The organism is Streptomyces sp. NPDC005551 (assembly GCF_042871785.1).
In the GTDB taxonomy this organism is placed as follows: Bacteria; Actinomycetota; Actinomycetes; order Streptomycetales; family Streptomycetaceae; genus Streptomyces.
Genome location: NZ_JBIAJE010000008.1, coordinates 56,129 through 112,564, shown reverse-complemented (window position 1 = coordinate 112,564; position 56,436 = coordinate 56,129). Strand labels below are relative to the sequence as shown.

Genomic DNA, 56,436 nt, shown 5'->3' with positions numbered 1-56,436 from the left:
GCAGATAGGTCTGCCGTACGAGGGCGGGCGCGCAGAACTCGTAGAGCATGTCAAAGGCCTGAGTTGGCGTCAGGGGCTGTGTCCGGGGCCTCGGTTGAGTCTCCTGGGGAGCGTCCGGCCCGGTCCCCGCGGGGGCGTCGGCCCGGTCCGGGGCGGACGGTGAGGGCGTGGACGGCGCTGTTTCCGTCGGTCCGCCGGGGTCCGTCGAGGGGGGCGCGTCGGCGCCGGCGGGCACGAGGGCGAGCTGGGACCGCTGTACGGGCGTCCCGGGCCCGGCGTGTGCGGGCACGGTCTCGGGGTCGCGCCGGGACGCGTGCTCGTCTTCCTGTTCGGCCAGCAGTTCGGCGTACGCCTCCCGCTCCCGGCCGTGGGGAGTGGTGCGCCCGCTCTCCCAGGAGCGGACCGTCTCGCGGCTGACACCCACCCGGTCCGCGACCTGAGCCTGGGTCAGCCCGGCGGCCTCGCGCAGGCGCCGGCGCCGCTTGGGGGAGGGCAGCGGGGTGGCAGGGCTCTGCGTCACAGGGTGCCTCTTAGCGCGAAAAAGTACATAAACGTATATTGAGCGACACATCGGGCGTTTGCCTGTTACGACGAGAAAGCGCGTGTCGTTGGCAGCATGGCGTCGTGACCCATCTGACCGACCGCAGCCCGTCGTTGTCGTCCCTGCGCCTCCGGTGGCGCGACCGATCCCCGGGCCTCGGCACGGGCGCGCTGGGCGGCGCGGTCGCGGCGGGCCTCGGGCTCGGCTGCTTCGCCGTGCTGGTGACGGTGCTGTGGATCAGCTCGCCGTACCCGGACAGCGGCCCGGGCGGAGCCCTGCACGTCGCCGCGTCCCTGTGGCTGCTGGCGCACGGCGTCGAACTCGTCCGCGCCGAAACCCTCACCGGTGTCCCCGCCCCCGTCGGGGTCACCCCGCTGCTCCTGGTCGCGCTTCCCGCGTGGCTGCTGTACCGGGCGGCGCGGGACACCGTGGACGCCGTACCCGTCCCCGGCAGGGCGTGGGCCGGGGTCGTCGGGGGCTACCTCGCGGTCGGCGGCGCGGCCGCGCTGTACGCCTCGGGCGGGGAGCCGCGGCCCTCCTGGCCGTGGACCCTCCTGTGCCTGCCCGTCCTGGTCGTGGTCGCGGCCGGCGCGGGAGTGTGGGCCGCGTACGGGCGGCCGGGCGGGCCGCTGCCTCCGGCCGTGCGCCGCGGGCTCGGCACCCTTCCCCCGGGCGTACGCCGTTTCGTCGTCGCCGCCGCCCTCGTGCCGGACGCCCGGCGCAGGCTGGCGGCCGCGCTGCGGGCGGCCGGGGCCGGGACGGCGGCTCTCGTCGGCGCGGGCTCACTGCTGGTCGCGGTCTCCCTGGTCTGGCACGGGGGAGCGGCCCGGCACTCGTTCCTCCAGCTCACGGACGTGTGGTCGGGCCGCTTCGCCGTCCTGCTGCTGTGCCTGGCCCTCGTGCCGAACGCGGCGGTGTGGGCGGCGGCGTACGGGCTGGGGCCGGGGTTCGTGCTGGGCGCAGGGCAGGTGGCGGCGCCGCTGTCCGCTGCCGCGGTGGGCCCGACGCTGCCGCCGTTTCCACTGCTGGCGGCGGTTCCGGAGACCCCCGGATCGCCGTGGGGTCTGGTGGCCGCGGTGGTGCCCGCGGCGGGCGGGGTGACGGTCGCCTGGTACGTGGCGCGGACGGCTTCGCGGGAGCGGACGGCGGCCTGGTCCGTGCGGCGCACGGCGGGCACAGTCTGTCTCGCCGCGGGGCTGTGCGGCATCGCCCTCGCGCTGCTCGCCGGGGCGGCGGGCGGGCCGCTCGGGGTCTTGGCCCTGGCCCACTTCGGGCCGGTGTGGTGGCAGGCCGGGGGCGCGGCCGCGGGGTGGACCGCGGTGGTGGGAACCCCGGTGGCGTGGAGCCTGCGGGCGTGGTGGCTCCGGACACCGCGTCCGGCGGCGAAGCAGGAACCGCCGACGCGGACACGGACACCGGCACCGGCACGGACGTCCGGACCGGCGCGGACACCCGGACCGGCACCGGCAGCGAAGCTGAGGCTGAAGCTGACGTCGGCGCTGAAGAAGAAGCCGAGGCCGGGGTCGACGGAAGGCACGGCGGTACGGGACTCGGGGGTACGCGAGGCGCCGGACCGGGGCGCGGGTGCCGGTGAGGCGCCGGGGCGGCCGGTGGAGGTACGGGACTCGGCTGCCCGTGAGGCTGGAGGCCGGACCCCGGATGCCGGCGAGGCGGCCGGGCCGGTTGCGGGGGCGCGGGACCCGGACACCGGTGAGGGGCCGGGCGGGTTCGTGGACGTGCCGGCGCCGGGCGCAGGTGCCCCGGAGACGCCGGACCCGGCGGTGAGCGAGCCGACGACGGAAGACGCGGAGCGGACCGAACCGGGACCGGAGAAGCGGAAACCGCCCGCTGCGAGCCCGGCCGGATCGAGCCCGGGGAAGCCGAGCCCGGCCGAACCGGGACGGGGAAAGCGGAAGCCGACCGCTGCGAGCCCGGCCGGATCGAGCCCGGGGAAGCCGGGCCCGGCCGAACCGGGGCCGGGGAAGAAGGCGAGTCCTGCCGAACCGGACGCGACCGAACCGGACGCGACCGAACCGGACGCGACCGAACCGGACGCGGGCGGGCGTGGTGCCGACGTGCGCCGTCCCGGGGCGGCCCCGCCCCCGACGGGCTCGTGGCTCTCCCGGCTGAGGGTCCCGCGTCGCGGCCGGGCGGACGCACGGGACCAGGAGCGCGCGGCGCCCCGCCCGGCGGCCGTGGCGCCGGAAGAGGACCCCGATCTCGCGCCGTACGACCTCCTGCCGTCCGATGCCCCGGGCTGGCACGGCGACGGCTCGCGCGCGTCCCGTTGGGCGGCCCTCAGGGGAGCGGCGGCCGCTCCCGCGGACCCGGCCGGGGACCCCGAGCCCTGACGGGGACGGTCCCGGCGGCCCGGATCAGTTCTTGCCCAGCAGGCTCCGCAGCTCCTTGGGCAGGAGATCGTCGCAGGACTGCTTGGCCGCACTGGTGAGGGCGTCGTTCGTGCAGGTGTAGTAGTCGCTGTAGACGAGCTGGGCGGTGAACGTGAGGGCGACCATGGCGAGTGCGAGGGACGCGGTGACCAGACCGCTCACGGCCGCGCTCGTCTGCGAGCGGACGCCCGGGTCGGGCGCCGGGGCGCCCGGTTCCGGTGCACGGGGCTTGGCCCGGACGGAGCTGACGCCCCAGTACATGGCCAGCGCGCCGAGCAGCAGGGCCACGGACGGCCAGCTGAAGAGGGCGAAGAAGAAGGCCCACATGCCGGTGAGCAGCGAGTAGCGGGCGCGGCGCTGGGCCGGGTCGGCCGGGTCCCAGCGCATACCGGTGCCGGGGCCGCCCTTGCCGCCTTCGCGGCCGTCACCGGGACCGCCCTGACCGCCGGGCGCGCCGGGGCGGTCGCCGAACCCGCCGTTCTGCGAGGGTCCGGGCTGCCGGTCGCTCCACTGGCTGCCCCAGGGCGAACGGCTGCCCTCGTCGGAACCCTCTCCGCGGCCTCCGTCGGCCGGTCGGCGCGGTTGCCATGGCTGGTCCGGGGTGCCCTCGGGCGGCGGCGCGAACGGGTTGTGGTCCGCGTCGGACCCGGGCGCGGAACCGGCACCCGAGCCGTCACGTCCGTCCGAGGAGCCGTGCCCGCCCGAGCTGTCGCGCCCGCCCGAGGAGCCGTCGCCACCCGAGGTGTCGCGTCCGCCGGTGGGGGTGGGCCCGGTTCCGGGCGCGTCCCCGTCCTCCCGCGGCGGCGTGGGCGAAGGGCGCCGCTCGCGCAGCAGGAGCGGAGGGAGTCGGAGACTGCGGTCCGGCATCAGGTGTGCGTCTTCCCCTTGGTGGTTCTGGCGGGCGGTGTGCGCGCGAGCTTCGGTGCTCGCGACACCCGCCCCGAGTGTTCGGGACCGAGGCTCACGCCCCGGGGTGTTCGGGCCCGGGGGCAGCGTCCCCGGCGGGTACGGCTCCGGGACTCGCGCCCCGGTGTACGGGTCCCGGGGCTCGCGCCCCGACGTACAGGACCCGCGCCCGCGCATGCGTGCCCGTCCAGATCAACGCCCCACGCGCGCGGGGCGTTCCCCCCGCGCCGAGCGGCGTTCCCGGACAGGCGCTCACCAGACGCTACCTTCCGGCCACGCCCCCGTCCCGTGGGGGCCGCCCCGTGTGCCGGTATCGTTGCTGCCGGTCGGCCGCTTCGTAGACTTCCCCGTATCCGGGGGCGCGAAGCATTCGTACGACCGTACAAACGCTTCCCCGAGAAAGGGCCCCGCCGTGGCCAAGGCCAAGCGCCTCGTCGTGCTGGTCTCCGGATCAGGCACGAACCTGCAGGCACTGCTCGACGCCGTCGAGTCCCAGGGCACCGAGGCCTACGGAGCCGAGATCGTGGCCGTCGGTGCGGACCGGGACGGCATCGTGGGGCTGGAGCGCGCGCGCCGGGCCGGGCTGGAGACCTTCGTCCGGCGGGTCGGGGACTACGGCACCCGTGACGAGTGGGACGCGGCGCTCGCCGAGGCGACCGCCGCGTACGAGCCCGACCTGGTCGTCTCCGCCGGGTTCATGAAGATCGTGGGCAAGGAGTTCCTGGCCCGGTTCGGCGGGCGGTTCGTGAACACGCACCCCGCGCTGCTGCCCAGTTTCCCGGGAGCCCACGGCGTGCGGGACGCGCTCGCGTACGGCGCGAAGGTCACCGGATGCACCGTCCACTTCGTCGACGACGGTGTCGACACCGGCCCGATCATCGCCCAGGGCGTGGTCGAGGTGCGGGACGAGGACGAGGAAACCGCTCTTCACGAGCGCATCAAGGAAGTCGAGCGAAGGCTGCTCGTCGATGTCGTGGGGCGGCTCGCCCGCAACGGCTATCGCATCGAGGGACGAAAGGTAGTTATCCAGTGACCGCCGAGAGCAACAAGCGGCCCCTTCGCCGGGCGCTCGTCAGCGTCTACGACAAGACCGGTCTGGAAGAGCTGGCGCGCGGGCTGCACGGGGCCGGGGTCGAGCTCGTCTCCACCGGCTCCACCGCGTCGAGGATCGCCGCGGCCGGTGTCCCGGTCACCAAGGTCGAGGAGCTCACCGGCTTCCCCGAGTGCCTGGACGGCCGCGTCAAGACCCTGCACCCCAAGGTCCACGCCGGCATCCTCGCCGACCTGCGCCTGGAGGACCACCGGGCGCAGCTCGCCGAGCTGGGCGTGGAGCCGTTCGACCTCGTCGTCGTCAATCTGTACCCGTTCCGCGAGACCGTCGCTTCCGGCGCGTCGCCCGACGAGTGCGTCGAGCAGATCGACATCGGCGGCCCCTCCATGGTCCGCGCCGCCGCCAAGAACCACCCGTCCGTGGCCGTCGTCACCAGCCCCGCGCGGTACGGCGACGTCCTGGCCGCGGTCGAGGACGGCGGTTTCGACCTCGCCGCCCGCAAGCGGCTCGCCGCCGAGGCCTTCCGGCACACGGCCGCGTACGACGTGGCCGTCGCCTCCTGGTTCGCCGACGGGTACGCCCCGGCGGACGACAGCGGCTTCCCCGAGTTCCTCGGCCACACCTACGAGCGCAAGAACACCCTCCGCTACGGCGAGAACCCGCACCAGGGCGCCGCGCTGTACGTCGACGGCACGGGAGGCCTCGCCGAGGCGGAGCAGCTGCACGGCAAGGAGATGTCGTACAACAACTTCACGGACACGGACGCCGCGCGCCGTGCCGCGTACGACCACGACGAGCCCTGCGTCGCGATCATCAAGCACGCCAACCCGTGCGGCATCGCCGTCGGCGCGGACGTCGCCGAGGCGCACCGCAAGGCGCACGCCTGCGACCCGCTCTCCGCGTTCGGCGGTGTGATCGCCGTCAACCGTCCGGTGTCGCGGGAGATGGCCGAGCAGGTCGCCGAGATCTTCACCGAGGTCATCGTGGCGCCCGGTTACGAGGACGGCGCGCTCGACGTGCTCACCAAGAAGAAGAACATCCGGGTGCTGCGCGCGGACGGCGCGCCGGCCAACCCGGTCGAGGTCAAGCCGATCGACGGCGGCGCGCTGCTCCAGGTCACCGACCGGCTCCAGGCCGACGGCGACGACCCGGCCGACTGGACCCTCGCGACGGGCGAGGCCCTGAGCGGGGACGAGCTGGCCGAGCTGGCGTTCGCCTGGAGGGCGTGCCGCGCGGTGAAGTCCAACGCGATCCTGCTCGCCAAGGACGGCGGCTCGGTGGGCGTCGGCATGGGCCAGGTCAACCGCGTCGACTCCGCGAAGCTGGCCGTGGAGCGGGCGGGCGCCGAGCGGGCCCGCGGCTCCTACGCCGCCTCGGACGCGTTCTTCCCCTTCCCCGACGGTCTGGAGATCCTCACCGCGGCCGGCGTCAGGGCCGTGGTCCAGCCCGGCGGTTCGGTCCGCGACGAGCTGGTCGTCGAAGCCGCGAAGAAGGCGGGCGTCACGATGTACTTCACGGGGACGCGCCACTTCTTCCACTGAGCCCCGCGCCGCCTCCGACGCACCTGACGGCGGCCTCCGGCCCCCTCCACCGAGGGGGCCGGAGGCCGCCGTCCTGTGCGCGTGCCCCGTACCGCGGACGGTTCCGGTGCCGCCGGTCAGTACCGCGGGCGGTTGAACCAGGCTTCGCCGTCCTGCTTGCCGACGAACACCGCGATGAGGATCGCCATGACGGTGTGCGCGAGGCCGACGACGACGAACGGGTAGATGCCGAGGATCGCCGTCAGGATGCCGAAGACCAGGATGGCGACGCGGACGCCGTTGCCGCCGCTGCCGGTCTTCACGCCGAGCCAGATGGCGAAGACGCCCCAGGCCAGTACGGCGACGGTGACGGCCCACAGCACGCCGGCCGAGTAGTCGGCGAGCTGCTGGAACTGGACGTCGTCCTTGAGGGCCTCGTCGTTCTTCGCCGCCGAGACGGCCACCGCGGACAGCGCGATCAGGATGGCGCCGAGGACCTGGAGACCGCCGATGACGAAGAGCATCACGCGCGCGGCCTTCACCCCGCCCGGCATCACGGCCGGTCCGCCCGGGTAACCGCCGCCGTACGGCTGCTGCTGGAGCGGCGGGGCCTGCGGATAGCCGTAACCGGGCTGCTGCGGCGCACCGCCCTGGGGGTAGCCGTAGCCGGGCTGCTGGCCCTGCGGGGGGCCGTAGGGATTGTTCGGGTCGCCGTAGCTCATGGCGGGTTTCCTCCGATGCCTGATGCGGGGACTACGCGCGGCACGGTTCGGAGGAGAGTTCTACAGAGCGGTCCGTCCCCCCGGTACTGCCCGCGGCACTGTGCCGCTCATCGTTCTCAATCACTCGCTCATTTGTCCAGCGGACATCCGTACGTGTTGTGCAAGTGCAACATCCACGATCATGGCGGCCACCACCTGGCAGGGCCCGCGGGGCGCCGTCGGCGGCCCGGATTGGAACCGGGGCCGGGTCATCCGCGAGGATGGGGCCATGACCGCCCAGATTCTCGATGGCAAGGCCACCGCAGCCGCGATCAAGTCCGACCTGACCGCCCGCGTGGCGGCCCTCAAGGAGAAGGGCGTCACGCCCGGCCTGGGGACCGTCCTGGTCGGCGACGACCCCGGCAGCCAGAAGTACGTCGCGGGCAAGCACCGCGACTGCGCGCAGGTCGGCATCGCCTCCATCCAGCGCGAACTGCCCGCGACCGCCACGCAGGAGGAGATCGAGGCGGTCGTCCGCGAACTGAACGAGGACCCCGCCTGCACCGGCTACATCGTCCAGCTCCCGCTGCCCAGGGGCATCGACGAGAACCGCATCCTGGAGCTGATGGACCCGGACAAGGACGCGGACGGCCTGCACCCGATGAACCTTGGGCGGCTGGTCCTGAACGAGCCGGCGCCGCTGCCCTGCACCCCGAACGGCGTCCTCACCCTCCTCCGCCGGTACGGCGTGGAGATCAAGGGCGCCGAGGTCGTCGTCGTCGGCCGCGGGGTGACCATCGGACGCCCGATGCCCCTGCTGCTCACGCGCCGCTCCGAGAACGCCACGGTCACCCAGTGCCACACCGGCACCCGTGACCTCTCCGCCCACCTGAAGCGGGCGGACATCATCGTCGCCGCGGCCGGTTCCGCGCACCTGATCCGTCCCGAGGACGTGAAGCCGGGCGCCGCCGTCCTCGACGTCGGTGTCTCGCGCAGCGCCGAGGGCAAGATCGTGGGCGACGTCCACCCCGGCGTCGCCGAGGTGGCCGGCTGGATCTCCCCGAACCCGGGCGGCGTCGGTCCGATGACCCGCGCCCAGCTGCTCGTCAACGTGGTCGAGGCGGCGGAGCGCAGTGTCGGCTGACGGCGACGGCAAGGACACGGCCGCGACCGAGGACACCGCGTCCGCCAGGAACACCGCGTCCGCGAAGAACACCGTGTCCGCCGAGTCCACTGAGGCCCCCCGGGAACCCGCGGCGGAACCGGCGGACGCGGCCGGTACCGGCACCCGCGGCGCGTCGAGTACGGACACCGACGGCGTGGACGGCCTGAACGGCCTGGACGGCCTGAACGGCCTGAACGGCCTGGACGGCCTGAACGGCCTGGACGGCCTGGACGGCCTGGACGGCCTGGACGGCGTGAGCATCGACGACGTGGTCGGCACCAGCGCGGAACCGACGGTGCGGGACGCGGTCAGCGCGCCCGACGCGCAGGGCAGGCCCCGCCGCACCACCCGCCGCTTCCCGCTGTTCACGCGGGACACCGCGCGGCCCGAGGGCGGCGGCCGAGCGGCACCCCGGGACGCTCCCGCGCCCGCCCGCCAGTGGCCGATCCTCGTCGTCCTGGCGGGTGTCGGGCTCGGGCTGCTGCTGACCGCGCTGGACGTCTTCCGTCTCGGCACCGTCCTGATCGGCGTGGCCCTGCTGGCCGGCGGCGTGCTGCGCTGGGCGGTGCCCGACGTCGGCATGCTCGCGGTCCGCTCCCGCTTCACGGACATGGTCACGTACGGCGCGCTGGGCGTGGCCATCGTGCTGCTCGCGCTGATGGCGCAGCCCAAGCCGTTGCTGGAGATCCCGTTCCTGGACGACACCCTGCACTTCACGATCCAGTGACCGGACGGTGGCCCGCGCTTCCCCCGGGAGAGTGAGGGCCACCGGGCCGGACTGGACAGCCGGGCGAGGTGACCGCGGCCCATCCCCTCCCCCGAGTAAGGACGAGCCGCGGCCGGGCGAGTGTTCCGCCCGGGGTCCACACTCACGCACGGTGAACAGCCTGTTCAACACCTGCCTGTTCGCTGTGGCACGGAAGTGACCATTCCGCTACGGTGTCCGCGCCCCGCAACGGGAACCGCGTCGAGGACCGCGTCCCAGGGGCCGCCGACACCGGTTCCCGCCACGGCCGCCGGCCCGTGCTCCTCGGCGTATCCGGTCACTTCCGTAACGCAAGTGCCCTCCTGTGCACCCCCGGTCGTACCGATGCGCGGACAAGTTCGAGAACCGCCGCGAAGGCACTCCGCGCCGGGGCTAGCGTGTCCAGCCGGGACGGTCCGGAGGGAAGGCGCGGACGGAATCAGGCACGTACGGGGAAAAGGGGGAAGCGATGCCTCGTTGGAGGGCCTTGCCGGATGAACTCGACCCGCAGGTCAGGGAGTTCGTCAGTCAGCTGCGCCGGCTCGTCGACCGCGGCGGGCTGAGCATCGCCGCGGTGGCGGACCGCACCGGTTACGGCAGGACGTCCTGGGAGCGCTATCTGAACGGCCGGCTGCTCGCGCCCAAGGGTGCGGTCGTCGCGCTGGCCGAGGTCACCGGCACCGGCCCCGTGCACCTCGTCACCATGTGGGAGCTGGCCGAGCGCGCATGGAGCCGCGCCGAGATGCGCCACGACATGACGATGGAGGCCCTTCGCATCTCCCGGGCCCGGGCGGCGCTCGGGGAGTCCGGGCCGCCGCCCGCCAACGGCACGGGCGGCAGGCAGGCCCGCGGGGGCGGCGGCGCGACGGCGACGCCGGGGATCGCGGGACCCGCCGGGGTGATGCCCACGGTGCCGTCCCAGCCTTCACCGCGGGACGTGGAGGACTCCTCGTACGGTTCCGGGCCATCCTCGTACGGTTCCGGACCGGACGGCGCCGCCGCGCGCGGCTCCGGCGGCGGCGCGGCACCCGGCGGGCCCGCGCGCGGCCGGTGGGGGCTCAGCCTGCCGTCCCGCCCGTCCGCGCCCGTGACGCCACCGGATGCCGGGGTGCCGGGGCCCCCGGTGTCCGGCCGGGACGCGGGGCCGCCGCCGTCCGACGGCCCGCCGCGGGGGGCTGGTTCGGCCGACAAGGCGCGGCGCATGCGGCGGCTCACGATGTTCCTCGCGGGCACGGTCGGCGCGCTCGGGGTGATCGTGACTGCCGTCCTGCTCACCGACGGCGGCGGGGACGGGAGGCACGCGGGCACACCGAAGCCGCCCGCCGCCTCCGCGAGCACCGGTCCCGGTCTGCCGGCCGGGGTGAAGTGCAGCGGCAGGGGCTGCGCCGGCAAGGACCCGGAGGAGATGGGCTGCGGTGACGAGCGGGCCAGGACCACCACCAGCGTCACCGTCGGCACGGCACTCGTGGAGGTCCGCTACAACAAGGCCTGCGGAGCCGCCTGGGCCCGTATCACCCGGGCGGCTCCGGGGGACAGGGTCGTGGTGTCCTCGACGGAGGCCGCCGCACGGAGCAGCTCGGCCGACGGGGACTTCGACGGGTACACCCCGATGGTGGCCGTGAAGGACGCGGGTGACGCGAAGGCCTGCGCGACCCTCAAGTCGGGCGAGAAGGGCTGCACTCGGTAGGGGACGCGACGGCGTGCACGCGCGCGTGGGGCCTGCTCGCGCGCGGGTGTGCGGAAACCGCGCCGCACGGGGGCATGGTCCGGGCCCCCGGGGCAGACGGACCGTACCCCCACGCAATCCGGTTGCTCCGGGAGGACGCCCCCTTCTCCCGCACACCCCCGGTACCCCCCTGCGGTCGCCGCGTCCCCTCCAACGGGCGGGCGGCCGCTTCTTCGTGCCCGGAACGGCGGTTGTGGGGCGGGCCACACGAGACCCGGCCGTGCGGGCCCTCGGATGCGCGATAGCCTGACGGGCGGATCTCTCTTGACGCCGAGAGATCGATCATCTGTACGCCTGATCGATCCTCGCGGCGGTCGGCGCCGGCCATCCGGCAGGCGGCGGGATCCTGCACCCGGGGCAGCGACGCCCCACCGCCAGCTGTCATACGGAGAACGCCATGACCCGCACTCCCGTGAACGTCACCGTCACCGGCGCGGCCGGCCAGATCGGCTACGCACTGCTCTTCCGCATCGCCTCCGGCCAGCTGCTCGGCGCGGACGTTCCGGTCAAGCTGCGCCTTCTGGAGATCACCCCGGCGCTCAAGGCCACCGAGGGCACGGCGATGGAGCTCGACGACTGCGCCTTCCCGCTCCTCCAGGGCATCGACATCACCGACGACCCGAACGTCGCCTTCGACGGCACGAACGTCGGCCTGCTCGTCGGCGCCCGCCCCCGCACCAAGGGCATGGAGCGCGGTGACCTCCTGGAGGCCAACGGCGGCATCTTCAAGCCGCAGGGCAAGGCCATCAACGACCACGCCGCGGACGACGTCAAGATCCTGGTGGTCGGCAACCCGGCCAACACCAACGCACTGATCGCCCAGGCCGCCGCGCCGGACGTCCCGGCGGAGCGCTTCACCGCGATGACCCGCCTGGACCACAACCGCGCGCTGACGCAGCTCGCCAAGAAGACGGGCTCCACGGTCGCCGACATCAAGCGCCTGACCATCTGGGGCAACCACTCAGCGACCCAGTACCCCGACATCTTCCACGCCACGGTCGCCGGCAAGAACGCCGCCGAGACCGTGAACGACGAGAAGTGGCTCGCCGAGGACTTCATCCCGACCGTCGCCAAGCGCGGTGCCGCGATCATCGAGGCCCGCGGCGCGTCCTCGGCCGCCTCCGCCGCCAACGCCGCCATCGACCACGTCCACACGTGGGTCAACGGCACCGCGGACGGCGACTGGACCTCCATGGGCATCCCGTCGGACGGTTCCTACGGTGTCCCGGAGGGCCTGATCTCCTCCTTCCCGGTCACCACCAAGAACGGCACGTACGAGATCGTCCAGGGCCTGGACATCAACGAGTTCTCCCGCGCCCGCATCGACGCCTCCGTCAAGGAGCTCGAGGAGGAGCGCGAGGCGGTCCGCGGTCTCGGCCTCATCTGAGCCGCCCCGCCTCCGTCGGCCCCCATCGGAACGTACTCCGGTGGGGGCCGACGCATGCGTACGAAAAGTACGTATCGAACACCCGTGCTTTATCGGTATATGGCAGCTGCAACAGGAGTATCCCTCGCTATCGTCGTGACGTACGGTCCGCCCGGGGTTGCCGGCCGGGCCGGGCAAGACATGGCGGGGGTGGTCCCGTTGACGGGATCGAATCGGCGGTACGCGCACAGCGAGTCCACCCGGCTGCTGTGCGCCGGGGCCCATCTGGACACCGGGTTCAGGGCACGGGTCATCGACGAACTCATCGGGCACGAGGAGCGGCCGGCCGCGCCGTCCCTCGGTGTCGATGTCGTCTCCGTGCTCGCGCATGCCGTGCGGGCACGGCGGCAGGAGGTCTCCACCGCGCTGGCGCTGGGCGGCATCTGGGTGGTCTTGACGAGCGCCAGATCCGCGTCGCCCGGGCCCCCCGCCTGGGAGCACGACGACGACGTGCAGGACGGCCCCCTCCAGGTCATCGACCACCGCTTCGAGGCCGCGGACGGTACGGCGTACGCGATCCGCTCGATCGGCACCGAAGGCACGGACGTGCGCACCCCGTTCCGGGTGGCCCTGAACTCGTTCTGCCCGACGGGAGCGGACTGCGCGACGGCGTGAGCGGTCCGGCCCGCCCGCCCGCGTCCCGTCAGCCGGAGGGGCGGCGGGCCGGCGTGCGGCGCAGGCGCTTCTCGAACCGGTGGGCCGCGTGGACGTTGTCGTCGTACGGCGGGATCTCCGTGTAACCGCAGGCCCGGCACATGGCCTGGGCCTCGGTGAGGACGGCGTGGGTGTCGAGCCGCACGGTGTCGAGTCCGCGTGCGACGGCCTGCCGCTCCAGCTCCTTCAGCATGCGCCGGGCCAGTCCGAGCCTCCGCGCGTCGGGGTGGACCCACATGTGCCGGATCTCGCCCACGCCCCGTTCGAGCCGGCGCAGCGCCCCGCAGCCCACGGGCTGTCCCTCCTCGTACGCCACGACGAAGGCAACGGCCCGCTCCGGCATCTCGCCCGGCCGCACCGGGACCGCCGGGTCGAAGCCGTCGGGGAACCGCCCGCCGATGTCGGCGGCGTACGCGGCGAGGCAGGTCCGCGCGTCGCGGGAGGCGCCGTCGACGACCTCGACGGCGGTCCCGGCGAGCCGCAGCAGCCGCTCGGTGACGGCGACGGCGGCGGTGAGTTCGCCGCGCTGCGCCTCGCTGAGTCCCCGCAGCAGGCCCGCGGCCAGTCCGTCGGCCCTCCGGTTCTGCTCCGCGACCTCGGCCCGTCCGGCGGGCGTGAGCTCCGCGACCCGCAGCCTGCTGTCCTTGCGGTGCACGCTCACCCGGATCAGCCCCTGCGCCTGAAGCGTCTTGATCATCCGGCTCAGATACCCGGCGTCGAGCCCCAGCCTGCTTCTGAGGTCACGCAGCGAGGTCCCGTGCCCGACCTCCAACAGCAGCCGGGCCTCGCCGAGCGGGCGCTCCCGGCCGGGGCAGTGCTCGTCGAGCGCGCCCGCCCGGCGGGTGAAGTACCGGTGGAGGCGGCGCAGCGCCCGCACGTCGTCCACTGAGACTGGCTCCATATGTGTTTGACCCTAGTCAAAGAAAATGCCGTATGTCCAGGGATGTGATCGGGCTGACGGCATTTGGCCGATGCTGTCGGTATTTCTGATGGTTGTTCAGTGACACCCGGCACTTTCGGTCACGAGTTCGCATGCATGAGGGGCGGATGGGCAGGTGCTCACGGCCCCCAAGGGTGACCGAGTGTGACGCAGGGGCAGGAAACAGGAACGGAAGGCGATGCCGATCATGGCGCGACAGACCGAACGACAGGCGCAGCAGACCATCCATGCGGGCGGGCAGTGGCGCGAGGCCGCTTCCGGAGCCACGCGCGAGATCCTCGATCCCGCGGATGCCGAGCCGTTCGCCGTGGTCGCGGAGGGTGACGAGAAGGACGTGGACCTGGCGGTCGAGGCCGCCCGGCGGGCCTTCGACGAGGGCCCGTGGCCCCACACTCCCGTCGCCGACCGTGCCGCGCTGCTGCGCCGCGTCGCCGATCTGCTCGTACGCGACCGCGAGGAACTGGGGCTGCTGGAGAGCCGTGACGCGGGCAAGACGGTGGAGGAGGGGCGCGTCGACATCGACTGTGTCGCCGACGCCTTCCGCTACTTCGCCGATCTGGTTGTGGGGGAGGGCGGCGGACGGGTCGTCGACGCCGGGTCCGCGGACGTCCACAGTGTCGTCGTGCACGAGCCCGTCGGCGTCTGCGCCATGATCACGCCATGGAACTACCCGCTTCTCCAGGCCAGTTGGAAGGTCGCGCCGGCGCTCGCCGCGGGCAACACCTTCGTCGTCAAGCCGAGTGAGATCACCCCGCTGACGACGATCGCCCTCGTGGAGCTGCTCGTCGAGGCCGGTCTGCCCACCGGAGTCGCCAACATCGTCACGGGGCCCGGCCACTCGGTCGGCGCCCGGCTGGCCGAGCACCCGGGCGTCGACCTGGTCTCCTTCACCGGCGGTCTGGAGAGCGGGACGAAGGTCGCGCGGGCCGCCGCCGTCGGCGTCAAGAAGGTCGCCCTGGAACTCGGCGGCAAGAACCCGAACATCGTGTTCGCCGACGCCTGCGCCACGGACGAGGGCTTCGACACCGCCGTCGACCAAACCCTGAACGCCGCGTTCATCCACAGCGGCCAGGTGTGCTCCGCGGGCTCCCGGCTCATCGTCGAGGAGTCCGTGCGGGAGCGCTTCGTCGCCGAACTCGCCGCCCGCGCCGCGCGGATCAGGCTCGGACGCGGGACCGAGGACGGCGTCGAGTGCGGCCCGCTCGTCTCGGCGCAGCAGCGCGAGAAGACCGAGGCGTACGTGGCGTCCGCCCTCGCGGAGGGCGCGGTGCTGCGCAGCGGCGGCAGGCGTCCCGAGCCGTCCGAAGTCCGGCCCGCCGCCGGGTACTTCTACGAGCCGACCGTCCTCGACGGGTGCCACCGGGAGATGAGGGTCGTCCGCGAGGAGGTCTTCGGGCCCGTGCTGACCGTCGAGACGTTCCGCACGGAGGACGAGGCCGTCGCGCTCGCCAACGACACCGAGTACGGCCTCGCCGGCGCCGTCTGGACCGCGGACGCGGGCCGCGCCCGACGGGTCGCCGCCCGGCTCCGCCACGGCACCGTCTGGATCAACGACTTCCACCCCTACCTCCCGCAGGCGGAGTGGGGCGGCTTCGGCAAGAGCGGCGTCGGGCGCGAACTGGGCCCCGCCGGCCTCGCCGAGTACCGGGAGACCAAGCACGTCTACCAGAACCTCGCGCCGAAGCCGGTGCGCTGGTTCGCCGGCTGACGCGGACGCACCGCGACCCGGCCACCCGGGCGCGCCCCGCCCGGACCGTCACGGCCCGGCCGGGCACGCGCCGCCGACCGGACCGACCCCCCACCGCCGCGCATCCCCCACCGGTCACGCGCAGCACGTTGCACGAAGAGGAGCAACCCCCTTCATGTCCGAGCACGAGAACACGTACGACTACGTCGTCATCGGCGGCGGCACCGCGGGCTCCGTCATCGCGTCCCGCCTGACCGAGAACGCGGACGTCACCGTCGCCGTCATCGAGGGCGGCCCCAGCGACGTGGACCGCGAGGACGTCCTCACCCTGCGCCGGTGGATGGGCCTGCTCGGCGGGGAGCTGGACTACGACTACCCCACCACCGAGCAGCCACGCGGCAATTCGCACATCCGGCACAGCCGGGCCCGGGTGCTCGGCGGCTGCTCGTCCCACAACACGCTCATCGCGTTCAAGCCGCTGCCGTCCGACTGGGACGAGTGGGAGGCGGCGGGTGCCGAGGGCTGGGGCGCGGCACCGATGGAGCCGTACTACGAGCGCCTCCTGAACAACATCGTGGCGGTCGACGAGAAGGACCGGAACGCCATCGCCCGCGACTTCGTCGACGCCGCCCAGGCCGCGCTCGGCGTGCCGCGGGTGGAGGGCTTCAACAGGAAGCCGTTCACCGAGGGCGTCGGCTTCTTCGACCTCGCCTACCACCCCGAGAACAACAAGCGGTCCAGCGCGTCCGTGGCGTATCTGCACCCCGTCATGGACCGGCGGCCCAACCTGACGCTCCTGCTGGAGACCTGGGCGTACCGGCTGGAGCTCGACGGGACCCGCGTCACGGGCGTGCACGTCCGCGGCAGGGACGGCACGGAGACCCTCGTACGGGCCGGGAACGAGGTGCTGCTCTGTGCGGGAGCCGTGGACTCGCCCCGGCTGCTGCTGCACTCCGGCATCGGCCCGAGGCAGGACCTGGAGCGGCTCGGCATACCGGTCGCGCTCGACCTGCCGGGCGTCGGCGAGAACCTGCTCGACCACCCCGAGTCGGTGATCGTGTGGGAGACGGACGGGCCCATCCCCGAGAACTCCGCGATGGACTCCGACGCGGGCCTCTTCGTGCGCCGGGACCCCGAACGGCCGGGCCCGGACCTGATGTTCCACTTCTACCAGATCCCGTTCACGGACAATCCGGAGCGGCTGGGCTACGAACGCCCCGCGCACGGCGTCTCGATGACCCCGAACATCCCGAAGCCGCACAGCCGTGGCCGGCTCTACCTGACGAGCGCGGACCCGGACGAGAAGCCCGCCCTCGACTTCCGCTACTTCACGGACGAGGACGACTACGACGGCCGGACACTCGTCGACGGCATCAGGATCGCCCGTGAGATCGCCAGGACCGAGCCGCTGGCCGGCTGGCTCAAGCGCGAGGTGTGCCCCGGCCCCGAGGTCACCGGCGACGAGGAACTCAGCGCGTACGCCCGGCAGGTCGCGCACACCGTCTACCACCCGGCGGGCACCTGCCGGATGGGCGACCCGGCGGACGAACTCGCCGTGGTCGACCCCGAGCTGCGCGTCCGCGGGCTCGACGGCATCCGGATCGCCGACGCATCCGTCTTCCCGACCATGCCCGCCGTGAACCCGATGATCGGGGTGCTCATGGTCGGCGAGAAGTGCGCCGACCTGCTGGGAGACGAGGCCCGATGAGTACGACCCTGGAAACCCCGCAGAGCCCCGGGAACCCGCGGGCCGGGTCCCCCGTCTTCTCCGTGCGCAACCTGTGGAAGGTCTTCGGCCCCAAGCCCGAGCGCGTGCCCGCCGACCCCGGACTCGCCTCGCTGTCCCCGGCGGACCTGCGTGCCCGCACCGGCTGCACCGCCGCCGTCCGCGACGTCGGCTTCGACGTGCGCAAGGGCGAGGTCTTCGTCGTCATGGGCCTGTCCGGCTCCGGCAAGTCCACCCTGGTGCGCTGTCTGACCCGGCTCATCGAGCCGACCTCCGGTCAGCTGGCCATCGACGGCGAGGACGTGCTCGCCATGGACCGCGGGCGGCTGCGCGAACTGCGCCGCCACCGGGCCGCGATGGTCTTCCAGCACTTCGGACTGCTGCCGCACCGCTCCGTCCTCGACAACGTCGCCTACGGCCTGGAGATCCAGGGCGTCCCGCGCGCCGAACGCCGTGAGCGGGCCGCCGAAGTGGTCGCCAAGGTCGGCCTGGAGGGCATGGAGCAGCGCAGGCCCGGACAGCTCTCCGGCGGCCAGCAGCAGCGCGTCGGACTCGCCCGGGCACTCGCCGTCGACCCCGAAGTCCTGCTGTTCGACGAGCCGTTCAGCGCGCTCGACCCGCTGATCCGGCGCGACATGCAGGAGGAGGTCATCCGGCTGCACCGCGAGGAGGGCCGCACGATGGTCTTCATCACCCACGACCTGAACGAGGCCCTGCGGCTCGGCGACCGCATCGCCCTGATGCGTGACGGCCGCATCGTGCAGCTCGGCACCCCCGAGGAGATCGTCGGCTCGCCCGCCGACGACTACGTGCGCGAGTTCGTCCGCGACGTGCCCCGCGAGCAGGTCATGACCGTACGGTCGGCGATGCGTGCCGCGTCCGCCGGCGAGGCCGGCCGCGGGCCGGCCGTGAAGCCCGGGGCCACCGTCTCGGAGGCCATCGAAGCGGTCGCGCGCTCCGGATGCGCGGCCCGCGTGGTGGACGAGGGCCGGTGCGTAGGCGTCGTCGACTCGGAAACCCTGCTCGGGGTGGTGGCCGGCACGGACACGCCCGGCCACACCGGGCCCGGGGTGGTGGCCGACAGGGACGCGCCTGGCCAGGGCGAGCCCGGGGCGGTGGCCGACAGGGACCCCCGGGGTACCGGCGAAGGGGTGGCCTGATGGCCGCCGTCACCGCGCCCGCCGGCCGCGGCGGCCCGGCGGACCGGGCCAGGAACCTCCTGCGCCACCGGGCCGCGGGCAAGCTCCTGCTGCTCGCCGTACTCGCCGCCGTCGCCGTCCCGCTGCTCGACGCCCGCTGGTCGAGCGGCAGTTGGCCGCACGCGCTGACCGTCGACCTCACCGGACCGCTCGGCAGGACCAGCGACTGGATCATCGACAACCGGGACAGCCATCCGCTGTTCCTGTACTTCTTCGGCCACGTCAGCAACGCGGTCGTGCTCTCCGTGCGCGCCGTCTACCTGGTGCTGCTCGCGGCGGGCTGGGCCGGTGTGACGGCGGCCGCCGCCGCCGTCGCCTGGCGGGCCGCCGGGCTGCGACTCGCTCTCGGCACGGCCGCCGCGTTCCTCGCCTGCGGACTCCTCGGCATGTGGGTGCCGGCCATGCAGACGCTGGCCCTGATGGTCGTCGCCGTCCTCGTCTCCGTCGTCCTCGGCATGCTGCTCGGCCTCGCGGCCGGACTGTCCGAGCGCACGTTCCGCGCGCTGCGGCCGGTCCTCGACACCATGCAGGTGCTGCCCGCGTTCGCGTACCTGCTGCCCGTCGTCCTGGTCTTCGGCATCGGCGTCCCCGCGGCCGTCCTCGCCACCGTCGTGTACGCAGCCCCGCCGATGGCCCGGCTCACCGCCCTCGGCCTGCGCGGCGCCGACCCCGGCGTCATGGAGGCCGTCGCCTCGCTCGGCGCCACGGCCCGGCAGCGGCTGCTCACCGCCCGGCTGCCGCTGGCCCGCAAGGAACTCCTGCTCGGTCTCAACCAGACGATCATGATGGCGCTGTCCATGGCGGTCATCGCCTCCGTGATCGGCGCGGGCGGTCTCGGTGACCGCGTGTACCAGGCCCTGGCCTCCGTCGACGTGGGCGCCGCCCTCGCCGCCGGCGTCCCGATCGTGCTGCTCGCCGTCGTCCTCGACCGGGTGACCGCCGCCGCGGGGGAGCGGCTCGGCGCGCACACGGGGACGAAAGGCCCGCACTGGGCGTACGCCGCCGTCGCGGTCGTCGCCGTGGCCGTCGCCGGGCGCCTCACGGGCCGCCTCGACTGGCCCGACGCCTGGATCGTGCGCATCGCAGGACCGGTGAACACCGCCGTCGACTGGATGACCGACCACCTCTACTCGGGGGTCCCCTACATCGGCGGCACCGCCGACTGGGCGGCCCACTTCACCACCTGGGTCCTCGACCCGCTCCGCGACGGCCTCCAGTGGCTGCCCTGGTGGGCGGTCCTGCTGCTCGTCGCGGCCCTGGCCTGGCTGATCGGCACCTGGCGCACCGCGCTCACCGCCGTCCTCGCGATGGCCGCGATCGGTGTGCTCGGCGTCTGGAAGCCCTCCCTCGACACGCTGTCGCAGGTCCTCGCGGCGGTCGCGGTGACCCTCGTCATCGGCTTCGCGACCGGTGTCGCGGCGGCCCGCAGCGAACGCGTCGAGCGGGTCCTGCGCCCGGTCCTCGACGTCTTCCAGACGATGCCGCAGTTCGTGTACCTGATCCCGGTGGTGGCACTGTTCGGCATCGGCCGGGCGCCCGCCGTGGCCGCGGCCGTCGTCTACGCCCTGCCCGCCGTCGTGCGCATCACCACCCAGGGGCTGCGCTCGGTCGACCCGGCCGCGCTGGAGGCCGCGCGCTCGCTCGGTGCCACCGGCGGACAGCAACTCCGCCAGGTCCAGCTCCCGCTGGCCCGCCCCGCCCTGCTGCTCGCCGTCAACCAGGGCGTCGTCCTGGTCCTCGCCGTCGTCATCATCGGCGGCCTGGTCGGCGGCGGCGCGCTCGGCTACGACGTCGTGTTCGGCCTCGCCCAGGGCGACCTGGCGACCGGACTGGTCGCCGGCGCGGCGATCGTCTGCCTGGGCCTGATGCTCGACCGGGTCACCCAGCCGACGCAGCGCCGCACCGAGAAGGGAGCGTGACATGTCCCGCACGCTGACGAAGACGCGTCTGACCGCCGCCCTCACCGTGCTGGCGCTGGCCACCGGCTGCGGCGCCGCCGACATGACCCGGCAGGCGTCGCCGTTCGCCAACGCGCAGAGCGCGAGGACGGTGACCCTGTCCGTGCAGTCCTGGGTGGGCGCGCAGTCCAACGAGGCCGTCGCGCAGTACCTCCTCGAACACGAGCTGGGTTACCGCGTCGACACCGTGCAGGTCGACGAGGTGCCCGCCTGGGACGCGCTCAGCCAGGGCCGCGTCGACGCGATCCTGGAGGACTGGGGCCACCCCGAGCAGGAGAAGCGGTACGTCGACGACAAGAAGACCATCACCCGCGGCGGCGACCTCGGGGTCACCGGCCACATCGGCTGGTACGTCCCGGCGTACTTCGCCGAGCAGCACCCGGACGTCACGAACTGGAAGAACCTGAACAAGTACGCGGACCGGCTGCGCACCGCGGAGAGCGGCGCCAAGGGCCAGCTGCTCGACGGCTCCCCCTCCTACGTCACCAACGACAAGGCGCTGGTGGACAACCTGAAGCTCGACTACCAGGTCGTCTTCGCCGGATCGGAGGCGGCGCAGATCACGCAGATCAAGCAGTTCGCCAAGGAGAGGAAGCCCTTCCTCACCTACTGGTACTCGCCGCAGTGGCTCTTCGAGAAGGTGCCCATGACGGAGGTGAGGCTCCCCGCCTACAAGGAGGGCTGTGACGCCGACCCCGAGAAGGTCGCCTGCGCCTATCCCCACACCCCGCTGCAGAAGTACCTGAACGCGGACTTCGCGAGGAGCGGCGGCAGGGCGGCCCGGTTCCTGAAGAACTTCAAGTGGACGACCGAGGACCAGAACGAGGTCTCCCTGATGATCGCCGACGACAAGCTGTCGGCCCAGGGCGCGGCGGAGAAGTGGGTCCGGTCCCACGAGTCGACCTGGCGTCCCTGGATTCCGTCCTGACCCCGTGACCGGCGGCGGGGCGTCTCCCGTGAACGCCCCGCCGCCGGTCCGACCCGCCACCTACTTGTACTGGCCCGCCTGGTAGTGACCGGGCACGAGCCGGCAGGTCACCCCGAACCGGTTCCAGGCGTTGATCACCGTGATCGCGGCGATCAGCTGCGCCAGTTCGGTCTCCTCGAAGTGCTTGGCGGCGCTCGCGTAGACCTCGTCCGGCACGAAGCCGTCGGTCAAAACCGTCACCGCCTCCGTCAGCGCGATCGCGGCGAGCTCCTTCTCCGTGTAGAAGTGCCTCGACTCCTCCCACGCGCTCAGCTGCACGAGGCGCTCGACGCTCTCACCCGCGGCCAGCGCGTCCTTGGTGTGCATGTCCAGGCAGAACGCGCAGTGGTTGAGCTGCGACGCGCGGACCTTCACCAGTTCCAGCAGCAGCGGGTCGAGGCCCTGCCGGGCCGCCGCGTCCAGCTTGACCATGGCCTTGTAGACATCGGGCACCAGCTTCGCCCACTCCAGGCGGGGGGCCTCCTCGGCGGCGTACCCGGCGGTCGTCGTGTCACTCTCGTTCGTCGTCATGCCGTCGACCCTACGAGCGGAACAGCCCAGGAGTATGGTCCATTTCCATGGCAGAACAGCGGGCCACTTCCAAGCGGCCCGACCCCACGCCCGACCCCACGCCCGACCCCACGCGCGACCCCGCGCGAGGCGCCGCGCTGGGCGTCGACCTGCACCTGGAACCGGCCGGTCCCGGAGTCCGGCGGGGCCTGACCGACGCCCTGCGGGAGGCGGTCCGCGGCGGCCGGCTGGCCCCGGGCACCCGCCTGCCCTCCTCCCGGTCCCTCGCCGCCGACCTGGGCATCGCCCGCAACACGGTCGCCGAGGCCTACGGAGACCTCGTCGCCGAAGGCTGGCTGACCGCCCGCCAGGGCTCGGGCACCCGGGTGGCCGAGCGGACGGTCCCGCGCGCCGCACCGGAGTCGGCGCCCGCCGGGCAGCGGCCGGGCCGGCCCGCCCACGACCTCGTCCCCGGCACCCCCGACCTCGCCTCCTTCCCGCGCGCCGAGTGGCTGAAGGCCGCCCGCCGCGCCCTGGCCGCAGCGCCGTCCGACGCCCTCGGCTACGGCGACGCCCGCGGCCGGACGGAACTGCGCACCGCCCTCGCCGGCTACCTGTCCCGGGCCCGCGGCGTACGGGCCGACCCGGACCGCATCGTCATCTGCTCCGGGTTCTCCGACGGGCTGACCCTGCTCGGCGCGGTGCTGCGGCAGCGGGGCCTGCGCACGCTCGCCGTGGAGTCCTACGGCCTCGACGTCCACTGGAACCTGCTGCACCGCTCCGGTCTGCGCACCGTGCCCCTGCCGTTCGACGGACTCGGCACCCGGCCGGGCGACCTGCGGGGTGCGCGGGCGGTCCTGATGACGCCCGCGCACCAGTTCCCGATGGGGGTGCCGCTGCATCCGGACCGCCGGGCCGCGCTCGTGGACCGGGCCCGCCGCACCGGCGCACTGATCCTGGAGGACGACTACGACGGCGAGTTCCGCTACGACCGGCAGCCCGTGGGCGCCCTGCAGGGCTTGGGCCCCGAACAGGTCGTGTACATGGGCACCGCCAGCAAGTCACTGGCCCCCGGCCTGCGGCTGGGCTGGCTGGTGCTGCCCCGGGCGCTGGTCACCGAGGTCACGGCGCTGAAGATCGGCGGCGGGTGGTCCTCGGGGGTCCTGGACCAGCTGACCCTGGCGGAGTTCATCACCTCGGGCGCCTACGACCGTCATGTCCGCGCGGCCCGCCTGCGCTACCGGCGCCGACGCGACTCCCTGGTCGCCGCGCTGGCCGCCCGCGCCCCGCTGGTGCACGCCACCGGCATCGCGGCGGGCCTGCACGCGGTCCTGCGGCTGCCGCCGGGCACCGAGGCGTCGGTGGTCCGCGCGGCGGCCTGGCAGGGCCTCGCCGTCCACGGCCTCGCCCGCCACCGCCATCCCGACGCCGGGACCGACCCCCTCGACGCGCTCGTCGTCGGGTACGGCACACCCCCGGACCACGCCTGGACAGGGACCCTGGACGCCTTGTGCCGGGCCCTGCCGCAGCCCTGACCGCGGCCGCGGGCGACCGCCGCGCACCGCCTACCCGAGCACGCCGCGCAGCTGGGCGAGCCCCCAGTCCAGGTCGTCCTTGCCGATCACCAGGGGCGGGGCGAGGCGGATCGTGGCGCCGTGGGTGTCCTTCACCAGGACACCGCGGTCCATCAGCCGCTCCGAGACCTCCCGGCCCGTGCCGTACGCGGGAGCGATGTCGACGCCCGCCCACAGCCCGCGCCCGCGCACCGCCGTCAGCCGCCCCTCGTCCCGCAGCACGCCCAGCTCCCGGTGCAGATGGTCCCCGAGCTCCGCCGCCCGCCGCTGGTACTCGCCCGACCGCAGCATGGCGATCACCTCCAGCGCGACCGCGCAGGCCAGCGGATTCCCGCCGAACGTCGACCCGTGCTCACCGGGCCGGAACACCCCGAGCACCTCGCGCCCCGACACCACGGCCGACACCGGGACGACCCCGCCGCCCAGCGCCTTGCCCAGCACGTACATGTCCGGCACGACGCCCTCGTGCTCGCACGCGAAGGTTTGCCCGGTCCGGCCGAGCCCCGACTGGATCTCGTCGGCGACGAACAGCACGTTCCGCTCACGCGTCAGCTCCCGCACACCCCGCAGGTAGCCGGGCGGCGGCACCACCACCCCCGCCTCGCCCTGGATCGGCTCCAGCAGCACCGCGACCGTGTCCTGCGTGACCGCCGCGCGCAGCGCCGGGAGATCCCCGTACGGCACGATGTCGAACCCCGGGGTGTACGGCCCGAAGTCCGCCCGCGCCCCGGCGTCCGTCGAGAAGCTGACGATCGTCGTCGTACGCCCGTGGAAGTTGTCGCCCGCCACCACGATCCTGGCCCGTCCGTCGGGGACGCCCTTGACCCGGTAACCCCACTTGCGGGCCGTCTTCACCGCGGTCTCCACCGCCTCCGCCCCCGTGTTCATGGGCAGCACCAGCTCCATGCCGCACAGCTCCGCCAACTGCGCGCAGAACGCGGCGAACCGGTCGTGGTGGAACGCCCGCGACGTCAGCGTCACCCGCTCCAGCTGCGCTCTGGCCGCCTCGATCAGCCGGCGGTTGCCGTGCCCGAAGTTCAGCGCCGAGTAGCCGGCCAGCAGGTCGAGGAAGCGGCGGCCCTCGACATCCGTCATCCAGGCACCGTCCGCCGTGGCCACGACGACCGGCAGCGGATGGTAGTTGTGCGCGCTGTGCGCATCGGCCGAGGCGATGAACGCCCGTGTGGTCTCCGCGGCGGTCACGGGATCTCCAAGGGGGAGAAGGGCGAGGCTGTCCGGGTCTGCGGCCTCCTTCCTATCGTCGCTCGCATGGTGGACGGGAGACCCCCTCGGCTCGGCGCGCCCGGTAGGCTGGCCGACGGGCCGTGACTGGCGCGCTGGGATGGGACCGACCATCGGGGAGCGGCCCGTGCTGTGATCCGCCGGGGACCGGAGCGTCCGCGCGGGGGACACGGGCACCGAGTGCCGAGCGCCTGGGCCGAACCGTGATCGAACGCCACGACCGGAGGCCGTCATGCCAGAGCCCCTCTCCACCGAGTCCACCGCTTTCCGCAGCGCCCTCGACGTGATCCGGGCCGTGGAGCCCCGGGTGGCCGACGCCATCGGCCAGGAGGTCGCCGACCAGCGCGAGATGCTCAAGCTGATCGCCTCCGAGAACTACGCCTCCCCGGCCACCCTGCTGGCGATGGGCAACTGGTTCAGCGACAAGTACGCCGAAGGCACCGTCGGCCGCCGCTTCTACGCCGGCTGCCGCAACGTCGACACCGTCGAGGCCCTCGCCGCCGAGCACGCCCGCGAACTCTTCGGCGCCCGGCACGCCTACGCCCAGCCGCACTCCGGCATCGACGCCAACCTCGTCGCCTTCTGGGCCGTCCTCGCCCAGCGCGTCGAGGCCCCTGCCCTGGAGCGGGCCGGCGTCCGCAACGTCAACGACCTCTCCGACGCCGACTGGGCCGAGCTGCGCCAGGCCTTCGGCAACCAGCGGATGCTCGGCATGTCCCTCGACGCGGGCGGCCACCTCACCCACGGCTTCCGCCCGAACATCTCCGGCAAGATGTTCGACCAGCGCTCCTACGGCACCGACCCCGCCAGCGGCCTGATCGACTACGAGGCGCTGCGCGCGTCCGCCCGCGAGTTCAAGCCGCTGATCATCGTCGCGGGCTACTCGGCCTACCCCCGCCTGGTGAACTTCCGGATCATGCGGGAGATCGCCGACGAGGTCGGCGCGACCCTGATGGTCGACATGGCGCACTTCGCGGGCCTCGTCGCCGGCAAGGTCCTCACCGGCGACTTCGACCCGGTCCCGCACGCCCAGATCGTCACCACCACCACGCACAAGTCGCTGCGCGGCCCGCGCGGCGGCATGGTGCTGTGCGACGACTCCCTCAAGGACCAGGTCGACCGCGGCTGCCCGATGGTCCTCGGCGGCCCCCTCCCGCACGTCATGGCCGCCAAGGCCGTCGCGCTCGCCGAGGCCCGCCGCCCCGAGTTCCGCGACTACGCACGGGCGGTCGTCGACAACGCCCGCGCCCTCGCCGAGGGACTGATGCGCCGGGGCGCCACGCTGGTCACCGGCGGCACCGACAACCACCTGAACCTGATCGACGTCGCCTCCTCCTACGGGCTCACCGGCCGCCAGGCGGAGACCGCCCTGCTCGACTCCGGCATCGTCACCAACCGCAACGCCGTCCCTGCCGACCCGAACGGCGCCTGGTACACCTCCGGCATCCGCATCGGCACGCCCGCGCTGACCACACGCGGTCTCGGCACGGCCGAGATGGACGAGATCGCCGGCCTGATCGACCGCGTCCTCACCGCCGCCGAACCCGGCACCACCGCCAAGGGCGCCCCCTCCAAGGCGCAGCACGTCCTCGACCCGAAGATCGCCGACGAGATCTCCCACCGGGCCACCGACCTGCTGACCGGCTTCCCGCTCTACCCGGAGATCGACCTCGGCTGACGCCGACGTCCACCCCGGCCGGGTCACCGGCCGGTCAGCTCCTGTCGTGGTCCCCGCGGCGGTCCGGCCTCGCGCCGGGCCGCCGTCCGCGCCGTGTTCCTCGTCCCATCGGCGGGGCTCCTTCGCCGCACCGCCGGGGCCGGACCGGATCCCGGCTGTTCCCGGCCAGTTCCGGACCGGGTCCCGGCACCTGAGAGAATGGTGGGCATGGCCCCTGACAGTCCTCGCGTGCTCTCCGGAATCCAGCCCACCGCAGGCTCGTTCCACCTCGGCAACTACCTCGGCGCCGTCCGCCAGTGGGTGGCCTTGCAGGAGTCCCACGACGCGTTCTACATGGTCGTGGACCTGCACGCGATCACCGTTCCGCAGGACCCCGCGGACCTGCGCGCCAACACCCGGCTCGCCGCGGCCCAGCTGCTCGCCGCCGGGCTCGACCCGGACCGCTGCACGCTGTTCGTCCAGAGTCACGTCCCCGAGCACGCCCAGCTCGCCTGGATCATGAACTGCCTCACCGGCTTCGGCGAGGCGAGCCGCATGACCCAGTTCAAGGACAAGTCCGCCAGGCAGGGCGCCGAGCGCGCCTCCGTCGGCCTGTTCACGTACCCGGTCCTGCAGGTCGCGGACATCCTGCTGTACCAGGCCAACGAGGTCCCGGTCGGCGAGGACCAGCGCCAGCACATCGAGCTCACGCGCGACCTGGCCGAGCGTTTCAACGGCCGGTTCGGACAGACGTTCACGGTCCCGAAGCCGTACATCCTCAAGGAGACGGCGAAGATCTTCGATCTCCAGGACCCGGCGATCAAGATGAGCAAGTCGGCCTCCACGCCGAAGGGCCTGATCAACCTGCTCGACGAGCCGAAGGCGACGGCCAAGAAGGTCAAGAGCGCGGTCACCGACACGGACACGGTCATCAGGTACGACCCGGAGCACAAGCCGGGCGTCAGCAACCTGCTGTCCATCTACTCCACGCTGACCGGAGCCGCTGTCGCGGATCTGGAACAGAAGTACGAGGGCAAGGGCTACGGTGCGCTGAAGACGGACCTGGCCGAGGTCATGGTCGACTTCGTGACGCCGTTCCGGGAGCGCACCCAGCAGTATCTGGACGACCCCGAGACGCTCGACTCGATCCTGGCCAAGGGGGCCGAGAAGGCCCGCGCCGTCGCCGCGGAGACGCTCTCCCAGGCGTACGACCGGGTCGGTTTCCTGCCCGCCAAGCACTGAGGTCGGGGACCGGGGCCGGGGGACGACGACCGGTCGTCGTCCCGGACGGCCTCCGGTACCGGGCCGCACCGCCGTACAGTCGATAGCTGAAGCAGCGGCCGCCCCTGCCCGGGGGGGCCGCGACGGAACGACGAGACAACCGACTCGACCGACGACAGGAGACGACGTGGGGACCGTAACGATCGGCGTGTCGATCGCGGTCCCGGAGCCTCACGGCAGCCTGCTCCAGGAGCGGCGCGTGGGCTTCGGCGACCCCGCGGCTTCCGGCATCCCCACGCACGTCACGCTGCTGCCGCCGACGGTGGTCGAAGAAGCGGCGCTGCCCGCGGTAGAGACACATCTCGCGGAGGTCGCCGCCGCCGAGCGGCCCTTCCTGCTGCGGCTGTCGGGCACGGGCACGTTCCGGCCGCTGTCGCCGGTGGTCTTCGTCCGGGTCGCCGAGGGCGCCGAGGCGTGCGACCGGCTGCAGAGTCAGGTCAGGGACGCCTCCGGTCCCGTGGCGCGCGAGCTGCAGTTCCCGTACCACCCGCACGTCACGGTGGCGCACGGCATCGACGAGGCCGCGATGGACCGGGCGTACGAGGAGCTGTCGTCGTACGCGGCCGAGTGGCCGTGCACCGGTTTCTCGCTCTACGAGCAGGGCGCGGACGGCGTCTGGCGCAAGCTGCGCGACTTCCTCTTCGGCGGCGCGGTGGTGCCTCCGCAGGGTGCGCCCGCGGACCGGGACACGACACTGCCGGCGCACTGACGGCGGCCGTCGAGGTCACGGGCACCCACACGGCGCCTGCGGACCGGGACGGCACTGTCTGCGCGGCAGCGGCAGGCGTCGCGGCCGCGGGACCCAAGGGCACGCGGCCGGGCTCACCCCCACCTCACCCCGGCGAGGCGCAGCCGCTCAGACCGGCAGCCGCCGGAAGACCGCCCGCGGCACGTGCCGCAGGGCCGCCATCACGAGCCGCAGCACCCCCGGGACCCACACGGTCTCGGAGCGCCGCCGCAGGCCCGTCTCGACGGCCAGCGCGACCGCCTCGGGCGTGGTCGCCAGCGGCGCCTCGGCCAGTCCGGCCGTCATCCGCGTCCGCACGAACCCGGGCCGCACGACCATCACGTGCACGCCCGTGCCGTACAGCGCGTCGCCGAGGCCCTGGGCGAAGGCGTCCAGTCCCGCCTTGCTCGACCCGTAGATGAAGTTGGACCGCCGGGCCCGCTCTCCGGCGACCGAGGAGAGCACCACGAGCGAGCCGTGGCCCTGGGTCTGCAGGGCCCGCGCGCTCACCAGCCCCGCCGAGACCGCTCCCGTGTAGTTGGTCTGCGCGACGCGCACCGCGGCCGCGGGCTCGTTCTCGTCGCGCGCCTGGTTGCCCAGGACGCCGAAGGCGAGCAGCACCATGTCGATGTCGCCCTCCGCGAAGACCTTGCCGAGCACGGTCTCGTGGGACTCGGGGTCGAGCGCGTCGAAGGGCACGGTGCGCACGTCCGCGCCGAGGTCCCGCAGGTGCGCCGCCGCCGCGTCCAGGGCCGGGGAGGGACGGGCGGCGAGCCACACGGTGCGGGTACGGCGGGTGATCAGGCGGCGCGCGGTGGCCAGCGCGATCTCCGACGTGCCGCCGAGGATCAGCAGGGACTGCGGGAGGCCGAAGGCGTCCTTCATGAGAAACCACTCCTGGAGCGAGGTGACGGAAGGGGGGCGCGGGGCGCGGCTCAGAGGCCGAGCCGGCGGGACAGGTCCGAGGTGAAGACGCCGCGCGGGTCCAGTTCCGCGCGCAGGGCCCGGAAGTCCGCCAGCCGCGGATACATCCCGGCCAGCAGCTCGGGCCGCAGCCGGGAGTCCTTCGCCAGGTAGACGCGTCCGTCCGCGCCGGCCACCTCCTCGTCCAGCTCGTCGAGGAAGGCGCCGAGGCCGGGCAGGTTCGCGGGGATGTCCAGGGCCAGGGTCCAGCCGGGCAGGGGGAAGGACAGCCAGCCCGGGTCGCCCTCCCCGAACCGCTTGAGCACGGCGAGGAAGGACGGGCACCGGCGCTCGGAGATGCGGCGCACGATCCGGCGCAGGGCCTCCTCCTTCCCGAGGCCGATGACGAACTGGTACTGCACGAAGCCGCCGCGCCCGTAGACCCGGTTCCAGTGCGGGACGCCGTCGAGGGGGTGGAAGAAGGTGGAGATCTTCTGCAGTTCGCCGGTCCGTGCGCGGGGTGCCCGGCGGTACCAGAACTCGTTGAAGAGGCCCACCGTCGTCCGGCCGAGGAGTCCCTCCGGTACGAAGGAGGGCGCGGCCGGGAGGTGTCCGGGGCGGAACTCCAGGGGGCGCCGGCGGGCCCGGCCGGGCAGGGCGGCCAGCGGCGCGTGGTCGCCGCGGGTGAGCACGGAGCGGCCGAGGGCCGCTCCCCGGGCGAGCAGGTCGATCCAGGCGACCGAGTACCGGTAGCGGTGGTCGGTGGCGGTGAGCCGGGCCATCAGGTCGTCGAGGTCGTCCGCGCGTTCGGTGTCGACCGTCATCAGCGAGGTCTCGACGGGCTGGAGCCGCACGGCCGCCGTGAGGATCACGCCGGTCAGGCCCATGCCGCCGGTGGTGGCGTCGAAGAGGGGCGTGCCGCAGCTCACCGTGCGGATCTCACCGTCCGCGGTGAGCAGTTCGAAGGAGTGGACGTGCCGGGAGAAGGAACCGGACACGTGGTGGTTCTTGCCGTGGATGTCCGCGCCGATCGCGCCGCCGACGGTCACGTAGCGGGTGCCGGGCGAGACGGGCACGAACCAGCCGAGCGGGAGCAGGACCTCCATCAGCCGGTGCAGGCTCACCCCGGCGTCGCACAGGACGGTGGCGCTCACCGTGCCGTCGGGGGCCGTCGTCGTCGCGTCGATGGCGTGGACCCGGTCCAGGCCCGTCATGTCCAGCACGGCACCGCCCGCGTTCTGCGCGGCGTCCCCGTAGGCCCGTCCCAGTCCCCGGGCGATCCCGCCGCGCGTCCCGCACTCCCGGACGGCGGTGACCGCCTCCTCGTAGCTGCGCGGGCGGACCAGGCGGGCGACGGTCGGGGCGGTGCGGCCCCAACCCGTGACGGGGACGGTGTCGGAAGGCATGCCCGTGACCGTATCGCCGGTATGGGTGCACAACGCCGTAATCAGTGCGGCCCTCACGGCTCCTCACCGAAATGGGTGATTAATGGGATGTCGTCCAAGATTGCCGTAATTCTGGGACGGGTCCCTAGAAGAGTGAGATCACATGGACGACCTTGACGACCTGGACCGGCGGATCGACGACTTGGACCGTCGGCTGCTGTCGGCTCTCCACGGCTGCGGTACCGATCCGCGCGTGGCGGCCGTCGCGCGCGCCCTGTCCCGGGCCGGGGAGCACGGCGCGCTGTGGCTCGCGGCGGGACTCGCGGGGGCGGCCGCCGACCGGGAGCGGCGCGGCGTCTGGCTGCGCGGCACCGCGCTGACCGCGACCGCGCACCTGACCAGCATGGGCGTGAAACGGCTGGTGCGGCGCCCGCGCCCCGGGCACGTCGAGCCGCTGGTCCGCACCGCGGGCCGGCACTCCTTCCCCAGCTCGCACGCCACGTCGGCGACGGCCGCCGCCGTCGCCTACGGGGCCCTCGGCGCCCGGCTGGTCCCGCCGCTCGCCGCGGCGATGTGCCTCTCCCGGATGGTCGTCGGCGTCCACTACCCCTCCGACGTCGCCGCGGGCGCCGCCCTGGGCGCGCTGACGGCCCGGCTCGGCGCCCGCTGGATGGAGGCGGGACGATGACCGAGCGCACGGCGGTCCTGGACGTCCCGAGCACCTCCCCGCGGGCACCCGGGCGTCGCGGCGGCGTCGCCCTCGGCCTGCTCAGGACCGCACGGCCCCGCCAATGGGTGAAGAACGTCCTGGTGGTGGCCGCGCCGGCCGCCGCGGGCGAGCTCTTCTCCCGCCACGCACTCACTCAGCTCGCGCTCGTGTTCGTGCTGTTCACCGCCAGCGCCGCCGCCGTCTACCTGGTCAACGACGCCCGGGACGCCACCGCCGACCGCGCCCACCCGGTCAAGCGCCGCCGCCCGGTCGCCGCCGGACAGGTCCCCGTCCCGCTCGCGTACGCCGTCGGAGGGGTCCTCGGCGTCCTCGCTCCGGCCGTCGCCGCCTGGCTGTGCTCACCGCTCACCGCGGCGCTGCTGGCCGCCTACCTCGGCATGCAGCTGGCGTACTGCGTCAGCCTCAAGCACGTCCTGGTCGTCGACCTGGCCGTCGTCACCACGGGCTTCCTGATGCGCGCGATGATCGGCGGGCTGGCCCTCGGCATCCCGCTGTCGCGCTGGTTCCTGATCACCACCGGTTTCGGCGCGCTGTTCATGGTGGCCGCCAAGCGCTACTCCGAAGCCGTGCAGATGGCAGGCAAGGCGGGCGCCACCCGCGCGCTGCTCACCGAGTACACCACCGGCTACCTCCGCTTCGTCTGGCAGCTGGCCGCCGGCGTCGCCGTCCTCGGCTACTGCCTGTGGGCGCTGGAGGAGGGCGGGGTGGCGAGCACCAGCGTGCTGCCCTGGCGGCAGCTGTCGATGGTCGCGTTCATCCTCGCGATCCTGCGGTACGCGGTCTTCGCCGACCGGGGCACGGCCGGCGAACCGGAGGACGTGGTCCTGCGCGACCGCGCCCTCGCCCTGATCGCCCTGGTGTGGCTGGCGATGTACGGCCTCGCCGTCGCGAACTGGTGAGCGTCACGGGACGGCCCGCGGCGCACGGAACGGGCGCCGCCGCCGGACCGGCCGCCCCCGCACGGGGGCTCCCCCGCGAGCGGTCGTTCGCGCGGGAACTGCTCGGCTTCGCCGTCGTCGGGGTCTTCGCCTACGCCGCCGACCTCGGTCTCTTCGTCTGGCTGCGCGGACCCGCCGGCCTCGATCCGCTGACCGCCAAGGCGCTCTCGTTCGTGGCCGGCTGTTCGGTGGCGTACGCGGGCAACGCGCTCGGCACCTACCGGCACACGGGGACCCGCGGACTGCGCCGGTACGCCGTCTTCTTCGCGGTGAACCTCGCGGGCGCCCTCGTCCAGCTCCTCTGCATCGCCGTCAGCCACTACGGTCTCGGCCTCACCTCGCGGCGCGCGGACACCGTCTCCGGCGCGGGCGTCGGCATGGCACTCGCCACGATCCTGCGCTTTTGGGGCACACGGACATGGGTGTTCCGCAAGGAGGGCAGAGGCGGAGCATGGACTGGCTGAAGAAGCTCCCGGGAATCGGCCCGCTCGTCGCGCGGCTGATGGAGACGCACGTGTGGCGGTCGTACGAGCGTCTGGACCGGGTGAAGTGGACGCGGCTCGCGGCGGCGATGACGTTCATCAGCTTCGTGGCGCTCTTCCCGCTGCTCACCGTGTCCGCCGCGGTCACCGCGGCGACGCTCAGCACGGAGCAGCAGCGGGAGATCCAGGACAAGATCGCCGAGCAGATCCCCGGCATCGCCGACCAGCTCGACATCAACGGCCTGGTGCAGAACGCCGGCACGGTCGGGGTCATCGCCGGTGCCGTGCTGCTGTTCACCGGCATCGGGTGGGTCGGCTCGATGCGGGAGTGCCTGCGCGCCGTCTGGGAGCTGGACGACGCGGAGGAGAACCCGGTCCTGCGCAAGCTGAAGGACGGCGGAGTGCTCCTCGGGCTGGGCGGCGCCGTCCTCGCGACCATCGCGGCGTCCACCCTCGCCTCGGCCCTGGTCGGCTGGAGTGCAGGCCGGCTCGGCCTCGACGAGGGCGGCTGGGGCAGCGTCCTGCTGCACGTCGCCGCGTTCCTCGTCGCCGTCCTCGCCGACTTCCTGCTCCTGCTGTACGTCCTGACCCTGCTGCCCGGCGTCGAGCCGACCCGGCGCCGGCTGGTGGTGGCCGCGTTGATCGGCGCCGTCGGGTTCGAACTGCTGAAACTGCTGCTCAGCGGCTACATCCAGGGCGTCGCCTCGAAGAGCATGTACGGCGCGTTCGGGGTGCCCGTCGCACTGCTCCTGTGGATCAACTTCACCTCGAAGCTCGTGCTGTTCTGCGCCGCGTGGACGGCGACGCCGAGCAGCGCGGAGCACGAGGAGGTCAGCGACGCGTCCGGCGGCGCATCAGATCCGGTACCGGCCACCGGCGGTTGACCAGGAACACCGCGCCCGCGAGGAGCACCAGCAGCCCGCCCGCGACGGCCAGCGCGGTCGCCATCCCGCTCGCGTCGCCCCGGCCGGCGGAGGAGGCCGCCACCGGCTTCGTGGAGGCGTTGCTCTCCGGGGTGCCGGACGCGTTCGCCCCCGGCTGGGCGGTGGCCTGCGCGTTCTTCGGCGCGACCAGTTCGCCCACCGGCTCCACCTTGCCCGCGGCCGTGAAGCCCCAGTCGAAGAGGCGCGCGGTCTCCTTGTACACCTCGTTGTGCTCGTCCTTCTTCGGGTTCAGGACGGTGACCAGCAGCACCCTGCCGTCGCGCTCCGCGACACCCGTGAAGGTGGCGCCCGCGTTGCTCGTGTTGCCGTTCTTGACCCCCGCGATGCCCTGGTACGGCGCGATGTCGCTGTCGCCGGCCAGCAGCCGGTTGGTGTTCTGGATCTCGAAGGACTCGCGGGACGTCCTGCCCTTCTTGTTCTTCGTCGTCGCACCGGGGAACGACGCCCGCACCGTCGAGCAGTACTCCCGGAAGTCCTTCTTCTGCAGCCCCGACCGGGCGATCAGCGTCAGGTCGTACGCCGACGACACCTGGCCCTTCTCGTCGTAGCCGTCGGGGCTCACCACGTGGGTGTCCAGGGCCTGGAGTTCCTCGGCGTGCGCCTGCATGTCGGCCACCGTCCGTTCCACGCCGTCGTTCATCGCGGACAGGACGTGCACGGCGTCGTTGCCGGAGCGCAGGAAGACGCCGAGCCACAGGTCGTGGACCGAGTACGTCTCACCCTGCTTTATCCCGACCAGGCTGGAGCCCGAGCCGATACCCGTCAGGTCGGAGGCCTCGACCCGGTGCTTCCGCGTCTTCGGGAACTTCGGCAGCACGGTGTCCGCGAACAGCATCTTCAGGGTGCTCGCCGGGGGCAGCCTCCAGTGCGCGTTGTGGGAGGCGAGGACGGCACCCGACTCGGCGTCGGCGACGATCCAGGAGCGCGCGGTCACGTCCTTGGGCAGCACCGGGGCGCCGCTGCCGAGGTTCACCTGCGTCCCGGCCTGCCCGAGGCGGGCACCGCCCACGGTCGACATGCCCGCCGGGGGCGCGTCCGCGGGTCCGGTGGACGGGGAGGCGGGCGGCGTCGCCTTCGGTGTCGCGTCGGCGAAGGCGGGCGCCGCGAGGGAGAGGGACAGCGAGAACGACAACAGGGCGGCGGAAGCGACCGGCAGGCGATACCTGGCGGTCCGTTTCGAGACGGGCACGGTCGAGAAAGTACAGGGCCGCGCACCGGAAGTCCCGCCGCCCTCCCCACCCCGGCCGCGGTGTCCGCCGGCCGGCGACGATACTGAACTCATGAAGCTCAGCCGTCCCGTCTCCTGGTTCCTGCTCGCCTTCGGGGTGTGGAGCTGGGTCATCTGGATCACTTTCGTCAAGAACCTTGTCAAGGACGGCAGCGGGCTCGCCTTTGACGACGCGGGCGACCCGACGGCGTACTTCTGGGTGCACCTGACTCTGGCCGTCGTCTCCTTTGTTCTGGGGACGATCGTCGGGGCCATCGGGTTGCGCGGTCTGCGCGCATTGCGCCGCACGCCGTAGGGAACCGGCGGGCGAGTCGTTCGGGCACATCACATCTGCGAACCGCGGGGGTTGCTGCGTCATGGTCGTCGTCCTCGTGCTGATCGGGCTGGCGGTACTGGCCGCGTTCGGCGCGTTGCACTGGTACGTGTGGCGCCGCCTGGTGCGCGACACCACGCGCGGTCCCGGGCCCGCCCGCCGCGCCGGCACGGCGGTGTTCGTCGCCGGCCCGGTCCTGATGTTCGCCGCGGTGGCCGCCGAGCGGGGCGGGGCCCCCTTCCCGCTCCAGCGGGCGCTGGCCTGGCCGGGGTTCCTGTGGATGGCCCTGTCGATGTACCTCCTGCTGGCGCTGGCGGCGGGCGAACTGGTCCGGCCGCTGCTGCGCCGGGCGACGGAGCGGCGGGCGGCCTCCGGCGCTCCGTCGCCCGCCGCGGAGGCGGACGCCGGGGTTCCGTCCGGTGCCGGGGGTCCTGCCGGAACGGGCGCCGGTACGGGCTCCGCGGCCGGGCGGCCCGGCGAGCCCGCGGCCGTCGGGCCCGCGGGCTCCGGCTCGGGCCGAGGTGGCCTTCCCGGTGCCGGTGCCGGTGCCGGTGTGGAGCCGACTGTCGCGGAGACCCCGGACGCTGTCGCGGGCGCGCGGTCCGGTGCGGCCGGGGCGGCGTGCGACGGCGGCGGTGTGTCCGGTGGTGCCGGCGCGGGCACCGTGACGCGCGGCGCACCCTCCCGGCGGCTGTTCGTCTCACGGGTCGTGGGCGGTGCCGCGGCCGCCGTCGCCGTGGGGACCGTCGGACACGGGGCGTACGGCGTCCTGCGCGGGCCCGCGGTCAAGCGGGTCACCGTGCCGCTGGCCAGGCTGCCGCGCGCCGCGCACGGATTCCGGATCGCCGTGGTCAGCGACATCCACCTCGGGCCCGTCCTCGGCCGGGACTTCTGCGCCCGGGTCGTCGACACGATCAACGCCACGCAGCCCGACCTCATCGCCGTCGTCGGCGACCTGGTCGACGGCAGCGTCAAGGACCTCGGACCGGCCGCCGCACCCCTGGCCCGGCTCCGCGCGCGCCACGGCGCCTACTTCGTCACCGGCAACCACGAGTACTTCTCCGGAGCCGAGGAGTGGGTGCGCGAGGTACGGGAACTGGGCCTCCACCCGCTGGAGAACGCCCGGACGGAACTGGCCGGATTCGACCTCGCGGGCGTCAACGACGTGCAGGGCGAGAGCGAGGGCCAGGGGCCCGACTTCGGCAAGGCGCTCGGGGACCGGGACCCGGCACGCGCGTGCGTGCTCCTCGCCCACCAGCCGGTCCAGATCCACGAGGCCGTCGAGCACGGCGTCGACCTCCAGCTCTCCGGCCACACGCACGGCGGCCAGCTCTGGCCCGGCAACCTCGTCGCCGAACTGGCCAACCCGACGGTCGCGGGTCTCGAACGGTACGGCGACACCCAGCTCTATGTCTCCCGGGGCGCGGGGGCCTGGGGACCGCCGGTCCGCGTGGGCGCCCCCTCCGACATCACGGTCGTGGAGCTGGCGTCGAAGCGGGCGTGAGGTCGGCCGCCCGCCGGCTCCCGGTCCGGCCGGGGCCCGTGGGAGCACGTCGGCAGCGTCACCGTCACGGCCAGCCCCTCGCCGGGTGCCGTGCGCACCGCCACCTCCCCGCCGTGGGCCGCCACCACGCCCTGCACGATGGCCATCCCGAGGCCGCTGCCCGCGTTGCCTCCCGCGCGGAAGAAGCGGTCGAAGACGCGGGCCGCGTCGTCGTCCGCGAGCCCCGGCCCCCGGTCCGCGACACACACGCGTACGACGCCGTCCGCATGCTCCAGCCCGATCCGCACCGGCACGTCGGCGGGCGTATGGGTCCTGACGTTGGCCACGAGGTTGCCGAGCACCTGGCGCAGCCCCGACTCGTCGGCGTGCACGAGGACCTTTCCCTCGGCGCCCACGGTCACCGGCCGGTCCGGCTGCTGGGCCCGCAGATCCTCGGCCGCGTCCCGTACCAGGGCGCTCAGGTCCACGTTCCTGAACCGCAGCTCGGGACTCTGGTCCAGGCGGGCCAGCGTCAGGAGTTCGTCCACCAGGCGGCTCATGCGGTCGGCCTCCGCGTTCACCCGCTCCCAGGCGCGGGCCCGTTCCTCGGGGGCGCGCAGCATCCCCTTGTCGTACAGCTGGAGATAGCCGCGGATCGCCGACAGCGGGGTGCGCAGCTCGTGCGAGGCGTCCCCGACGAAACGGCGCAGCTGGGCCGCGCTGCGCTCCCGCGTCCGGTGGGCCGACTCGACCTGGTGGAGCATGGAGTTGAGGGCGAGCCGCAGCTGTTCGACCTCCTGCGTCGGATGGTGGCTGGAGGGCACGCGCCGCGTCAGGTCCCCCTCGGCGATCGCCGTCGAGGTCTCCACCATGGCCTCCAGCGGCCGCGTCCGGCGGCTCACGCTGATCATCGTCAGGGCGGCGAGCAGCGCCAACAGCAGTGTTCCGACGGCCACATCGAGCTTGAGGGCCTTCGCGACGCCCTTGTGCAGTCCGTCGGTCGAGGTGGCGAACAGGACGTACGATCCGTCGGCCAGCCGCGCCCCCGTGGCCCGGTAGGCGGCGCCGTGCACGGTGACGTCGCGCGGCTCGGCGTCGGCCGCGAGGGCGCGTGGATCGTCCACCGCGGCGGCCAGTTCGCGCTGGCCGGCGGTGGGGGCGAAACCGCCGAGGGCGACGGCCTCGCCCCGGCGGTCCACCGCCGTGAAGATCGCGTCCGGGTCCGGTGAGTCGCCGGTGGGCAGGAGAAGCCGGTCCCGGACGACCGCGAGGGCGGTCAGCGACTCGATCTGCCGCAGCGTGAGCTGCGAACCGCCCATCGACGAGCGCGTCTTGACCAGCTCGGCGTCGACCTGGTCGAGCAGATAGTGCCGCATGCCCATCAGGCTCACGGCGGTGGCGATGACGATGCCGAGGGCGAGGAGCGCCACGTTCGCCAGGGTGAGCTTGCCGCGCAGCGAGTGGATCCCGTGCCGCGGGCGCCAGAACCTCACGCGAGCCCGTATCCGACACCCCGCCGCGTGGTGATCACGGGCGCCCCCAGGGTGTCGAGCTTGCGCCGCAGATAGCTGATGTAGGTCTCCACGACCGTCGACTCGGCGGGCGTGTGCTCGTACTGCCAGACGTGCCGCAGGAGTTGTTCCTTCGGCACGATCCGGCCGCCGTTGCGGACCAGGAAGCGCAGCAGCGCGTACTCGGTGGGGGTCAGCTCGACGGAGCGGCCCGCGCGGTGGACGCAGTACGTCGACTCGTCCAGTTCCAGGTCGCCGTAGCGCAGCGGCGGGCGCTGCGGCAGCACGTCCGCGGGACGCGTCCGGCGCAGTACGGCGGTGATCCGGGCGATCACCTCGTCGATGTTGAACGGCTTGGTGATGTAGTCGTCGCCGAAACCGAGCGCGCCGACGATCTCGGCGGGCGCGTCGCGGGCGGTGAGGAAGACGAGTGCCAGGTCCGGTTGCCGGGAGCGCAGTTCACGGCCGAGGGCACGGCCGTCGCCGTCCGGCAGCATCACGTCGAGCAGCGCCGCGTCGGGCCTGGTGCGCTCGGCGAGGGACAGTGCCTCGCGGACGGTGCCCGCCGTCATCACCGCGAACCGGTGGTAGCGCAGGGCGATCGCCAGCACGTCCGCGATGCTCGGCTCGTCCTCGACGACGAGGACGGTCGCGCCTTCGCCGCCCCCGGCGGACGCTCCCTCGTGACCGGTCATGCCCCCAGTATCCGGGTGCGGCACGGCAGTTGGGGCGGCTCCCGCTTTGGAGTTCCCTGAGAGTCCCGGGTGGCCCGTGTCGCCGGGTGCGTGTCCGACGGGATCCTGGGGTTCAGGACCCGGGGGACCCGATGAAGGAGCGTAGAGCGTGACGACATTGGCACGGTGGTGCTACCGGCACCGGCTGGTGGTCCTGTTGCTGTGGGTGGGGGCCCTGTTCGGTCTCGGCGCGGCGGGTTCAGCCGCGGGGACCGACTACTCGAACGTCTTCTCCCTCCCGGACACGGACTCCAAGCGCGCGTACGACCTGATGGAGAAGGCCTTCCCGCAGAGCTCGGGCGACACCGACACGGTGGTCTGGAAGGTCGACGAGGGCACCGTGCGGGACGCGTCGGTACGGTCCCGGATCGGGCCCGCCCTCGAGGAGATCGGGAGGATGAAGGGCGTCGGCCAGGTCACCGGACCGTACGCCGGCTCCCGGGGTGCGGCGCAGATCAGCGAGGACGGGAGGACCGCCTACGCCCAGATCACCTTCGAGGAACAGGCGAACGCCGTACCGAAGGAATTGGTGCAGGACGTCGTCGACCGCGCCCAGGACGCCGAACAGGACGGCTTGCGGGTCGAGTTGGGCGGGCAGGCGATCACCCGGATCCAGGAGCCGCCGACCGGCTTCGCCGAGGTCGTCGGCATCGCTGCCGCCGCCGTGGTCCTCTTCCTCGCCTTCGGCGCCCTCTTCGCGATGCTGCTGCCGATCGTCATCGCTATCGCGGGCGTCGGCACCGGACTCATGTCGACGACCCTGCTCAGCCATGTCACGGACGTGCCCGAAGTGGCCTCGCTGCTGGGCTCGTTGATCGGCCTGGGCGTCGGCATCGACTACGCGCTGTTCATCGTCACCCGGCACCGGCGCGGCATCCTGCGCGGCGCCGCCCCCGAGGACGCGGCGGTCACCGCCCTCAACACCTCGGGCCGCGCGGTCCTGTTCGCGGGCGGCACGGTCTGCATCGCCCTCGCCGGCATGCTCGTGATGAACATGCGCTTCCTGGACGGTGTCGTCATCGCGACCTCGCTGACCGTCGTCCTGAGCGTGCTCGCGGCCGTCACCCTGCTGCCCGCGCTGCTCGGACTGCTGGGCATGAGGGTCCTCAGCCGCCGCCAGCGCCGCCGGCTGGCCGCGAGGGGACCGGAGCCGGAGCAGGCGAGCGGCCTCGCGGCGCGCTGGTCGGCGTACGTCCAGCGGCGCCCGCGCTCCACCGCCCTGGCGGCGGTGGTCGTGATGGCCGCGCTGGCGATTCCCGTGCTGTCGCTGCGGCTGGGCACCAGCGACCAGGGCAACCAGCCGACGTCTACGACGACCCGCCAGGCCTACGACCTGCTCGCCGAGGGCTTCGGGCCCGGCTTCAACGGGCCGCTCCAGGTCGTCGTGGAGCGCGGCGACGCGTCCGGCCTGGTGTCGGCCATCGAGGCGGTGGACGGGGTCGAGCAGGTGGCCGCGGCGCCGCCCGCGCGCGGCATCACCGTCATCCAGGTCGTCCCGAGCACGTCACCGCAGTCCGAGGAGACGGACCGGCTCATCGACGAGCTCCGCGACGAGGTGATCCCCGAGTCCGGCACGAAGGCGTACGTCGGTGGCGTGACCGCGGTCTTCAAGGACTTCGCGGCCGTGACGGGGGACCGGCTCCCGTACTTCGTCGCGACGATCATCGTGCTCGGGTTCCTGCTGCTGCTCGTCGCCTTCCGCTCCCTCGTCGTCCCGCTGACGGCGGCCCTGATGAACCTGATCGCGGCCGCCGCGTCCTTCGGTGTCCTGGTCGCGGTCTTCCAGTGGGGCTGGGGTGTGGAGGCCGTCGGCTTCGGCAAGGAGGGCCCGATCACGTCCTTCCTGCCGGTGATCATGCTCTCGCTCCTGTTCGGCCTCTCCATGGACTACCAGGTGTTCCTGGTCAGCCGGATGCACGAGGAGTGGGTGCACACCAAGGACAACGCGCGCGCGGTCCGGGTCGGCCTCGCCGAGACCAGCAGGGTCATCAACTGCGCCGCCCTGATCATGATCTGTGTGTTCTCCGCGTTCGTGCTGAGCGGGGACACGGAGGGGGCGATGGCGGGCATCGGGCTGGCGGCCGCGGTCGCCCTGGACGCCTTCATCCTGCGTACGGCGCTGGTGCCGGCCGCCATGCATCTGCTCGGGCGCTCGAACTGGTGGCTGCCGGCCGGTCTCGACAGGCGGCTGCCGCATCTGGCGGTCGAGCCGCGCGAGGAGACGGAACCCGCCGGGCCGGCCGCCGGGGGAGCGGCGACGGTCGTCCACGGCCTGGTCCGCGACGCCGACGGCCGACCGGTCGACGGCGCCGTCCTCACCCTGCTCTCCAAGGGCGGGCGCCGGCTGGACCGGGTGCACTCGCTGGCCGACGGCTCCTACATCGTCTCGGTGCCGGCCCCGGGCACGTATCTGCTGGCGGCCACCGCCGCCTCGTACGGGTCCCGCGCCCGGCACGTGGTGGTCACCGACGAGCCGCTCGTGCACGACGTGGAGCTGGCCTCGGCGGACGAGGTGGACGCCGTGAACTAGCGCGGCGAGGCCCTGCCGGGGACGCTAGGCCCTGCCGGGACGCGGGAGCCGCGTGCCCGTCCCCGGCGGGGCGCCGCCTCACTCCGTCGGAGGCTCGCCCGCGGGTTCCGCCGTCCGCCCCCGCGCCGCCGGGTCCGGCAGCACCCTGGTCATGCCCGGCAGGAAGTCCGTGAACAGCTCGTGCACCTCGTGGACGAGCGGCCGCAGCACCCGGAACCGGGCCAGCGAGACACCCCGCGCGGTGAGCCGGGCCCCCCGCTCGGCGAGGCGGTAGCTGCGCTCGCGGCCCTCCGTGCGGTCGAACACCCAGTACAGGACGAGCCCCATCTGCGACAGCCACATCAGCTCCGGCAGCACCTCCCGCAGCTCCTCCGGGACCTTCGCCTTGGAACCTGCGAGCACCTGCCGGTGCATGGCGATGGCCGCCTCGCGCGGGCCCTGCGACTCCGGCGAGAAGGGGCTGAGCGGGCTGTCCGGGTCGGCCGCGTTCTTGAAGAACTGCGCCGCGAACTCGTGGTACGGCTCCGCCACGTCCAGCCACGCCGTCAGCACTCCGGCGATCCGCGCCTCCAGATCCTTCTCCCGCTCCAGGACGGGCCGCACCGCCGCCTGGTGCTCGACCCCGATCCGGTCGTAGAAGCCCTGGATCAGGTGCTCCTTGCCGGCGAAGTAGTAGTAGGCGTTGCCGACGGAGACCCCGGCCTCCTTGGCGATGGCCCGCATGGTCGTCTTGTCGTACCCCCGCTCCTGGAAGAGGCGCAGGGCCGTCTCCAGGATCAGGGCGCGGGTCTGCTCGCTCTTGGCCGGGCTCCGGTCGGCGCCCGCGGCGGAGCTCCGCCCGTCGCTCTCGGCGGGGCCGGGACCGGGGGCGGGCGCCGCGTCGGGTCCGGGGCTGTCGTTCGGTGCTGGCACGGGAACAGAGCCTAACGAGTGGCGCGGGCACCGCTGTCACAGGCGGGCGGGGTGTAGACCCAGCCGGCCCGCGGGTCGTAGGTCCACCCGTCGCCGCCGTAGTACGTGCGGCCGCCCCACTCGTCGGCTCCGGACCGGTGCGTCCCGCGCCACTTCGCGGCGGCCAGCATCGCCCCCCTGGCGAGACGCGCCCCGGCCGGGGTGCTGAGCCGGTGGGCGAGCGGGCGGTGCTCGCGCAGCGCCCACAGGCAGACGATCCAGGCCGCGGAGCCGCGGTAGACCTGTCCCGAGTCCCCGACGACGGTGATCTCCTCGAGGGTGACCCGGTGGTCGAGCCCGGGGAAGCGGCGCCGTGCCTCCTCCGATCCCGCCGGGACCAGCCGCAGCGGCACCAGCTGCGGCTGCCTCACCAGCCAGTCGCGCAGGAACGCGCACAGCCCGCAGCGGGCGTCGTACAGGACCGTGAGCCCGCGGACCGGGACGCGCGAGGCGTCCCGGTCCCGCCCGGCGGCGTTGGCCGCCGGGTTCACCCCGCTCACATCCCGGCCGCGGGAGCGACCCACTCCTGCGGCGCGACGGGCGGCAGCTGCTCCCGCTCCATGACGCCCCGCCGCCGGATCCTGTTCAGGACGAACACGTTCCCCAGGTGCATGACCCCGAGGACCAGCAGCACCACGCCGAGCTTGGTCGACAGGGCCTCGAAGACCCCGCGGGCGTCGGCGATCTCGTCGTCCTGGTTCAGGTAGAGCGCGACGAAGCCGAGATTGACCAGATAGAAGCCGACCACCAGGAGGTGGTTGACCGCTTCGGCGAGCTTCTCGTTCCCGTGCAGCACGTCGGCGAGGAAGATCCGCCCGTTGTGGCTGAGCGTGCGCGCCACCCAGATGGTCAGCGCGATGCTGACCAGCAGGTAGATGACGTACGCGACGACTGTGAGATCCATGTCCCCACCCCTTGTTGAACACGTTCAAAACGTTGTCGTGACCGACTGTAGACCTGCTTTTGAACATGTTCAAGTCAGGGTGGTGGCCGCCGTGCTGCGGGCTAAGGCCGTGTGGTGCGCGCGAGTTCGGGGCGCTTGCCGTAGTCCGTGAAGCCGATGACGTTGCCCCACGGGTCGGCGATCTCCACCGTCCAGCCGGTCGCACCCGGGAAGGGCGCGTCCAGGGGCTGGATGCCGGCCGCGGCGAGCGCGTCGGCCGCGGCCCGCGCGTCCCGCACCTCCAGCCACACCCGGGGCGTGGCCCACGGCGGCTGGCGGTGACTCAGCTCCTCGTCCAGGCGCAGCAGCAGGCCGGGCGTCTCCTTGCCCACCTTCAGCAGGGCGATCCCGGCCTCGTCGAGCCGGAAGGCCACGGGGAACCCGGCCCGCTCGTAGAAGCCCACCGCCTCGCCGAGGCTCCCGACGGGCAGCACCACGTTGTCGAAACCGAGCAGTTCGTACGACTCGTCATCTGACATGGCGTCAGGCTAAAACGGCATCCGTATTTCCCCCGGCAACCCGACCAGCCGGTCACCGGCATGGCGCAGGCCCCAGGGCGCGGGCCGGGCACGCCGAAGGCCCCGCTCCCGGAAGGGAACGGGGCCTTCGGCCCGGCCTCGAAGGTCAGATGCGGCGCGTGATCAGCGCGCGCTTGACTTCCTGGATGGCCTTGGTGACCTCGATACCGCGCGGACAGGCGTCCGTGCAGTTGAACGTCGTGCGGCAGCGCCACACGCCGTCCTTGTCGTTGAGGATCTCCAGGCGCTGCTCGCCCGCCTCGTCACGCGAGTCGAAGATGAAGCGGTGCGCGTTGACGATGGCGGCCGGACCGAAGTACTGGCCGTCGTTCCAGAACACCGGGCACGACGACGTGCACGCGGCGCACAGGATGCACTTCGTCGTGTCGTCGAACCGCTCGCGGTCCTCGGCGGACTGCAGACGCTCGCGCGTCGGCTCGTTCGTGTCCTTCGTGATGAGGAAGGGCATCACGTCGCGGTACGCCTGGAAGAACGGGTCCATGTCGACCACGAGGTCCTTCAGCACCGTCAGGCCCTTTATGGCCTCGACCGTGATCGGCTTCCCGGGGTTGATGTCCTTGATCAGGGTCTTGCAGGCGAGGCGGTTCTTGCCGTTGATCCGCATGGCGTCCGAGCCGCAGATGCCGTGCGCGCAGGACCGGCGGAACGTCAGCGTGCCGTCGAGGTCCCACTTGATCTTGTGGAGGGCGTCGAGGACACGCTCCTTCGGGTCGATCTCCAGCTGGAAGTCTTCCCAGGTCGCCTCGGCCGAGATCTCCGGGTTGTACCGGCGGATCCGGAAGGTGGCGGTGATGTAGGGGGAATCGGCGAAGCCCGCCTCGGGCTTGCCGGCGCTGTCCGCCTTGTCGAGGGTCGGGGTAGCCATCAGTACTTACGCTCCATCGGCTGGTAGCGGGTCTGGACGACCGGCTTGTAGTCGAGACGGATGGACTCGGTGCCGTCGTCGCCGACCTCGCGGTACGCCATGGTGTGGCGCATGAAGTTGACGTCGTCGCGGTTCGGGTAGTCCTCGCGGTAGTGCCCGCCGCGGGACTCCTTGCGGGCGAGCGCGGAGACGGCCATGACCTCGGCCAGGTCGAGCAGGTTGCCCAGCTCGACCGCCTCGAGGAGGTCCGTGTTGTACCGCTTGCCCTTGTCCTGGATCGACACGTTCCGGTAGCGCTCGCGCAGCTCGGCGATCTTCTCGACCGCGGTCTTGATCGTCTGCTCCGTGCGGAACACCATCACGTTGGCGTCCATGCACTCCTGGAGCTCCCGGCGGATGTCGGCGACCCGCTCGTTGCCCGTGGAGCCGCGCAGCCGCTCCACCTGGGCGGCGACCAGCGACGCCGGGTCCTCGGGCAGCTCGACGTAGTCGGCCGTGGCCGAGTACTCGGCGGCGGCGATACCGGCCCGCTTGCCGAAGACGTTGATGTCGAGCAGCGAGTTGGTGCCGAGGCGGTTGGCGCCGTGCACCGACACGCAGGCGACCTCACCGGCGGCGTACAGACCCGGGACGACCGTGGTGTTGTCCGCGAGGACCTCACCCCGGACGTTGGTCGGGATGCCGCCCATGGCGTAGTGCGCGGTGGGCTGGATCGGGATCGGGTCCGTGTAGGGCTCGATGCCGAGGTAGGTACGGGCGAACTCCGTGATGTCCGGGAGCTTGGCGTCGAGCTGCTCCGGCGGCAGGTGCGTGAGGTCGAGGTAGACGTGGTCGCCCTCGGGACCGCAGCCGCGGCCCTCACGGATCTCCGTGTAGATGGAGCGCGAGACGACGTCACGGGACGCGAGGTCCTTCATGACCGGCGCGTACTTCTCCATGAAGCGCTCGCCGTCCTTGTTGCGGAGGATGCCGCCCTCACCGCGGGCGCCCTCCGTCAGCAGGATGCCCATGCGCCAGATGCCGGTCGGGTGGAACTGGAAGAACTCCATGTCCTCCAGCGGCAGCCCGCGGCGGTACACGGCGGCCTGGCCGTCACCGGTCAGGGTGTGCGCGTTGGACGTCACCTTGAAGAACTTGCCGGTGCCGCCGGACGCGTAGATCACGGCCTTCGCCTGGAAGACGTGGATCTCGCCGGTCGCCAGCTCGTACGCGACCACGCCCGCCGAGCGCTTGACGCCGTCGACCTCGGTGATCAGCTGGTCGAGGACGTAGAACTCGTTGTAGAACTCCACGCCCTCCTTGACGCAGTTCTGGTACAGCGTCTGGAGGATCATGTGGCCGGTGCGGTCCGCGGCGTAGCAGGACCGGCGGACCGGGGCCTCGCCGTGGTTGCGCGAGTGGCCGCCGAAGCGGCGCTGGTCGATGGTGCCGTCCGGGGTGCGGTTGAACGGCAGGCCCATCTTCTCCAGGTCGAGGACGGAGTCGATGGCCTCCTTCGCCAGGATCTCGGCGGCGTCCTGGTCGACCAGGTAGTCACCGCCCTTGACCGTGTCGAAGGTGTGCCACTCCCAGTTGTCCTCCTCCACGTTGGCCAGCGCGGCGGCCATGCCGCCCTGCGCGGCACCCGTGTGGGAGCGGGTCGGGTAGAGCTTCGTCAGGACGGCGGTGCGGCTGCGCTTCGTCGCCTCGATGGCGGCGCGCATGCCGGCGCCGCCGGCGCCGACGATGACGGTGTCGTACTTGTGGATCTTCATGATTCTCGCAGCCCCGTGCCTAGCGGATGTTCGGGTCGAAGGTGAAGATCACCAGCGTGCCCAGCAGGATGGTGAACACCGTGGCGGTGTAGAGCAGGCCCTTGAGCCACAGCCGGGACGTCGTGCGCTCGGCGTAGTCGTTGATGACCGTGCGCAGGCCGTTGGCGCCGTGCAGCATGGCGAGCCACAGCATGGCCAGGTCCCAGGCCTGCCACCAGGGGGACGCCCAGCGGCCCGCCACGAAGGCGAAGCCGATCTTGGAGACGCCGCCGTCGAGGACGAGCTGGATGAGCAGGTGGCCGAGGACCAGGACGACCAGGACGATGCCGGACAGGCGCATGAAGAGCCAGCCGTACATCTCGAAGTTGCCGCGGGTCGACTTCGGGGTCTTCCTGGTCCGCTTGCGCGGGGCCTCGATCAGGGGAGCCGGGTTGTCGACGCCGTACAGCGAAGCACCCGCGCCCTCGACGGGGCCGATACCGGAGGTGGTGGTCTCAGTGGACATCGGCGTCAGCTCCCGAATACTTCGCGGAATGCGTGACCGAGGACCGGGTACAGAGCCCCGGCCATCAGCACGGCCCAGATACCGACGACGGACCAGAGCATCTGCTTCTGGTAGCGCGGGCCCTTCGACCAGAAGTCGACGGCGATGACACGCAGGCCGTTCAGCGCGTGGAAGAGGATGGCGGCCACGAGGCCGTACTCCAGCAGCGCGACGATCGGGGTCTTGTACGTGGACACGACCTTGTCGTAGTCCTCGGGGGAGACACGGACGAGAGCGGTGTCCAGGACGTGTACGAACAGGAAGAAGAAGATGAGGACGCCGGTGACTCGATGAGCCACCCAGGACCACATTCCTTCCCGGCCGCGGTACAGCGTTCCAGCCGGCACGGAAGAACCCTCCGGGAGCGGGGATTGGGGCCGCGCCGGCTTCTGTGTCGGACGGGCCCGGCCGGGTACGGTCCACCGGCCCCGGCCATCGTAGCGACGAGTTGTCGGAACGCTTACAGCGGGCCCGTCTGTGTGATCAAACAGGCAATCAAACAGGCACGTACGGGCTATCAGGTCGCCCGGAATCGGTAGATCCCGGGCAGATGCCGCCCGCGTCGGCCTACTCCTCGAACATGTGAACAAGACGGGCGATCCGCCCACGGGCGAGTCGCCTGAGCTCCTCCGCCGCCAGGACCCGCTCCTCCTCGTGGTCGTTGGCGAGCCGGGAGCGGATCCCGGCGAGCACCCGGTCGAGGGCCTCGTCGGGGGCGAGGTCGTCCAGACAGATCACGAAGATGTGCCCGAAGCGGCTCTCGTACGCGGCGTGGGCGGCGCCGAGCGCGGTGTGCGCGGCGGACGGGGCGCCTTCCGGGAGTGCCGTGAGGGACTCCCCGGCCAGCGCCTCGGCGAGGTCGGCGGGCGTCAGGTCGTACGCCGCCTCGTCGGCCGCGGCGAGCAGCGCGCCCAGGTCGGGGTAGGGGCGGTGCTCGGTGAGCCGTCTGGCCCAGCGCACGCTGCGGCAGCAGGTGAGGAGCGCGTGCTCGACGGCGCCGGCGGGCGCCGCGTTGAACCGCTCCGGGCGGGCCGGGGACGGGGCCGCGCCCTTCTGCTCCGGCAGGGCGACCGGGCCGGGGAGACGTGGGAGACGGTGCGCGGGCAGCGTGGGTCCTCGGCGGTGGGATCCGGTGGCGCCCCTGGGGACGTCACGTGTGGTTCGGCGGGGGCGACAGAAGTGCTGCCACGTTATCCACGCCGGTCAGGACCTGTCCGGGCGATGTCCGAATTTCACCCGCACGAGAAAGTTTCAGCACATCGAGTGGACGGTGGGGAGGCGCAGACGTTGGCTTGGGTTCACCGTGGAGGAGTAGACGGGACGCATGAGTGAGCCGTACGGCGTGCTGCACGAGGAAAGGCGCAGAAGGCGGTGGGTGACGTGGAGTGGACCGTGGTGGCCGAGGCGTGGGGCGTGACGCGGTGAGCGGGAGCAGGCGGCGGGCCCACGGCCGGCCCCGGACGGGCCGGACGGCCCCCGTGGGGAGGAACGGAGCGCTGGCCGCCGCGGGCGTACTGGTGGCGGGCGCCACCGCGGCGACCGTCGCCTTCTGGCCGTCCGGCGACGGCGGGCCGGCGGGGGCGGCGGCCCCGAGCGAGAGCGGTTCGGCGTCCCCGGCCGCGACCTCCCCCTCCCCGTCCCGCTCCTACGCCCTGTCGCAGACCCCCCGCACGATCCCCGCCGTCCGTGAGCACACCCCCGCCCGGGGCCCCGGCTGGCGCCCGGCGGCGAGCGGACGCGTGGTGGTGGACGACGGCGGCCTCGAGGACGAGGGACGGCTGCTCGCCGGGGAACTCAAGCTGTCGTACGCGGGCGAGACCAAGCCCGGGTCCGGCGACGTCGAGCTGAGCCTGAACGGGGCGGGCGACAAGGGCGCCGACCCGGAGTCGTACACGCTGACCGTGAAGAACGGGCAGGTCACCGTGGCCGCGCCCACCGAAACCGGAGTCTTCTACGGCACCCGCACCCTCAAGCAGGAGGTGCACGGCGGCGGTACGGCTCCCGAGGGCGTGGTGCGCGACGAGCCCGCGAAGCCGGTGCGCGGGTTCATGCTCGACACGGCCCGCAAGCACTTCACGGCGCGCTGGATCGAGGACCGGATACGCGAACTCGGCGACCTCAAGTACAACCAGCTGGGCCTGCACTTCTCCGACGACCAGGGCTTCCGCATCGAGTCGGACTCGCATCCGGAGATCGTGTCGAAGGAGCACCTCACCAAGGCCGAGGTCCGCAGCATCCTGGCGCTGGCGGCGAGCCGCCACATCACCGTCGTCCCCGAGATCGACTCGCCAGGACACCTGGGCGCGGTGATCGCCGCCCACCCCGGCCTCCAGCTGCGCAACGCGCAGGGCACGGCCACCCGTGGCGCGATCGACATCTCCCAGCAGGCGTCCGCGGACATCGTCGACGACCTGCTGAACGAGTACGCCGGCCTCTTCCCCGGCGCCTACTGGCACCTCGGCGCCGACGAGTACCAGGCCCTGACCGTGGCCAACCCGGCGGCCTCCTTCCCGCAGCTCGCCACCGCCGCCGCGAACACCTTCGGATCCGGCGCGAGCATCGCCGACCTGGCGACCGGCTGGCTCAACGACCGCGCCGAGCTGATGCGCGGGCACGACCGGACCGTGCGCGCCTGGAACGACGGCTTCTTCCGCGGCGGCAAGGTCCAGGCGGACGACGACATCCAGGTCGCGTACTGGACCGGCAAGGAGATCGGCGCGCGGCCGCCGGCCGAGTACCTGGGCGAAGGCCGCAAGGTGATCAACTACAACGACGAGTTCCTCTACTACGTGCTCGGCGAGCCGCAGACCTTCGTCTACCCGACGGGCAGGCGCATCTACGAGCAGTGGACCCCGCTCGTCCTGCGCGGCACCTCACCGGTGCCCGCCAAGTACGACGACCAGATCCTCGGCGCGACCTTCGCCGTCTGGTGCGACCTGTCGCGGTCGCAGACGCAGGAACAGGTGGCGGCCGGGATCCGGCTGCCGCTCGCGGCCATGGTCCAGAAGACCTGGGACCCCGGCAGACCGCCGCTGTCCTGGGCGGACTTCCAGAAGCTGGCGGACGGGCTGCGCTGACGCGGAGTGGACGCGGGCGCTTCCCGGACCGTATCTTCCGCGTGCCGGAGCACGCCTTGGGGAGAGGCGCGCGCGGCTTCCTGTGAACCGCGCCCTTGGGGGGACCGCTCCGCCATGCTCTGCACGCACTGCCGGCACTTCGCCGCGACACCCGGCGGGAGTCTCTGCCCGAACTGCGCGGCGGCCGCCGCGCCCGTACCGGCCGGCCCGCACCCCGCCGCGGGTGGCCTGCCCGTGGCGCCGCCCCTCGGCGCCGGCGGCGGCCCGCCGGGCGCCCCGGCCTTCGGGACCGCGCCCCTCGACTCGCCGCACGGCCCCGCCTGGCTGCGGTCGCCGGTCGCACTCGGGAACGCGACGGCCGCGCTGCTCGGTCTCGTGATCGCCACCGACCTCTTCGCCCTCTACGCCGACGTGACCATGCGCGATGTCACGGGCCGCCTCACCGACGGCGTGACCGGCTCCGGGATCGAGCGGGACGCCGACCACGCGGACTCGCTGTACCTCGCGGCGGGAGTGGCCCAGGTCGCCGCCCTGCTCGCCACCGCCGTCGTCTTCCTCGTCTGGTTCCGGCGGGCCCGGGTCAACGCCGAGGTCTTCGACCCGCACGGGCACCGGAAGGGGCGCGGCTGGGCCGGCTGGGGCTGGTTCGTGCCGGTGGTGAACCTGTGGATCCCGCGCCGGATCATGGTGGACATCTGGGACGCCAGCAGCCCGTGGCCCGGCCGGGCCGGACACGGGCTCGTCAACTGCTGGTGGACGTTCTGGATCGTCGCGCTGTTCGCCAAACGGGGCGGGTCCAGTGCGTACCGCAGGGCGGACACGGCCGCCGAGCTCCACCGGGCCGTCGGTCAGGTGATGTTCGCGGACGTCGTCGACGTGGCGGCTGCCGCGCTCGCCGTCGCCGTCGTGCTGCGGCTGACGCGGATGCAGGACCTGAAGGCCCGGCAGGGCCCGGCACCGGCCGGCGTCTGACGGCGCCCCTCAATCACGTTCCGGCTCCGGCTCCGGCTCCTGGCCGAAAACCTCCTCTCCCGGCTGCCCGGCAGGGCCCGCGCGATGCCGCTGTGACACTCCCGGGCCGTCGCACGCAGTAAGGGGAAATGCGGGCTCCGTGAGACACAGGCGCCCTGTCGAGGGACTTCGACGGATTTCGAGGAGGCGTTGATGAGCCTGGTGGACCTGGTCGCTCAGGCCGACGAGCGGGGCCTGGCCGCGAGCGGACTGGCTTGTTTGGATCGCTGCGTGCCGCTGCTGGGCGGTGACGACGAGGTCCTGCGCCCGCTCTGGGCGAGCCTCGTGGACGGCGAGGCGTGGGAGGAGCGGCTGGCCGGGGTCCGCGCGAAACTGGACGCCGGCGTGCCGGAAGGGGGTCCCGCCGACGAGGACGAGGCCGCCCTGCTCACCCGCCGCATGCTCGACGCCGTACCGGCGGCGCCTTCCGGCACCGCCCTGCGCGAGTGGGCCGAGGCCTGTTCCGAGGCGGCCCTGCGGGTGCACCGGCTGCTGGACGCCGCCGACGACGGCCCGTTCCCGGTGTCGGCCCGCCGCGAGGGCCGCACGGACGGCATGTCACCGCTGGTCGCGGCCGAGCTGAGACGCCAGATCACCGTCCTGGAACTCCTCGCGGACCACGGCGCGGGCGGACTGCGGCCCGCCCTCGACGCGTCGACGGAAGGGCGGCGCGTGCTGCGCGCGGTGGTGTCCCGGCGCGCCCGCGGACGGGTGTAAACGCCGATCGGCGCAAGGGTCCTGTGACCGTCCCGGGGCGGACGTGGGGACGGTGGGGCGGTCCTGCGCGGTGTCGCCGCAGCCGCCCGGACGGAGTGACGAATCCCGCCGCGTACGCGCTCTTGGGAGTGTGACAGCACAGCAGGCAACCAGGCCCTCAGCCGCGACGAAGCCCGTGCGATGGGCGGCGGACGCGGTCGCGGCGATGCGTGAAGGCGCACGGCTGCGGCTCGACTACTCGGCGCAGAGCCTCTGGCGCGTCGACCGGATGATCGAGGAGATACGGCGGGACGGGGCGCCGTACGCCGCCGTGCAGAGCGTGCTGCGCGGATTCGGCGCGTACGCGGGTGAGGTCCTCGTCCGGGAGACCGGCGCGGAATGGTGGGAGAGCGGCGGCGACCACTGGGTCCGCACCCCCGACGGGCGGCTGTGGGACCCGGTCGACGAGGCCCGGCGCTGCTACACGGGCGACGGCTCGCTGCGGCTGCTGTGCCGGGACGCGACGGCGCGGCCGGGACCCCGGTAGGACGGGGCCCCGGCCGCGGGGGCCGCCGGGCGGTGACGCCGCGGCGTTACGGCGTGAGCACCTGGCCCAGCCGTGCCGCCGTCGCCGTGCCCAGCTGGGGCAGCCCGTAGTACGCGGACCGGGCCGGCGCGGCGGACCCGCCGGGGACCGGCACGTACAGCAGGGTGCCGTTGCCGGTGTCCTCGCCCTCGGCGCCGACGGTCAGGTCGGCGTAGCCGTCGCCGGTGACGTCGGTCAGCGAGAGCGCGGAGCCCAGCTTGTCGTCGGTCTCCGTGGAACCGGGGACGCCTTCGGTGTCCTGGGAGACGGCCAGCGACCCGGTGCCGGTCAGGCCGGCGGACGTGCCCTTGAGCAGCCACACCGAGCCCGCGTTGGACCGGTTCGTGCCGTCCCGGGTGATGTCCTCGTTCGGGGCGCCGGTGAGGACGTCCGCGTAGCCGTCGGCGTCGGCGTCGCCCACCGAGACCGAGGTGCCGAAGGCGTCGCCGGACTCGGAGGCGCCCTCCACCCCGGAGGTGGACTGGTGGACCGTCGTCAGTCCGGTGCCGGTGAAGCCGGTGGACGTGCCGGGGACCACCGTGACCTGGCCGCCGGAGCTGCCGCCGGACTCGCCCGCGTAGGGCTGGCCGACGACGATGTCGTCGTAGCCGTTGCCGTTCACGTCGCCCGCGGCGAGGGAGCGGCCGCCCTTGACGGTGAGCGTGGACACCTTCGACAGGCCGAGCGTCCTGGAGCCCTTGAACCAGGTGACCTTGCCGGCGCCGGACGCGTCACGGTAGTTGAGGGCGACGTCCGCGTAGCCGTCCCGGTTGAAGTCGCCGGAGGCCGCGTCGGCGTAGGCGAGGGCGCCGCTGACGGTGGTGATGTCGCCGGCGACCTCGTGGCCGTCGCCGAAGCGGGCCGCCCAGTTGCCGCCGGTGCCGGTGGCGGCCGTGAAGACGTCCGCCTTGCCGTCGGCGTTGAAGTCGCCGACCGCGACCGTCGCCCCGAACCTGGCGCTGTTCGGGTTGTAGTCGTCGCCCAGCGCCATGGTGTCGGCGCCCGTGTCGAACGCGGGTCCGTACAGGATCGTCACCGCGCCGCGGTCCGTGTGCGTGGTGTCGTCCTCACCGGGCGCACCGACCGCGAGGTCCGCGACCCCGTCGCCGTTGATGTCGCCCCAGGCGGTGGCGGCGCCCCACTGGTCGCCGGACTCGGCGGCGCCGGGGACGCCGGCACTGCCCTGGTTGAGCTTCCGCTTCGCGGCGGCGACGGGCCCGCCGGTGCCGCCGGGCACCAGCGTGAGCCAGCCGCTGCCCTCCTTGGCCGTGGGGGCCACCAGGTCGCTGACGCCGTCACCGGTGTAGTCGGCCGTGGGCGCCGCGGAGTTGCGGCCGGCGCTGGAGGCGTACCGGCGGATCTCGGCGAGCTTGCCGTACAGGTTCTTGCCGGGGGACGTGGTCGTCTCGACGTCCTTGTGGCCCGCGACGGTCCTCAGCGTGACCCGGGTGCCTGCCGCGTACTTGCCGGTGTCGGCGTCGGCGGTCAGCGTGACCGAGCCGCTCGGGTCGCCGTCGTACTGGCCGAGCTTCCAGGCGGCGAGGCGCGCCACCGCCTCCACGGCGGCCCGGGAAGGCCTGCCCGCGGGCTTCACCGGCGTGGCGGCCGCATCGCCCTCGAAGTCACCGAGCACGGCGACACCCGTCGAGCGGCCGTTGAAGCCGTAGGTGTGCTCGCCCCGCACCGGCAGGTCGATGCCGCCCGCGCGGCCCTCGAAGATCCGGCCGCACTTGTCGACGAGGAAGTTGTAGCCGAGGTCGTTGCGCTTGCCGACCTGGATGTCGTACGCCATGAGGCCGCGCACCAGGGACGCCGACTGGGCGCAGCTGTAGTCGTTCGTGCCGCCCGTGTGGTGGACGAAGACCGCGTCGATCCCGTCGGTGTACTCCGGCGCGTCCGCCACCGCCGACTCGTTCGCGCCCCACTTGGCGCGCGGGACGACGGGCGGCTGGACGACGGTGGAGGCGAGCGGGGAGGGGGCGGGGGACGGGGTCGCGGTCGGTGACGCGGAGGCGGTGGCCGGTGCGGCGGCGGATTCGGACGCGGTGGCCGAAGCGGACGCGCTCGCGGGGGCGGACGGTTCGGCGGACTCCGCCGGCGACGCGGAGGCGGGGTCGGTCGGGTTCTCGGCGAAGGCGGCCTTGTCCAGCGTGCCGGTGTCGACCGTGCCGGTGGTCCCGCTCGCCCGGTTCGTCCCGGCGGCGCTTCCCTCGCCGGTCGCGGCGCCCACGGCCTCGGCGGCGGTCACGCCCGGGTCCACCAGGTTGACCTGGAGCCCCTTGGGCAGCCCGGCGCGCGAGGAGCCGTCGGCGGCGGCGATCCGGGCCTGGATCCCGTCGCTCGCGCCGACCCACAGCGGCCGGGACGTGCCGCGCGCGTCCTTCGCTCCCGGCTCGGCGCTGTCGACGGGACGGAAGCCGACGTCGAGGCTCTGCCAGCCGCTCCACTTCCCGGTCTCGCTGCTGCGGGTGCGGACCTGCGCGGTTCCGTCGAGCTCGGCGGCGGCGCCGGTCCACGAGACACCGACCAGCGAGAAGGGGTCGGTGCCGGTCCGCGGCAGCTCGCGCGCCCCGGCTCCGCCGTTCTTCGGCGTGAGGCCGTGCACCGCCACGGGGCGCTTGCCGCGCGCGGCGTCGGCGGCCGGGCCGCCGCTCGGGTTCGCGACGGCGTACGACACGACCCCCGCTCCACCCAGTACGACGGCGCCGAGCGTCAGCCACGTCCTCCGCCTCAGGCTCAGCGGCTTGTACGCATGGGTCTTACGGCGACTCAAATGCCCCACCCCTAGAAGTACTTCACAAAAAGACCACCCATCACGCAGGTGGCTCTCTATTTCAGCGCACAGTGACGGGCAAACCGCACCGCCGGAAGGTGTGCGCTACATCACTCCTGACGGCCGGAGGCGTCTCACGGCCGTCGGAGGGCTGTCCACAAGGCATCGCACAGACGTCCGGAGAGTGACGTTCCGCGGTCCGGATCCGCTGGGTCCCGAGAGACGCGCGCGGGACGCGCGGGGGATGCGAGGAGGGCTCGTGGCGAAGCGGAGCGAGGTCGAGGCGCGGATGAGGTGGCAGGCTGCGGAGTTCGTGCGGAGCGTCACGGCGCGCAACCGGCTGCCCCTGGACTACTCCGTGGACAGCCTCCGGGTGGTCGACTTCATCGTGGACGGCGTCAGGAAGGGCGGGACCGAGCGGCGGCGCGTGCACGACGTGCTGTTCGGGCTCGGCGTCTACACCGGGGAGGTGTTCGTCCGGCGGGCCGGTGGCGTGTGGGTCGAGTTCGACGCCGGGCAGCGGGAGCTGTTCGGGCAGCCGGTCGGGGTGCGGATGCCCGACGGACGGGTGTGGAACCCGCTCGGGAAGGTCGTGAAGCGGTTCGACGAGGGCGCGGCCGAATCCGTGCGCACGCTGTACCTCCAGGTGCACGGCCGGGGGAGCCGGGCCGCCGGCTGCGACAGGCGGTCCGCGTAGGGGAGTGCCGCGGGGTCCGGGCGGCAGGGCGCGGCGCGGGCGACGGGGCTTCTGACGGGCTGTGACATTTCTGTGGGGCCCGACGCTGATGACCTTGGGGGCGTGGACACGGCCGGCCGTGCACACGGCGCGGATCCGTGACGACCCGGTGCGAACGAGGACAGTGTTGGGCCAGGGAGGGGAGCCCTGCCGCGTGCAGGCGTACGACGGGGAGCTGGGCGTGGCCGTCGGGCGGGCCCAGGAGGGGGACGAGGCCGCGTTCGCGGTCGCGTACCGCATCGTGCAGCCCGGGCTGCTCGGGTACCTGCGCGGGCTCGTCGGGGAGGACGCGGAGGACGTGGCGTCCGACGCGTGGCTGGAGATCGCGCGGGACCTGGGGCGTTTCCGGGGGGACGGGGCGGGCTTCCGCGGCTGGACGGCGACGATCGCCCGGCACCGGGCGCTGGACCATCTGCGCCGGCAGCGGGTACGGCCCCGGGCGACCGCGCTCGAACAGGATCTGCTGGAACTGCCCGGCGTCCACAGC

General features: G+C 73.1%; 51 protein-coding genes (2 of these 51 only partly in view). 30 read left to right on the top strand and 21 right to left on the bottom strand.

What is annotated here, in order from left to right:
• A protein-coding gene (locus ACFYP4_RS23600; protein WP_388787795.1) for a helix-turn-helix domain-containing protein crosses the window boundary here: on the bottom strand, positions 1-520 show its beginning. The gene continues 722 nt to the left of window position 1, outside the view; the window shows 520 of its 1,242 coding nt (coding positions 1-520); it begins with the start codon at positions 518-520; its stop codon lies beyond the left edge, outside the window.
• Between the two features lie 104 nt (positions 521-624).
• Here ACFYP4_RS23600 and ACFYP4_RS23595 point away from each other — a divergent pair, with 104 nt between their 5' ends.
• Positions 625-2,892: a DUF6350 family protein gene (locus tag ACFYP4_RS23595; protein ID WP_388787792.1), complete on the top strand. Its 2,268-nt coding sequence runs from the start codon at positions 625-627 to the stop codon at positions 2,890-2,892.
• Positions 2,893-2,916: 24 nt separating this feature from the next.
• Here ACFYP4_RS23595 and ACFYP4_RS23590 read toward each other — a convergent pair whose 3' ends face one another.
• A complete protein-coding gene (locus ACFYP4_RS23590) occupies positions 2,917-3,798 on the bottom strand; it encodes a hypothetical protein (protein WP_388787789.1) in 882 nt (293 codons plus the stop codon).
• A 451-nt stretch (positions 3,799-4,249) separates the two neighbouring features.
• On the opposite strand from ACFYP4_RS23590, the gene purN reads away from it, so the two are divergent.
• Together purN and purH are read left to right on the top strand one after the other, a co-directional pair.
• A complete protein-coding gene (gene purN / locus ACFYP4_RS23585) occupies positions 4,250-4,870 on the top strand; it encodes a phosphoribosylglycinamide formyltransferase (protein WP_358855987.1) in 621 nt (206 codons plus the stop codon).
• Positions 4,867-6,429, top strand: a complete 1,563-nt coding sequence (purH, locus tag ACFYP4_RS23580; RefSeq protein WP_388787786.1) for a bifunctional phosphoribosylaminoimidazolecarboxamide formyltransferase/IMP cyclohydrolase — start codon at positions 4,867-4,869, stop codon at positions 6,427-6,429. Before purN ends, purH begins: the two co-directional genes overlap by 4 nt.
• A gap of 116 nt (positions 6,430-6,545) precedes the next feature.
• Here the strand turns inward: purH and ACFYP4_RS23575 are convergent, their stop codons facing one another.
• Complete coding sequence (locus ACFYP4_RS23575; RefSeq protein ID WP_388787783.1) at positions 6,546-7,130, bottom strand: hypothetical protein; 585 nt, start codon at positions 7,128-7,130, stop codon at positions 6,546-6,548.
• 268 nt (positions 7,131-7,398) lie between these two features.
• Between ACFYP4_RS23575 and ACFYP4_RS23570 the strand changes: the two genes are divergently transcribed.
• From ACFYP4_RS23570 to ACFYP4_RS23550, 5 genes are all read left to right on the top strand, one after another.
• Complete coding sequence (locus tag ACFYP4_RS23570) at positions 7,399-8,253, top strand: bifunctional methylenetetrahydrofolate dehydrogenase/methenyltetrahydrofolate cyclohydrolase (RefSeq protein ID WP_358855001.1); 855 nt, start codon at positions 7,399-7,401, stop codon at positions 8,251-8,253.
• Positions 8,254-8,509: 256 nt separating this feature from the next.
• Complete coding sequence (locus tag ACFYP4_RS23565; RefSeq protein ID WP_388788206.1) at positions 8,510-9,001, top strand: DUF3017 domain-containing protein; 492 nt, start codon at positions 8,510-8,512, stop codon at positions 8,999-9,001.
• Between the two features lie 487 nt (positions 9,002-9,488).
• Entirely contained in the window at positions 9,489-10,706 is a 1,218-nt protein-coding gene (locus ACFYP4_RS23560) for a DUF2690 domain-containing protein (protein WP_388787780.1), read from the top strand.
• 436 nt (positions 10,707-11,142) lie between these two features.
• Positions 11,143-12,132 (top strand): malate dehydrogenase, encoded by a 990-nt coding sequence (locus tag ACFYP4_RS23555; protein ID WP_388787777.1) that lies wholly within the window; start codon positions 11,143-11,145, stop codon positions 12,130-12,132.
• Between the two features lie 198 nt (positions 12,133-12,330).
• The gene (locus ACFYP4_RS23550; protein ID WP_388787774.1) at positions 12,331-12,786 is read left to right on the top strand and encodes a hypothetical protein; all 456 of its coding nucleotides are present in this window, start codon (positions 12,331-12,333) and stop codon (positions 12,784-12,786) included.
• Between the two features lie 28 nt (positions 12,787-12,814).
• Here ACFYP4_RS23550 and ACFYP4_RS23545 read toward each other — a convergent pair whose 3' ends face one another.
• The gene (locus tag ACFYP4_RS23545) at positions 12,815-13,726 is read right to left on the bottom strand and encodes a GNAT family N-acetyltransferase (RefSeq protein ID WP_388787771.1); all 912 of its coding nucleotides are present in this window, start codon (positions 13,724-13,726) and stop codon (positions 12,815-12,817) included.
• Positions 13,727-13,952: 226 nt separating this feature from the next.
• Between ACFYP4_RS23545 and ACFYP4_RS23540 the strand changes: the two genes are divergently transcribed.
• The 5 genes from ACFYP4_RS23540 to ACFYP4_RS23520 all read left to right on the top strand — a co-directional run bounded on the left by ACFYP4_RS23540 (position 13,953) and on the right by ACFYP4_RS23520 (position 21,263).
• Positions 13,953-15,473 (top strand): aldehyde dehydrogenase family protein, encoded by a 1,521-nt coding sequence (locus ACFYP4_RS23540; protein ID WP_358854994.1) that lies wholly within the window; start codon positions 13,953-13,955, stop codon positions 15,471-15,473.
• Between the two features lie 154 nt (positions 15,474-15,627).
• Positions 15,628-17,160, top strand: coding sequence for a GMC oxidoreductase (locus ACFYP4_RS23535; protein ID WP_358854993.1), 1,533 nt, complete (start codon positions 15,628-15,630; stop codon positions 17,158-17,160).
• On the top strand, positions 17,157-18,338 hold the full coding sequence (locus ACFYP4_RS23530) for a glycine betaine/L-proline ABC transporter ATP-binding protein (RefSeq protein WP_358854992.1): 1,182 nt from the start codon (positions 17,157-17,159) through the stop codon (positions 18,336-18,338). The genes ACFYP4_RS23535 and ACFYP4_RS23530 overlap by 4 nt, the downstream gene beginning before the upstream one ends.
• Positions 18,338-20,296 carry an ABC transporter permease gene (locus tag ACFYP4_RS23525; protein WP_388787767.1) on the top strand — a complete coding sequence of 653 codons (1,959 nt, stop codon included), beginning with the start codon at positions 18,338-18,340 and terminating at the stop codon, positions 20,294-20,296. The genes ACFYP4_RS23530 and ACFYP4_RS23525 overlap by 1 nt, the downstream gene beginning before the upstream one ends.
• 1 nt (position 20,297) lies before the next feature.
• Positions 20,298-21,263, top strand: a complete 966-nt coding sequence (locus ACFYP4_RS23520; RefSeq protein ID WP_388787764.1) for an ABC transporter substrate-binding protein — start codon at positions 20,298-20,300, stop codon at positions 21,261-21,263.
• 60 nt (positions 21,264-21,323) lie between these two features.
• Here the strand turns inward: ACFYP4_RS23520 and ACFYP4_RS23515 are convergent, their stop codons facing one another.
• Entirely contained in the window at positions 21,324-21,833 is a 510-nt protein-coding gene (locus ACFYP4_RS23515) for a carboxymuconolactone decarboxylase family protein (RefSeq protein WP_358854989.1), read from the bottom strand.
• Positions 21,834-21,880: 47 nt separating this feature from the next.
• Between ACFYP4_RS23515 and ACFYP4_RS23510 the strand changes: the two genes are divergently transcribed.
• Positions 21,881-23,347 carry a PLP-dependent aminotransferase family protein gene (locus ACFYP4_RS23510; protein WP_388787761.1) on the top strand — a complete coding sequence of 489 codons (1,467 nt, stop codon included), beginning with the start codon at positions 21,881-21,883 and terminating at the stop codon, positions 23,345-23,347.
• Between the two features lie 30 nt (positions 23,348-23,377).
• Here the strand turns inward: ACFYP4_RS23510 and rocD are convergent, their stop codons facing one another.
• Positions 23,378-24,589, bottom strand: coding sequence for an ornithine--oxo-acid transaminase (rocD, locus tag ACFYP4_RS23505; protein WP_388787758.1), 1,212 nt, complete (start codon positions 24,587-24,589; stop codon positions 23,378-23,380).
• 271 nt (positions 24,590-24,860) lie between these two features.
• Here rocD and ACFYP4_RS23500 point away from each other — a divergent pair, with 271 nt between their 5' ends.
• From ACFYP4_RS23500 to ACFYP4_RS23490, 3 genes are all read left to right on the top strand, one after another.
• Positions 24,861-26,306 (top strand): glycine hydroxymethyltransferase, encoded by a 1,446-nt coding sequence (locus ACFYP4_RS23500; RefSeq protein ID WP_358854987.1) that lies wholly within the window; start codon positions 24,861-24,863, stop codon positions 26,304-26,306.
• 207 nt (positions 26,307-26,513) lie between these two features.
• On the top strand, positions 26,514-27,527 hold the full coding sequence (trpS, locus tag ACFYP4_RS23495) for a tryptophan--tRNA ligase (RefSeq protein WP_358854986.1): 1,014 nt from the start codon (positions 26,514-26,516) through the stop codon (positions 27,525-27,527).
• Between the two features lie 166 nt (positions 27,528-27,693).
• Entirely contained in the window at positions 27,694-28,275 is a 582-nt protein-coding gene (locus tag ACFYP4_RS23490; protein ID WP_358854985.1) for a 2'-5' RNA ligase family protein, read from the top strand.
• Positions 28,276-28,422: 147 nt separating this feature from the next.
• On the opposite strand, the gene ACFYP4_RS23485 is transcribed toward ACFYP4_RS23490, so the two are convergent.
• The gene (locus ACFYP4_RS23485; RefSeq protein ID WP_358854984.1) at positions 28,423-29,178 is read right to left on the bottom strand and encodes a decaprenylphospho-beta-D-erythro-pentofuranosid-2-ulose 2-reductase; all 756 of its coding nucleotides are present in this window, start codon (positions 29,176-29,178) and stop codon (positions 28,423-28,425) included.
• Between the two features lie 50 nt (positions 29,179-29,228).
• Positions 29,229-30,602: an FAD-binding protein gene (locus tag ACFYP4_RS23480; RefSeq protein ID WP_388787753.1), complete on the bottom strand. Its 1,374-nt coding sequence runs from the start codon at positions 30,600-30,602 to the stop codon at positions 29,229-29,231.
• A gap of 142 nt (positions 30,603-30,744) precedes the next feature.
• Here ACFYP4_RS23480 and ACFYP4_RS23475 point away from each other — a divergent pair, with 142 nt between their 5' ends.
• The 4 genes from ACFYP4_RS23475 to ACFYP4_RS23460 all read left to right on the top strand — a co-directional run bounded on the left by ACFYP4_RS23475 (position 30,745) and on the right by ACFYP4_RS23460 (position 33,615).
• Positions 30,745-31,269, top strand: coding sequence for a phosphatase PAP2 family protein (locus ACFYP4_RS23475; protein WP_358854982.1), 525 nt, complete (start codon positions 30,745-30,747; stop codon positions 31,267-31,269).
• Positions 31,266-32,210, top strand: coding sequence for a decaprenyl-phosphate phosphoribosyltransferase (locus tag ACFYP4_RS23470; RefSeq protein ID WP_388787749.1), 945 nt, complete (start codon positions 31,266-31,268; stop codon positions 32,208-32,210). Before ACFYP4_RS23475 ends, ACFYP4_RS23470 begins: the two co-directional genes overlap by 4 nt.
• Positions 32,211-32,308: 98 nt before the next feature.
• Entirely contained in the window at positions 32,309-32,713 is a 405-nt protein-coding gene (locus ACFYP4_RS23465) for a GtrA family protein (RefSeq protein WP_358855003.1), read from the top strand.
• Positions 32,701-33,615 (top strand): YihY/virulence factor BrkB family protein, encoded by a 915-nt coding sequence (locus tag ACFYP4_RS23460; protein ID WP_388787746.1) that lies wholly within the window; start codon positions 32,701-32,703, stop codon positions 33,613-33,615. The genes ACFYP4_RS23465 and ACFYP4_RS23460 overlap by 13 nt, the downstream gene beginning before the upstream one ends.
• Here the strand turns inward: ACFYP4_RS23460 and ACFYP4_RS23455 are convergent.
• On the bottom strand, positions 33,563-34,864 hold the full coding sequence (locus tag ACFYP4_RS23455) for a D-alanyl-D-alanine carboxypeptidase family protein (protein ID WP_388787743.1): 1,302 nt from the start codon (positions 34,862-34,864) through the stop codon (positions 33,563-33,565). The genes ACFYP4_RS23460 and ACFYP4_RS23455 overlap by 53 nt on opposite strands.
• A 91-nt stretch (positions 34,865-34,955) precedes the next feature.
• Between ACFYP4_RS23455 and ACFYP4_RS23450 the strand changes: the two genes are divergently transcribed.
• Together ACFYP4_RS23450 and ACFYP4_RS23445 are read left to right on the top strand one after the other, a co-directional pair.
• Positions 34,956-35,198: an SCO4848 family membrane protein gene (locus ACFYP4_RS23450; RefSeq protein ID WP_358854978.1), complete on the top strand. Its 243-nt coding sequence runs from the start codon at positions 34,956-34,958 to the stop codon at positions 35,196-35,198.
• 61 nt (positions 35,199-35,259) lie between these two features.
• Positions 35,260-36,720, top strand: a complete 1,461-nt coding sequence (locus tag ACFYP4_RS23445) for a metallophosphoesterase (RefSeq protein WP_388787738.1) — start codon at positions 35,260-35,262, stop codon at positions 36,718-36,720.
• Here the strand turns inward: ACFYP4_RS23445 and ACFYP4_RS23440 are convergent.
• Positions 36,624-38,192 (bottom strand): ATP-binding protein, encoded by a 1,569-nt coding sequence (locus ACFYP4_RS23440; RefSeq protein ID WP_388787735.1) that lies wholly within the window; start codon positions 38,190-38,192, stop codon positions 36,624-36,626. The two genes, ACFYP4_RS23445 and ACFYP4_RS23440, sit on opposite strands and share 97 nt — an antisense overlap.
• Positions 38,189-38,905 carry a response regulator transcription factor gene (locus ACFYP4_RS23435; RefSeq protein WP_358854354.1) on the bottom strand — a complete coding sequence of 239 codons (717 nt, stop codon included), beginning with the start codon at positions 38,903-38,905 and terminating at the stop codon, positions 38,189-38,191. Before ACFYP4_RS23435 ends, ACFYP4_RS23440 begins: the two co-directional genes overlap by 4 nt.
• A 157-nt stretch (positions 38,906-39,062) precedes the next feature.
• On the opposite strand from ACFYP4_RS23435, the gene ACFYP4_RS23430 reads away from it, so the two are divergent.
• Complete coding sequence (locus tag ACFYP4_RS23430; RefSeq protein ID WP_388788203.1) at positions 39,063-41,474, top strand: MMPL family transporter; 2,412 nt, start codon at positions 39,063-39,065, stop codon at positions 41,472-41,474.
• A 78-nt stretch (positions 41,475-41,552) separates the two neighbouring features.
• Here ACFYP4_RS23430 and ACFYP4_RS23425 read toward each other — a convergent pair whose 3' ends face one another.
• The 9 genes from ACFYP4_RS23425 to ACFYP4_RS23385 all read right to left on the bottom strand — a co-directional run bounded on the left by ACFYP4_RS23425 (position 41,553) and on the right by ACFYP4_RS23385 (position 48,177).
• Positions 41,553-42,386: a TetR/AcrR family transcriptional regulator gene (locus ACFYP4_RS23425; protein ID WP_388787732.1), complete on the bottom strand. Its 834-nt coding sequence runs from the start codon at positions 42,384-42,386 to the stop codon at positions 41,553-41,555.
• A gap of 11 nt (positions 42,387-42,397) precedes the next feature.
• Positions 42,398-42,925: a thiol-disulfide oxidoreductase DCC family protein gene (locus ACFYP4_RS23420; protein WP_388787729.1), complete on the bottom strand. Its 528-nt coding sequence runs from the start codon at positions 42,923-42,925 to the stop codon at positions 42,398-42,400.
• Complete coding sequence (locus tag ACFYP4_RS23415) at positions 42,922-43,329, bottom strand: hypothetical protein (RefSeq protein ID WP_358854356.1); 408 nt, start codon at positions 43,327-43,329, stop codon at positions 42,922-42,924. The genes ACFYP4_RS23420 and ACFYP4_RS23415 overlap by 4 nt, the downstream gene beginning before the upstream one ends.
• A gap of 101 nt (positions 43,330-43,430) precedes the next feature.
• Positions 43,431-43,847: a VOC family protein gene (locus ACFYP4_RS23410; RefSeq protein ID WP_358854357.1), complete on the bottom strand. Its 417-nt coding sequence runs from the start codon at positions 43,845-43,847 to the stop codon at positions 43,431-43,433.
• A 145-nt stretch (positions 43,848-43,992) separates the two neighbouring features.
• Positions 43,993-44,772: a succinate dehydrogenase iron-sulfur subunit gene (locus ACFYP4_RS23405; protein WP_358854358.1), complete on the bottom strand. Its 780-nt coding sequence runs from the start codon at positions 44,770-44,772 to the stop codon at positions 43,993-43,995.
• Positions 44,772-46,526, bottom strand: coding sequence for a succinate dehydrogenase flavoprotein subunit (gene sdhA, locus ACFYP4_RS23400; RefSeq protein WP_388787725.1), 1,755 nt, complete (start codon positions 46,524-46,526; stop codon positions 44,772-44,774). The genes ACFYP4_RS23405 and sdhA overlap by 1 nt, the downstream gene beginning before the upstream one ends.
• A gap of 19 nt (positions 46,527-46,545) precedes the next feature.
• Positions 46,546-47,031, bottom strand: coding sequence for a succinate dehydrogenase hydrophobic membrane anchor subunit (locus ACFYP4_RS23395; protein WP_358854360.1), 486 nt, complete (start codon positions 47,029-47,031; stop codon positions 46,546-46,548).
• Positions 47,032-47,036: 5 nt separating this feature from the next.
• Positions 47,037-47,417: a succinate dehydrogenase, cytochrome b556 subunit gene (sdhC, locus tag ACFYP4_RS23390; RefSeq protein WP_358854361.1), complete on the bottom strand. Its 381-nt coding sequence runs from the start codon at positions 47,415-47,417 to the stop codon at positions 47,037-47,039.
• A 220-nt stretch (positions 47,418-47,637) separates the two neighbouring features.
• Positions 47,638-48,177: a 2-oxo-4-hydroxy-4-carboxy-5-ureidoimidazoline decarboxylase gene (locus ACFYP4_RS23385; RefSeq protein ID WP_388788200.1), complete on the bottom strand. Its 540-nt coding sequence runs from the start codon at positions 48,175-48,177 to the stop codon at positions 47,638-47,640.
• 371 nt (positions 48,178-48,548) lie between these two features.
• Between ACFYP4_RS23385 and ACFYP4_RS23380 the strand changes: the two genes are divergently transcribed.
• From ACFYP4_RS23380 to ACFYP4_RS23365, 4 genes are all read left to right on the top strand, one after another.
• Positions 48,549-50,147 (top strand): family 20 glycosylhydrolase, encoded by a 1,599-nt coding sequence (locus ACFYP4_RS23380; RefSeq protein ID WP_388787722.1) that lies wholly within the window; start codon positions 48,549-48,551, stop codon positions 50,145-50,147.
• Positions 50,148-50,261: 114 nt separating this feature from the next.
• Complete coding sequence (locus tag ACFYP4_RS23375) at positions 50,262-51,119, top strand: DUF4328 domain-containing protein (RefSeq protein WP_388787719.1); 858 nt, start codon at positions 50,262-50,264, stop codon at positions 51,117-51,119.
• 192 nt (positions 51,120-51,311) lie between these two features.
• Complete coding sequence (locus tag ACFYP4_RS23370) at positions 51,312-51,875, top strand: hypothetical protein (protein ID WP_358854364.1); 564 nt, start codon at positions 51,312-51,314, stop codon at positions 51,873-51,875.
• Positions 51,876-52,005: 130 nt separating this feature from the next.
• Entirely contained in the window at positions 52,006-52,401 is a 396-nt protein-coding gene (locus ACFYP4_RS23365) for a hypothetical protein (RefSeq protein WP_358854365.1), read from the top strand.
• A 46-nt stretch (positions 52,402-52,447) separates the two neighbouring features.
• Here ACFYP4_RS23365 and ACFYP4_RS23360 read toward each other — a convergent pair whose 3' ends face one another.
• Positions 52,448-55,222 (bottom strand): FG-GAP-like repeat-containing protein, encoded by a 2,775-nt coding sequence (locus tag ACFYP4_RS23360; RefSeq protein ID WP_358854366.1) that lies wholly within the window; start codon positions 55,220-55,222, stop codon positions 52,448-52,450.
• Between the two features lie 280 nt (positions 55,223-55,502).
• Between ACFYP4_RS23360 and ACFYP4_RS23355 the strand changes: the two genes are divergently transcribed.
• A complete protein-coding gene (locus ACFYP4_RS23355; protein WP_358854386.1) occupies positions 55,503-55,910 on the top strand; it encodes a hypothetical protein in 408 nt (135 codons plus the stop codon).
• A gap of 166 nt (positions 55,911-56,076) precedes the next feature.
• Positions 56,077-56,436, top strand: the 5' portion of a protein-coding gene (locus ACFYP4_RS23350; protein ID WP_358854367.1) for an RNA polymerase sigma factor. It continues 258 nt past the right edge of the window; the window shows 360 of its 618 coding nt (coding positions 1-360); the start codon lies at positions 56,077-56,079; its stop codon lies beyond the right edge, outside the window.

Excerpts from the sequence above, each read along its gene's own strand:
- trpS (WP_358854986.1), top strand. The coding sequence starts at position 26,514 with ATGGCCCCTGACAGTCCTCGCGTGCTCTCCGGAATCCAGCCCACCGCA.
- sdhA (WP_388787725.1), bottom strand. The coding sequence starts at position 46,526 with ATGAAGATCCACAAGTACGACACCGTCATCGTCGGCGCCGGCGGCGCC.
- ACFYP4_RS23540 (WP_358854994.1), top strand. The coding sequence starts at position 13,953 with ATGGCGCGACAGACCGAACGACAGGCGCAGCAGACCATCCATGCGGGC.
- ACFYP4_RS23475 (WP_358854982.1), top strand. The coding sequence starts at position 30,745 with ATGGACGACCTTGACGACCTGGACCGGCGGATCGACGACTTGGACCGT.
- ACFYP4_RS23545 (WP_388787771.1), bottom strand. The coding sequence starts at position 13,726 with ATGGAGCCAGTCTCAGTGGACGACGTGCGGGCGCTGCGCCGCCTCCAC.
- ACFYP4_RS23415 (WP_358854356.1), bottom strand. The coding sequence starts at position 43,329 with ATGGATCTCACAGTCGTCGCGTACGTCATCTACCTGCTGGTCAGCATC.
- ACFYP4_RS23480 (WP_388787753.1), bottom strand. The coding sequence starts at position 30,602 with ATGCCTTCCGACACCGTCCCCGTCACGGGTTGGGGCCGCACCGCCCCG.
- ACFYP4_RS23570 (WP_358855001.1), top strand. The coding sequence starts at position 7,399 with ATGACCGCCCAGATTCTCGATGGCAAGGCCACCGCAGCCGCGATCAAG.
- ACFYP4_RS23375 (WP_388787719.1), top strand. The coding sequence starts at position 50,262 with ATGCTCTGCACGCACTGCCGGCACTTCGCCGCGACACCCGGCGGGAGT.
- ACFYP4_RS23535 (WP_358854993.1), top strand. The coding sequence starts at position 15,628 with ATGTCCGAGCACGAGAACACGTACGACTACGTCGTCATCGGCGGCGGC.
- ACFYP4_RS23515 (WP_358854989.1), bottom strand. The coding sequence starts at position 21,833 with ATGACGACGAACGAGAGTGACACGACGACCGCCGGGTACGCCGCCGAG.
- ACFYP4_RS23405 (WP_358854358.1), bottom strand. The coding sequence starts at position 44,772 with ATGGCTACCCCGACCCTCGACAAGGCGGACAGCGCCGGCAAGCCCGAG.
- ACFYP4_RS23575 (WP_388787783.1), bottom strand. The coding sequence starts at position 7,130 with ATGAGCTACGGCGACCCGAACAATCCCTACGGCCCCCCGCAGGGCCAG.
- ACFYP4_RS23435 (WP_358854354.1), bottom strand. The coding sequence starts at position 38,905 with ATGACCGGTCACGAGGGAGCGTCCGCCGGGGGCGGCGAAGGCGCGACC.
- ACFYP4_RS23560 (WP_388787780.1), top strand. The coding sequence starts at position 9,489 with ATGCCTCGTTGGAGGGCCTTGCCGGATGAACTCGACCCGCAGGTCAGG.
- ACFYP4_RS23370 (WP_358854364.1), top strand. The coding sequence starts at position 51,312 with ATGAGCCTGGTGGACCTGGTCGCTCAGGCCGACGAGCGGGGCCTGGCC.
- ACFYP4_RS23510 (WP_388787761.1), top strand. The coding sequence starts at position 21,881 with ATGGCAGAACAGCGGGCCACTTCCAAGCGGCCCGACCCCACGCCCGAC.
- ACFYP4_RS23525 (WP_388787767.1), top strand. The coding sequence starts at position 18,338 with ATGGCCGCCGTCACCGCGCCCGCCGGCCGCGGCGGCCCGGCGGACCGG.
- ACFYP4_RS23460 (WP_388787746.1), top strand. The coding sequence starts at position 32,701 with ATGGACTGGCTGAAGAAGCTCCCGGGAATCGGCCCGCTCGTCGCGCGG.
- ACFYP4_RS23530 (WP_358854992.1), top strand. The coding sequence starts at position 17,157 with ATGAGTACGACCCTGGAAACCCCGCAGAGCCCCGGGAACCCGCGGGCC.
- ACFYP4_RS23395 (WP_358854360.1), bottom strand. The coding sequence starts at position 47,031 with ATGTCCACTGAGACCACCACCTCCGGTATCGGCCCCGTCGAGGGCGCG.
- ACFYP4_RS23555 (WP_388787777.1), top strand. The coding sequence starts at position 11,143 with ATGACCCGCACTCCCGTGAACGTCACCGTCACCGGCGCGGCCGGCCAG.
- ACFYP4_RS23450 (WP_358854978.1), top strand. The coding sequence starts at position 34,956 with ATGAAGCTCAGCCGTCCCGTCTCCTGGTTCCTGCTCGCCTTCGGGGTG.
- ACFYP4_RS23590 (WP_388787789.1), bottom strand. The coding sequence starts at position 3,798 with ATGCCGGACCGCAGTCTCCGACTCCCTCCGCTCCTGCTGCGCGAGCGG.
- ACFYP4_RS23520 (WP_388787764.1), top strand. The coding sequence starts at position 20,298 with ATGTCCCGCACGCTGACGAAGACGCGTCTGACCGCCGCCCTCACCGTG.
- ACFYP4_RS23485 (WP_358854984.1), bottom strand. The coding sequence starts at position 29,178 with ATGAAGGACGCCTTCGGCCTCCCGCAGTCCCTGCTGATCCTCGGCGGC.
- ACFYP4_RS23470 (WP_388787749.1), top strand. The coding sequence starts at position 31,266 with ATGACCGAGCGCACGGCGGTCCTGGACGTCCCGAGCACCTCCCCGCGG.
- ACFYP4_RS23355 (WP_358854386.1), top strand. The coding sequence starts at position 55,503 with ATGAGGTGGCAGGCTGCGGAGTTCGTGCGGAGCGTCACGGCGCGCAAC.
- ACFYP4_RS23410 (WP_358854357.1), bottom strand. The coding sequence starts at position 43,847 with ATGTCAGATGACGAGTCGTACGAACTGCTCGGTTTCGACAACGTGGTG.
- ACFYP4_RS23445 (WP_388787738.1), top strand. The coding sequence starts at position 35,260 with ATGGTCGTCGTCCTCGTGCTGATCGGGCTGGCGGTACTGGCCGCGTTC.
- ACFYP4_RS23500 (WP_358854987.1), top strand. The coding sequence starts at position 24,861 with ATGCCAGAGCCCCTCTCCACCGAGTCCACCGCTTTCCGCAGCGCCCTC.